Annotated in this window: 46 protein-coding genes (1 of these 46 running past the window's edge); 32 read left to right on the forward strand and 14 right to left on the reverse strand. The window is 39.7% G+C overall.

What is annotated here, in order from left to right:
* The 6 genes from ABWO12_RS00650 to ABWO12_RS00675 form a co-directional block, all read left to right on the forward strand.
* Positions 1-353, forward strand: a 353-nt coding sequence (locus ABWO12_RS00650; RefSeq protein WP_353086312.1) for a cation diffusion facilitator family transporter, incomplete at its 5' end; no start/stop codon positions are given.
* On the forward strand, positions 328-1,725 hold the full coding sequence (locus tag ABWO12_RS00655; protein WP_353086313.1) for a sensor histidine kinase: 1,398 nt from the start codon (positions 328-330) through the stop codon (positions 1,723-1,725). The genes ABWO12_RS00650 and ABWO12_RS00655, both read left to right, overlap by 26 nt.
* Before the next feature lie 59 nt (positions 1,726-1,784).
* Positions 1,785-6,119: a CusA/CzcA family heavy metal efflux RND transporter gene (locus ABWO12_RS00660; protein WP_353086315.1), complete on the forward strand. Its 4,335-nt coding sequence runs from the start codon at positions 1,785-1,787 to the stop codon at positions 6,117-6,119.
* Between the two features lie 2 nt (positions 6,120-6,121).
* Complete coding sequence (locus tag ABWO12_RS00665) at positions 6,122-7,240, forward strand: efflux RND transporter periplasmic adaptor subunit (RefSeq protein ID WP_353086316.1); 1,119 nt, start codon at positions 6,122-6,124, stop codon at positions 7,238-7,240.
* A 2-nt stretch (positions 7,241-7,242) separates the two neighbouring features.
* Entirely contained in the window at positions 7,243-8,361 is a 1,119-nt protein-coding gene (locus ABWO12_RS00670; protein ID WP_353086318.1) for a VIT1/CCC1 transporter family protein, read from the forward strand.
* 29 nt (positions 8,362-8,390) lie between these two features.
* Complete coding sequence (locus tag ABWO12_RS00675; protein ID WP_353086320.1) at positions 8,391-8,885, forward strand: DUF2231 domain-containing protein; 495 nt, start codon at positions 8,391-8,393, stop codon at positions 8,883-8,885.
* 51 nt (positions 8,886-8,936) lie between these two features.
* Here the strand turns inward: ABWO12_RS00675 and ABWO12_RS00680 are convergent, their stop codons facing one another.
* Together ABWO12_RS00680 and ABWO12_RS00685 are read right to left on the reverse strand one after the other, a co-directional pair.
* Entirely contained in the window at positions 8,937-9,332 is a 396-nt protein-coding gene (locus ABWO12_RS00680; protein ID WP_353086321.1) for a glyoxalase, read from the reverse strand.
* A 77-nt stretch (positions 9,333-9,409) separates the two neighbouring features.
* Positions 9,410-10,726, reverse strand: a complete 1,317-nt coding sequence (locus ABWO12_RS00685) for an OmpA family protein (protein WP_353086323.1) — start codon at positions 10,724-10,726, stop codon at positions 9,410-9,412.
* A 166-nt stretch (positions 10,727-10,892) separates the two neighbouring features.
* On the opposite strand from ABWO12_RS00685, the gene ABWO12_RS00690 reads away from it, so the two are divergent.
* The gene (locus ABWO12_RS00690) at positions 10,893-11,288 is read left to right on the forward strand and encodes an acyl-CoA thioesterase (protein WP_353086325.1); all 396 of its coding nucleotides are present in this window, start codon (positions 10,893-10,895) and stop codon (positions 11,286-11,288) included.
* Here ABWO12_RS00690 and ABWO12_RS00695 read toward each other — a convergent pair.
* Complete coding sequence (locus tag ABWO12_RS00695) at positions 11,281-12,546, reverse strand: mechanosensitive ion channel family protein (RefSeq protein WP_353086327.1); 1,266 nt, start codon at positions 12,544-12,546, stop codon at positions 11,281-11,283. The genes ABWO12_RS00690 and ABWO12_RS00695 overlap by 8 nt on opposite strands.
* Positions 12,536-12,823 (reverse strand): DUF3817 domain-containing protein, encoded by a 288-nt coding sequence (locus ABWO12_RS00700; RefSeq protein WP_353086329.1) that lies wholly within the window; start codon positions 12,821-12,823, stop codon positions 12,536-12,538. Before ABWO12_RS00700 ends, ABWO12_RS00695 begins: the two co-directional genes overlap by 11 nt.
* A 136-nt stretch (positions 12,824-12,959) precedes the next feature.
* On the opposite strand from ABWO12_RS00700, the gene ABWO12_RS00705 reads away from it, so the two are divergent.
* From ABWO12_RS00705 to ABWO12_RS00730, 6 genes are all read left to right on the forward strand, one after another.
* Entirely contained in the window at positions 12,960-14,489 is a 1,530-nt protein-coding gene (locus ABWO12_RS00705) for a DEAD/DEAH box helicase (RefSeq protein ID WP_353086331.1), read from the forward strand.
* Positions 14,490-14,713: 224 nt separating this feature from the next.
* Positions 14,714-16,255, forward strand: a complete 1,542-nt coding sequence (gene pelF / locus ABWO12_RS00710) for a GT4 family glycosyltransferase PelF (protein ID WP_353086333.1) — start codon at positions 14,714-14,716, stop codon at positions 16,253-16,255.
* Between the two features lie 23 nt (positions 16,256-16,278).
* Entirely contained in the window at positions 16,279-17,886 is a 1,608-nt protein-coding gene (locus tag ABWO12_RS00715) for a hypothetical protein (RefSeq protein WP_353086335.1), read from the forward strand.
* 64 nt (positions 17,887-17,950) lie between these two features.
* The gene (locus tag ABWO12_RS00720; protein WP_353086337.1) at positions 17,951-18,682 is read left to right on the forward strand and encodes an endo alpha-1,4 polygalactosaminidase; all 732 of its coding nucleotides are present in this window, start codon (positions 17,951-17,953) and stop codon (positions 18,680-18,682) included.
* 1 nt (position 18,683) lies between these two features.
* Complete coding sequence (locus tag ABWO12_RS00725) at positions 18,684-20,669, forward strand: hypothetical protein (RefSeq protein ID WP_353086338.1); 1,986 nt, start codon at positions 18,684-18,686, stop codon at positions 20,667-20,669.
* A 7-nt stretch (positions 20,670-20,676) separates the two neighbouring features.
* Positions 20,677-24,612 (forward strand): DUF2194 domain-containing protein, encoded by a 3,936-nt coding sequence (locus ABWO12_RS00730; protein WP_353086340.1) that lies wholly within the window; start codon positions 20,677-20,679, stop codon positions 24,610-24,612.
* Between the two features lie 32 nt (positions 24,613-24,644).
* On the opposite strand, the gene ABWO12_RS00735 is transcribed toward ABWO12_RS00730, so the two are convergent.
* Entirely contained in the window at positions 24,645-26,285 is a 1,641-nt protein-coding gene (locus ABWO12_RS00735) for a T9SS type A sorting domain-containing protein (protein ID WP_353086342.1), read from the reverse strand.
* Positions 26,286-26,637: 352 nt separating this feature from the next.
* Here ABWO12_RS00735 and ABWO12_RS00740 point away from each other — a divergent pair, with 352 nt between their 5' ends.
* Entirely contained in the window at positions 26,638-28,551 is a 1,914-nt protein-coding gene (locus ABWO12_RS00740) for a DUF294 nucleotidyltransferase-like domain-containing protein (RefSeq protein WP_353086344.1), read from the forward strand.
* A 2-nt stretch (positions 28,552-28,553) separates the two neighbouring features.
* Complete coding sequence (locus ABWO12_RS00745) at positions 28,554-29,150, forward strand: 3'-5' exonuclease (protein ID WP_353086346.1); 597 nt, start codon at positions 28,554-28,556, stop codon at positions 29,148-29,150.
* A gap of 121 nt (positions 29,151-29,271) precedes the next feature.
* Here ABWO12_RS00745 and acs read toward each other — a convergent pair whose 3' ends face one another.
* Complete coding sequence (gene acs, locus ABWO12_RS00750; protein WP_353086348.1) at positions 29,272-31,179, reverse strand: acetate--CoA ligase; 1,908 nt, start codon at positions 31,177-31,179, stop codon at positions 29,272-29,274.
* A 624-nt stretch (positions 31,180-31,803) separates the two neighbouring features.
* On the opposite strand from acs, the gene ABWO12_RS00755 reads away from it, so the two are divergent.
* The 10 genes from ABWO12_RS00755 (at position 31,804) to ABWO12_RS00800 (ending at position 42,466) form a co-directional block, all read left to right on the forward strand.
* Entirely contained in the window at positions 31,804-32,412 is a 609-nt protein-coding gene (locus ABWO12_RS00755; RefSeq protein WP_353086350.1) for a flavin reductase family protein, read from the forward strand.
* Between the two features lies 1 nt (position 32,413).
* Entirely contained in the window at positions 32,414-34,699 is a 2,286-nt protein-coding gene (locus ABWO12_RS00760; protein WP_353086351.1) for an oxidoreductase, read from the forward strand.
* 11 nt (positions 34,700-34,710) lie between these two features.
* Positions 34,711-35,226 (forward strand): hypothetical protein, encoded by a 516-nt coding sequence (locus ABWO12_RS00765; RefSeq protein ID WP_353086353.1) that lies wholly within the window; start codon positions 34,711-34,713, stop codon positions 35,224-35,226.
* Positions 35,223-36,821: an AMP-binding protein gene (locus tag ABWO12_RS00770; RefSeq protein WP_353086355.1), complete on the forward strand. Its 1,599-nt coding sequence runs from the start codon at positions 35,223-35,225 to the stop codon at positions 36,819-36,821. The genes ABWO12_RS00765 and ABWO12_RS00770 overlap by 4 nt, the downstream gene beginning before the upstream one ends.
* Before the next feature lie 107 nt (positions 36,822-36,928).
* Positions 36,929-37,348: an acyl-CoA thioesterase gene (locus ABWO12_RS00775; protein ID WP_353086357.1), complete on the forward strand. Its 420-nt coding sequence runs from the start codon at positions 36,929-36,931 to the stop codon at positions 37,346-37,348.
* A gap of 4 nt (positions 37,349-37,352) precedes the next feature.
* Entirely contained in the window at positions 37,353-38,324 is a 972-nt protein-coding gene (locus ABWO12_RS00780) for a carbon-nitrogen hydrolase family protein (protein WP_353086359.1), read from the forward strand.
* 54 nt (positions 38,325-38,378) lie between these two features.
* Positions 38,379-39,491 (forward strand): cupin domain-containing protein, encoded by a 1,113-nt coding sequence (locus ABWO12_RS00785; protein ID WP_353086361.1) that lies wholly within the window; start codon positions 38,379-38,381, stop codon positions 39,489-39,491.
* 11 nt (positions 39,492-39,502) lie between these two features.
* A complete protein-coding gene (locus ABWO12_RS00790) occupies positions 39,503-40,678 on the forward strand; it encodes a retropepsin-like aspartic protease (protein ID WP_353086363.1) in 1,176 nt (391 codons plus the stop codon).
* A 6-nt stretch (positions 40,679-40,684) separates the two neighbouring features.
* Entirely contained in the window at positions 40,685-41,593 is a 909-nt protein-coding gene (locus tag ABWO12_RS00795; protein WP_353086364.1) for a fumarylacetoacetate hydrolase family protein, read from the forward strand.
* A gap of 120 nt (positions 41,594-41,713) precedes the next feature.
* Positions 41,714-42,466 carry a maleate cis-trans isomerase family protein gene (locus ABWO12_RS00800; RefSeq protein ID WP_353086366.1) on the forward strand — a complete coding sequence of 251 codons (753 nt, stop codon included), beginning with the start codon at positions 41,714-41,716 and terminating at the stop codon, positions 42,464-42,466.
* 247 nt (positions 42,467-42,713) lie between these two features.
* Here ABWO12_RS00800 and ABWO12_RS00805 read toward each other — a convergent pair whose 3' ends face one another.
* Positions 42,714-43,280: a zinc-dependent metalloprotease family protein gene (locus ABWO12_RS00805; RefSeq protein WP_353086368.1), complete on the reverse strand. Its 567-nt coding sequence runs from the start codon at positions 43,278-43,280 to the stop codon at positions 42,714-42,716.
* Between the two features lie 143 nt (positions 43,281-43,423).
* Entirely contained in the window at positions 43,424-44,434 is a 1,011-nt protein-coding gene (locus ABWO12_RS00810; RefSeq protein WP_353086369.1) for a serine hydrolase, read from the reverse strand.
* Between the two features lie 212 nt (positions 44,435-44,646).
* Between ABWO12_RS00810 and porX the strand changes: the two genes are divergently transcribed.
* From porX to ABWO12_RS00830, 4 genes are read left to right on the forward strand one after another with little or no spacing between them, the layout of a single operon-like run.
* Positions 44,647-46,200, forward strand: a complete 1,554-nt coding sequence (gene porX, locus ABWO12_RS00815) for a T9SS response regulator signal transducer PorX (RefSeq protein ID WP_353086370.1) — start codon at positions 44,647-44,649, stop codon at positions 46,198-46,200.
* A gap of 3 nt (positions 46,201-46,203) precedes the next feature.
* The gene (gene tsaE / locus ABWO12_RS00820) at positions 46,204-46,617 is read left to right on the forward strand and encodes a tRNA (adenosine(37)-N6)-threonylcarbamoyltransferase complex ATPase subunit type 1 TsaE (protein WP_353086372.1); all 414 of its coding nucleotides are present in this window, start codon (positions 46,204-46,206) and stop codon (positions 46,615-46,617) included.
* Positions 46,618-46,651: 34 nt separating this feature from the next.
* Positions 46,652-47,845: an alanine dehydrogenase gene (locus ABWO12_RS00825; RefSeq protein WP_353086374.1), complete on the forward strand. Its 1,194-nt coding sequence runs from the start codon at positions 46,652-46,654 to the stop codon at positions 47,843-47,845.
* A gap of 44 nt (positions 47,846-47,889) precedes the next feature.
* Complete coding sequence (locus tag ABWO12_RS00830) at positions 47,890-48,285, forward strand: DUF4258 domain-containing protein (protein ID WP_353086376.1); 396 nt, start codon at positions 47,890-47,892, stop codon at positions 48,283-48,285.
* A 29-nt stretch (positions 48,286-48,314) separates the two neighbouring features.
* Here the strand turns inward: ABWO12_RS00830 and capA are convergent, their stop codons facing one another.
* Positions 48,315-49,355 carry a cysteate synthase gene (capA, locus tag ABWO12_RS00835; RefSeq protein WP_073362158.1) on the reverse strand — a complete coding sequence of 347 codons (1,041 nt, stop codon included), beginning with the start codon at positions 49,353-49,355 and terminating at the stop codon, positions 48,315-48,317.
* A gap of 82 nt (positions 49,356-49,437) precedes the next feature.
* Positions 49,438-51,495 carry a S9 family peptidase gene (locus tag ABWO12_RS00840; RefSeq protein WP_353086378.1) on the reverse strand — a complete coding sequence of 686 codons (2,058 nt, stop codon included), beginning with the start codon at positions 51,493-51,495 and terminating at the stop codon, positions 49,438-49,440.
* A gap of 127 nt (positions 51,496-51,622) precedes the next feature.
* Here ABWO12_RS00840 and ABWO12_RS00845 point away from each other — a divergent pair, with 127 nt between their 5' ends.
* On the forward strand, positions 51,623-51,946 hold the full coding sequence (locus ABWO12_RS00845; protein ID WP_353086380.1) for a YbaB/EbfC family nucleoid-associated protein: 324 nt from the start codon (positions 51,623-51,625) through the stop codon (positions 51,944-51,946).
* Between the two features lies 1 nt (position 51,947).
* Positions 51,948-52,682 carry a sulfite exporter TauE/SafE family protein gene (locus tag ABWO12_RS00850; protein ID WP_353086382.1) on the forward strand — a complete coding sequence of 245 codons (735 nt, stop codon included), beginning with the start codon at positions 51,948-51,950 and terminating at the stop codon, positions 52,680-52,682.
* Here the strand turns inward: ABWO12_RS00850 and ABWO12_RS00855 are convergent.
* On the reverse strand, positions 52,672-53,697 hold the full coding sequence (locus ABWO12_RS00855) for a threonine aldolase family protein (protein ID WP_353086383.1): 1,026 nt from the start codon (positions 53,695-53,697) through the stop codon (positions 52,672-52,674). The genes ABWO12_RS00850 and ABWO12_RS00855 overlap by 11 nt on opposite strands.
* A gap of 48 nt (positions 53,698-53,745) precedes the next feature.
* On the opposite strand from ABWO12_RS00855, the gene prfB reads away from it, so the two are divergent.
* Positions 53,746-54,841 (forward strand): peptide chain release factor 2 gene (gene prfB / locus ABWO12_RS00860; protein ID WP_353086385.1). Its coding sequence is split into 2 segments (ribosomal slippage): positions 53,746-53,808 and positions 53,810-54,841, totalling 1,095 coding nucleotides; the frame shifts between segments, so codons are not numbered across the junction.
* 44 nt (positions 54,842-54,885) lie between these two features.
* Here prfB and ABWO12_RS00865 read toward each other — a convergent pair.
* The 3 genes from ABWO12_RS00865 to ABWO12_RS00875 form a co-directional block, all read right to left on the reverse strand.
* The gene (locus ABWO12_RS00865; protein ID WP_353086386.1) at positions 54,886-56,121 is read right to left on the reverse strand and encodes a porin; all 1,236 of its coding nucleotides are present in this window, start codon (positions 56,119-56,121) and stop codon (positions 54,886-54,888) included.
* Between the two features lie 82 nt (positions 56,122-56,203).
* A complete protein-coding gene (locus ABWO12_RS00870; RefSeq protein ID WP_353086388.1) occupies positions 56,204-57,526 on the reverse strand; it encodes an inorganic phosphate transporter in 1,323 nt (440 codons plus the stop codon).
* 13 nt (positions 57,527-57,539) lie between these two features.
* Positions 57,540-57,671, reverse strand: the end of a protein-coding gene (locus tag ABWO12_RS00875; RefSeq protein ID WP_353086390.1) for a DUF47 domain-containing protein. It continues 513 nt past the right edge of the window; the window shows 132 of its 645 coding nt (coding positions 514-645); its start codon lies beyond the right edge, outside the window — the gene reads right to left on this strand; the stop codon is at positions 57,540-57,542.

Raw genomic sequence — 57,671 nt, forward strand, 5'->3', positions numbered from 1 at the left:
ATGATTGGGCAGCACTGTTCGCCTCGATTTTTATTGTCTACAACAGTTACCGCATTTTTCGTCCCGCTTTAGGAGAAATTATGGACGAACATTTATATGATGATTTGGTAAATGAAATTCGTCAAAATGCACTTCATGTTCCCGGAATTATCGCTACCGAAAAATGTTTCATTCGTAAAGCGGGCATGAAATACCATGTCGACCTTCATGCAGTTGTCGATAGAAACTTGACAGTGAAACAAGGCCACGATCTTGCTCATTCGTTAAAAGATGCGCTACGAGAAAACTTACCCCAATTAGGACATGTTTTAATTCACATTGAACCCCATGATGAAATTCGCCAGAACGCTTAAAAACCGTATTGCATTCTACTACATACTCACCACAGCCATTCTGGTGTTTGTGGCCTTTTTGGCTGTATACAGTATTGTAAAAATTACGGTTTACCATGATTTGGATCGCGACATTCAGACTGAGGTCAAAAAACACCTCTCGGAAATTTCTGTACAAAAAGGGATTGTGACCATTGAACATGAAGAGGAATGGCGGGAACGCGAACACAATACATTGGATGTTAATCCCGTTTTCATTCAATTTTCCGATACTTTAGGAAAGGTTTTTGAAAAATCACCGAATCTCAAGAAACATGCCTTAAAGATTCACCCCGAACAGGAAGATAAAACCTTGTACGACTGTCAGCTGGAAGGAAATCAAATTCGGCAAATCCAAGTCCCACTTTATGAAAAAGGAAAAAAAATAGGCTATCTCATTATCGCTATGTCGTTGGTCGATGGCTTGTCGGTGCTTCACAACTTGTTTATCATTTTGGTTTTGGCTTATCCGACCATTCTTTTGATTTTATTTCTGATTGCACGATCCATTGCAGGAAGAAGTATTCGGCCTATTCAAAATGTGATTTCGACCGCTCGAATGATTACCCGCGAGAATTTGAAATCACGTATTACTCCACCCGTCAATCGAGACGAAATATTTACATTGACCGAAACAATTAATGCCCTTTTGGATCGCATTGAACAAGCGGTTGAACGCGAAAAGCAGTTTACCTCTGATGCCTCGCACGAATTAAGAACCCCTTTGGCAGTGATTCGGGGCACGCTGGAAGTATTGCAACGAAAACCTCGATTGGTAGAGGAATACAATCAAAAGATTAACCACTGCATTACAGAAGTCGATCGTATCAATTCGATGATCGAGCAGTTATTGGTTTTAGCGCGTTTGGAGAATCAAAAGCAATCCTTAACGCTGGAACCGCTTGTTTTAAACGAAATCATCAGTTCGTGTTGGACGCATTTTGACACCAAGATTTTAGACAAACAGATCCAAATCAAAGAGTCGTATACCGATACTTTTGAAGTAGCCAGTGACCGATATTTTCTAACTATTATTCTCCATAATCTTGTATCCAATGCCTTAAAGTATTCGCCTGAAAAAAGTACGATTGAAGTTGCCATTCAATCCAAGTCCAACGGAACGCTATTGTGTCTCAAAGATCAAGGGATGGGTATAAATCCAACCGAATGGGAGACAGTTTTTCAACCTTTTTACCGCAGTAAAGCTGCCCAAGATCAACCCGAAATCAAAGGACACGGTTTGGGTTTGTCTATTGTAAGTCGTTTATGTGAACTGTTGGGCATTCAAATTTCACTCGACTCCAAAGAGGGGGGAGGTACCTCGATTTTCTTATTTTTTCCTACCGAAATTTAAGCCGTTCTTAATTTATTTCTACTTGGGTTCAGCTACCTTTGTAACACAAAAGATGAATTATGCTCCAAAGACTCATTGCTTTTAGTTTAAAAAACAAACTTATCGTTTTACTTTTTACGGCGATCATCGTCGGTTTTGGTATACATTCTGTCTTTCAAATCTCTATTGGTGCTGTACCCGATGTTACCAATAATCAAGTACAAGTTATTACGACGTCTCGCAATCTTTCAACCCAAGATATCGAACAGTTTATTACCTATCCGGTTGAGATTGAAATGGCCAATTTGCCTGGAGTAAAAGAGATTCGTTCCATTTCAAAATTTGGACTTTCAGTGGTTACCATCGTTTTTGAAGACGATATGGGAACCTATTTGCCACGTCAATTGATTGCCGAAAAGATTATTGCCGCGTCTGAAAAGATACCTCCCGGATTTGGTACCCCACAAATGGGACCGATTACTACGGGATTGGGCGAGATTTATCAATATACGCTTGAAGTTAAGCCCGGTTACAAAGATTTATACGATGCCACCGACTTACGCACCATTCAAGATTGGATGGTCAAAAGACAATTGTCGGGAATTAAAGGGGTGGTTGAAATCAATACCTGGGGAGGCTATTTAAAACAATACGAAGTAGCTATCAATCCGGCCAAACTCAAAGCGATGAATATTGCTACTTCGGAGGTGTTTACCGCCTTGTCTCTAAATAATAGTGTGGCCGGAGGTGCCTACATTGAAAAGGCCAATCAAAGCTATTTTATTAGGGGAGAGGGTAAAGTAAAATCCCTCGAGGATATAGGAAATATTGTAGTCGCCAACAAGAATGGAGTACCGATTTATGTTAAAGATGTAGCGCAAATTCGATTCGGTCACGCCAATCGCTTCGGAGCCATCACGGGCAACGGACAAGGGGAGAAAGTGATGGGTCAAATTATGATGTTGAAAGGCGGTAACTCCAAGCAAGTTATTCAGGAGGTTAAAACACGAATTGCATCCTTACAGCAATCATTGCCTGAAGGCGTGTATATCAATCCCGTCATTGAACGCTCTGAATTGGTTGGAAAAACGACATTTACAGTGGCCGAAAACTTGATTCTGGGGTGTTTGATTGTCATCTTTGTCGTGGTTCTTTTGTTAGGAAATTGGCGCTCGGGATTGGTTGTCGCTTCAGTGATCCCGCTATGTTTGTTGTTTGCCATTTCGTTTATGAATATTTTTGATATTGATGCCAATTTGATGAGTTTAGGCGCTATCGATTTTGGAATCATCATCGATGGTGCTGTCATTATTGTGGAGTTTATCGCATTTCAAATTGCTCATAAAGCCAAGCATTTAAAACATTTGACGAAGGAAGAACAGCAACTTCAAGTCGATGAGATTACCTTCAAAAGCGCCTCCAAAATGATGAACTCGGCGGTTTTTGGACAGTTGATTATCCTTATTGTCTTTATCCCTATTTTGTCCTTGTCGGGCGTAGAAGGCAAAATGTTTAAACCCATGGCGATGACCTTCAGCTTTGCCTTGATTGGGGCCATGTTGTTTTGTTTTACCTATGTTCCCGTAGTGGCCTCTTTGGTTTTGAAACCGGAGGAAGAATCCAAAGACTCCTTTACGGTTCGTTTGATTCGCCGATTAAATTCGTGGTATGAACCGACGATTCGATGGGCGCTCGACAATACCAAAAAAGTATTGTATGGAGCCGGAGCGTTGTTGGTATTGACCCTCGGACTTTTTACAACGATGGGAGGAGAGTTCATTCCTACCTTGGATGAAGGCGATTTTGTGATACAACCCGTTTTAAAAACAGGAACATCCTTATCCAAAACAATTGCCATAACCACCGAAATTGAAAAAACAATTCTTAAGAAATTTCCTGAGGTTGAACAAGTGGTGAGTCGTATTGGTGCTGCCGAAGTACCGACCGATCCGATGAGTATGGAGGAAAGTGATGTAATTGTAAAATTGAAACCTCGAAGTGAATGGACCTCGGCATCGACTAAAGACGAATTGGCTGATAAGATAAAAACGGCTGTAGAACAACATATTCCAAATATTGAAATTGAATTTACACAGCCCATTGAAATGCGGTTCAACGAATTGATTTCGGGAACAAGAAGCGATGTGGCGATTAAAATTTTTGGAGAAGACTTAAATGTTTTGGCTGAACGTGCCCATGCCATTAAAAATGCGATAAAAAATGTAGAAGGTGCTTCCGATATTATTGTTGAAAAAACAGAAGGTTTGCCCCAAATGTCGGTGCAATACGATCGCGCCAAAATAGCGCGTTACGGAATGAATGTTGAAGCGCTAAACGACATGATTTCGTTGGGGTTTGCTGGGAAAAGTGTGGGAACTGTTTTTGAAGGTGAAAAACGGTTTGATTTGGTCATTCGTTTGGATCAAAAAAACCGCCAAACTATAGAAGATTTACGCAATCTCTATGTTACCACACCGCAAGGAGAACAAATCCCTCTTTTTCAGTTGGCAAAAATCGAATACACAGAGGGTCCGGCCAAAATATCACGTGACAACACCCACCGCCGTATTGTAGTAGGTATCAATGTACGCAACCGCGATATGCAAAGTGTAGTCGATGATATCCAGAAAATAATTCAAACCCAAATTAAATTGCCTTCGGGATATTACATTACCTATGGGGGGCAATTTGAAAATCTAAAAAGTGCTGAAGCTCGTTTGTTGATAGCAGTCCCTGTCGCTTTGTTCCTTATTTTTGTCTTGTTGTATTTTGCGTTTCAATCGGTACGCGAAGCCTTGATGGTTTATTCGGCTATCCCTTTATCGGCGGTAGGGGGAATCCTGTTTTTGTTTCTGCGCGATTTGCCTTTCAGTATTTCTGCTGGGGTCGGTTTCATCGCTTTGTTTGGAATTGCAGTACTCAATGGAATAGTGTTAATCGAACATTTTAAAGAACTTAAAAAAGAAGGAATGCAAGATATTAATGCCTTAATTTTAAAAGGATCTTCCGATCGATTGCGACCTGTATTGTTGACCGCCGCTGCCGCTGCATTAGGATTTTTACCTATGGCCATTTCGAGTTCGGCGGGCGCCGAAGTTCAACGTCCTCTCGCAACCGTAGTCATCGGGGGACTGGTGACAGCCACCTTTTTGACCCTTATCGTATTACCCGTTTTGTATAAAGTTTTGGATACTAAAGAAGCGAAAAAAGCTAAATTAAAAATCAATACCAAATTACTTGTTTTGACGCTATTTTTTTCGTCCTTCTGGAGTTTTGCACAACAAAAAAATGCGGAGTTGGAGGGATTGTTGGAAAAAGCAACGACCAACAATGCAGCACTCAAAGCAATGAATACCAATGTCGATCGTGCTAAAGCTGCCATCAAAACGGCCTATACCATTGACAAGACCACCTTGTATTACAGTTACGATCAAAATAATTTGGCCTTAAACGATATTCCCATAAAAGTCTTTGGCGTTCAGCAACTATTTAGTTTTCCTACGTTGTATGGGGTACAACGAAAAGTACTGGAAGCCGAATACGAAAAAGAAAAAGCAGCCTTTGAACTACAAAAGTTAGCCATTTTTCAGGAAGTTGCACAGCATTACAATACCTTGGTCTACCTGAATCATCAAAAAGAAATGTATCACTATTTGGATAGTTTGTATCAAAATTTTTCAAGAGCCAGTGGACGAAAATTTGAATTAGGAGAGAGTAATTATTTGGAAAAAATCACCGCCGAGAGCAAGTATCGTCAAATTCATACCAAGTTGGAACAATTGGATGTGGCACTAGAAGCTTCTTATGCGCGGTTGCGTGCCGTATTACAAGATAAAGAGGCTCCCGCGGTTAACACAAAAAAGTTAGAGCCCATAATGGCGTTGGAGTATAGTTCAAATAAAATTCTTTACGATGTTTATTTTCAAAAAGTTAGCGATGTAAGCAATCGGAATATTGTACTCCAAAAGCAAGGCTGGTTGCCCGATTTGAGTTTGGAATATTTTCAAGGGCGAAACAACGGATTGTCGTCCTCATTGTACGGATTTCAAGTAGGGGTTTCAGTTCCTTTGTTTTTTGGTGCAACGCAAGCAAAAGTAAAAACAGCCCAATTGGAGCAACAACGTTGGGAATTTCAGAAGCAGGATCACATTCAACGATTGGAGCAAATGATAAAAGCCCAACAAAAAGAACTTGAACGGTACCAAAAAGCCATGCAATATTATCAGGAAACGGGGAAACAATTGGCTGATGAAATTACCAAAGTAGCTGATCGAAGTTTTAAGCAAGGTGAAATTGACTTTTTTCAATACATCATCAGTTTGGAAAATGCAACCGAAATTCGCGCCGCCTATCTGGATGCGGTATACCATTATAATGCCCTTCATTATCAATTATACTATTTGACAATTCCCTAATTATGAAAAAAACAATCGTTATACCGCTGATTTTGCTTGCGCTAGGGTGTAAAAACGAATCGGCCACTTCTGAAGAAATAGTTCAAGATGCAGGCTATGTAACCGTGTCACAACAGCAATTTAACACCATGGGAATGGTCATCAGTATGCCTTTTGTCAAGGATTTCGATGTATCCATCAAAACTTCGGGAAGAATTGATGTTCCCCCAAAAAATCGAGCAAAAATTACAACTTACATCGGTGGTTTTGTAAAGTCCTCAGACCTGTTGATAGGGGATAAGGTGCAAAAAGGACAAGCATTGTTGACTATTGAAAGTCCTGAGGTGGTAGACCTACAGAAAGAGTATCTCACTGTAGCCCGACAGATTTCCTACTTGAAGTCGGAATTCACGCGGCAAAAAACCTTATACGATGAAAAAATTACCTCGCAAAAGAATTACTTAAAAGCCGATAGCGACTACAAAACGGCCTTGGGACAATACCAAACATTGCGGCAAAAGTTGGTGATGTTGCATATTAACCCCAACGCTGTTGAACAGGGTAAGATAGCTTCAACAATTACGTTGTATGCCCCAATTTCGGGCGATGTGATTGCTGTAAATGCAACTGTGGGGATGGCTGTCAATCCGTCGGAGTCGTTAATGGAAATTGTCAATACCCGCGAATTGCATGTCGAGTTGAGTGTTTTTGAAAATGACATTTTACAAGTAAAAGAAAATCAGTTAATCAAATTTACTGTTCCCGAAGCCACTCAAAAAGAATACACAGGAAGTGTTCATTTGATTGGGAAATCAATCGAAGGTACAGAGCGTACAACCAATGTGCACGGCCATTTGGATGAAGAACAAAAACAAGAACTTCTCACAGGAATGTTTGTGGATGCCCGTATCGTGATTGATCGCAAAAAAGGGTATGCGATTCCGAAAGACGCCTTAGGAAAAACGAATGACAAATATTTTGTACTTTTATTACATCATAAAGATGCCAAAGGATTCCATTTTACCAAAGTGCCCGTTCAAGTGGGCGGTACCTCCGAGGATTTTGTGGAAATTAGGTTAAAAGGAAAAATAAATCCTGAGGCTAAACTACTAGTTAAAGGAGTTTTTGATGTAACCAACTAAGCATGAACCAATCTCAGTTAGAAGCGCAACTGCAAACCGAAGTCGATACGGCATTTTTGTACCGAAGTATTGCAGCAGTGCAAACGGATGCGAATTTGCAGAAAGTTCTAGAGGCTCTAGCGACTATTGAGGATACGCATGCCCATCATTTTTATAAAGAATTGTTGCAGGGAAATGCCAAAGCTCTTTTTCCAAAACCCTCTCGTCGTGCGCGATTGCAATTGCGCTTGGGTAAAATATTTGGCTACAATGCCATTATCAGTAGTTTGGCGAGTGTAGAAAAGCAAATGGCCTCTTCATCGGTACGCGCTAAGCAAAAATCAGGGGAACCGCTTTCGGGATTTGAACACAACCATTTGCGGATCATTGAAGCGGTTAGTGCCAACGAATCCTTGAATGTATCGGGTGGTTTGCTTTCTAAGTTGGAAAGTCGGCACAAATCGGTAGGAGGGAATGCGCTTCGTGCGGCTGTGTTAGGCGCCAACGATGGTTTGGTTTCCAACATGAGTTTGGTAATGGGAGTTGCTGGTGCAGCAGCACAAAATGATACGATTTTATTAACGGGAATTGCGGGCTTGTTGGCGGGAGCTATTTCGATGGCTTTGGGCGAATGGTTATCGGTGCAAAGTTCACGCGAATTACACCAACGGCAAATCGATTTGGAAATGAGCGAACTCGAAGCCTCACCTGAAGAAGAAAAGAAAGAGTTGGTTTTGTTGTATCAAGCGAAAGGCTTATCAGAAAAAGAAGCACAACAATTGGCAGATAAGGCATTTGCCACGCCTGAATCGGCCTTAGATACCTTAATTGTAGAAGAGTTGGGCATTGACAAAGACGAATTGGGGGGATCGGCTTGGGAGGCTGCGATTACCTCTTTTATTTTGTTTGCTTTAGGAGCGATTATTCCTCTTTTTCCATTCTTTATCTTTTCGGGATATCAAGCGGTATTACTTAGTTTAGCTTCCAGTGTGGTGGGATTATTTACTATTGGGGCCTCTATTACTTTGTTTACTGGGAAATCGATTTGGTTTTCGGGTTTGCGACAAATCCTATTTGGGTTGACCGCTGCCGCAATAACATATGGAATTGGGGCGTTGATAGGCGTGCAATTGGCAGGATAATACAATTTTAATTTTTAAATATTTTACTTATGAACGAAGCACATTTACATTTGGTAGTCAATCATTTTCCTATTGTGGGCGTAATTTTTGGATTTATACTCCTGGTGGGTAGTTTGGTTTTTCGAAATAAAACGTTACAAAACACGGCTTATTTTTTATTCATCATCAGCGCTATTACAACATTTGCCAGTATGCAAACTGGCGAGGGTGCAGAGGAGATTGTAGAAGAAATGCCCGGAATTGGGCACGATATAATTCATGAACATGAGGAAATTGCTGAAAAAATGGCATTAGTTATGTATGTATTAGGCGGACTTTCCTTGGTAGGTTGGTATATGAATAAGAAAGAAAATGCCAAAGCAAAATGGGTGGCGCTTTTGGCAACCTTAGTCTCCATTGCAGGTATGGTTTTTGGAAGCTTAACGGGTAACAGCGGGGGTGAAATTCGCCACACTGAAATTCGGGAAGCTACAACTCAAAGTCCGTCAACACAAGAATCAGCAGCAGAATCCCATGAAGAGTAAATACGAGCTGTAATCATAGAAAAAACGGAAGTTCTTATAGCTTCCGTTTTTTTATGCGTGTTCAAAAAGTAGGATTTGACTTTTCAAGCGTTCGATGAGCATGTTCATCATTCGCTTATTTAAATTGGATGAATTTTGAATATACTCGCGGTATTCATTGACCGTAAACAAACCGATGACAATTCCTTTGAGAGAGTTTCTAAATTTAATGTCCCGCTGGATTACATTTTCGATGTATGCCATTTTTTTATCGGGTGATAAGTCAAAAAAAACATTCTTTTGTTTGACGGCATAATTTCGAAAAACCTCAATGAACAAATCATTTTGTAACTTCAAGATTGGACGAAGCGTTTGATTTTGAAAAACCTCTTCAGAAGAAGAGAAAGAGGTAATGGTGCCAATGGCTCCGCCGCGCAATTCAATCAAGCTTGGGTCTCTAGGTTCCATTTTTTATTTTAAAGGTAAATAAAAAAGCCCCTGCGTTGAAGCAAAGGCTTTAGTAGTTATTAATAGCTGTTTGTTAATTACTTCACACGGAAGGTAACACGACGAACTAGTTTGCGTGCACCGTCAGAGTTCGGATCTACCGAAGTATCTTCTCCTTGAACGACTACATTCATACGGTCAGTACTGATACCCGCTTTCACTAAGATTGCTTTAACTGCTTCAGCACGTTTGTTTGCTAAACTGTTATTGTATGCCGATGAGCCAATTTCATCTGCATGCCCAATAATGTCAATTTTAGCATCAGGGAAATTACGTAAGTACGTCAACATAAAATCAATACCTTCAGTAGAAACATTGGTTGGTGTTGATTTATTAGAGTCGAAATACGTAGTTACATAGCCTTCGTTGATCAATTTTTTAACCATGTCAACATTAGATTTATCAGCAACTTCCTTGGTTGATTTGTCGACATAACGCTCCAACTCATCCGGTACACCGTTACGGTTAATGTCCACCATTTTACCACGAGTATCTACAGCAACACCCGCTACTGAATTGTTCTCTTGATCTAAGTAATCTGGGACACCGTCTTTGTCGGTATCGTTCATCAAAGTTTCCATTTCGTCTACACGTTTGCCCAAAGCTTCAATCTCCTCCGATTTTTTATCGCGAATTGTTGCCCAGTCGCCATGCATATCATTGGCACCAAACGAATAAGATAAACCAATAGTTCCCGAAATCAATTGACCGTTTAAGTTGTTGCTGATGTCAGCATAAGTACCATCCCAGTTGAAATGTTGACGGTAGTTATTTTGCACTGTGACATCCAACATGGCTGCCAATCGATTGGTAATTCTAAATTGGGGGGTTATTCCAACTAATAAACCACCGTTCCATTCGGTAACATTGTAATTGTGGTCATTTTCAACAATATTTTTAGTTTTAGAAGTCATCGCATCGATTTTAATCCCTGCATGGGCTAGTAATCCAAAGCGATTAAGACTTTCTTGAATACCAAACAAACGACTTAAGTTGACCACCCCTTGAATGGATACGCCAAACTGTTGCATTTTGAACGGCAAACTTCCATTTCCTTCAATATTTCTAATTTCTTCGAAGTGTAATGCTCCTTTAAAACCGAAGTTTGGACTGAACATGTAACGACCCGCTAAAGCAAAACTATTCGCTTGAGGTTTTCCAAAAAAAGTACCAGGATCACTTGAAAAATAACCAGGAGAATACGGTTTAACTCCTTTGGCTTGTCCCACAGAAGCTTCAATAGTCCAACGGTTGAATTCGGAAGAGGCTACAGTGTCATTGGCAACCTCTTTATTTTGTGCATTTAGGGCGGTAGTGTAGGCCAACACTAAAGACAACAAAGTAATTTTCTTCATAAGGTATAGGTTAAATTTATACTTTGAATTGCAAATATAAGCCTTTGAAGTAAATAGGCAACAAAATGTGTTAAAAGATTCCGTATTTTTACCAACATAATCATTAACAATTGTAAGAAAAATTTTAAAATTAAATTTCGTACAATAAATTAATAGTGAATAATTTATGCGTTTCCATACACGAAAATGGGTAAAACCCGAAGATTTAAATCCCAACAGCACCTTATTTGGTGGTCGATTACTGGCATGGATTGACGAAGAAATTGCGCTTTATTCCATTATCCAACTAGAGACGCCGCGTATTGTTACCAAACACATGTCAGAAATCAATTTCCGGAGTTCTGCCCGACAAGGCGATATTATAGAAATTGGAATAGACGTCCTAAAATTTGGTACCACTTCGGTAACCCTAACCTGTGAGGTACGCAACATGATGACGCGTGAAAAAATTATAAGTATTGATCACATCACTATGGTGGGCGTTGATGAATTTGGGAAGCCCAAACCGCACGGAAAAACAAAAATTGAATACATCAGCGATCGATTAAATCGCTCTAGTTAGTGGTCGAATCGATTGCAAGTGTGTGCGATAATTCAAATATATCCAAATCAAAATAGGGTACCGAGGCCATGATATGATCAAAAATATCGGCCATGATGTATTCGTATTGTTCAAAGCGTTGGTCTTTTGAAAACGCATAAATTTCTAGTGGAATACCTTGTGCAGTAGATTGCAATTGTCGGCACAATAAAATCATGTTTTTATTCAGCCCTGGATGCTGTTCCAAATAGCCCGTAATATATTTTCGGAACAACCCAAAATTGGTCAGGTTGCGACCGTTTACCAATAACGATTTATCGATTTGATGGGCAGCATTAAACTTTACAATCTCCTGTTGTTTTGCATCTATATAATTGGAAATCAATTGAATTTGCTTCATTTTTTGAAGTTCATGTTCTTCCAAAAAACGAATACTTTTGGCTTTTATCAGGATAGAACGTTTAATGCGCCGTCCATCCGAATCCAGCATCCCACGCCAGTTTCGAAAAGAATCGGAAATGAGACTGTAGGTTGGAATCGTGGTGGTGGTATGGTCGAAGTTTCTAACTTTAACCGTAGCCAAATTAATTTCAATCACATCTCCATCGGCACCGTATTTATCAAAAGTAATCCAATCGCCAATGCGCACCATATCATTGGTGGCTACTTGAACGCTCGCTACAAATCCGAGAATGGTATCTCTAAAAATCAAGATCACAAAGGCTGAAACTGCTCCCAGCGTTCCCAACAAGGTATTGGTCGATATTTCAAAAATGCGTGAAATGATAATACCCGTGCCTACCACCCAAAGCATAATCATGATTACTTGGATAAAGCTATCAATAGGTTTGTCGGCATACTTTGGTTTTTCTTTCAAAAAATCACGTATGGACTTCAATATACTTCGAATAATCCATAAAGTCAGCACTACAATGTAAACCCCAACAACTTTTCCAAAAAACGCTTCCCAATAGACGTATTCCTCTAAAATAACTGGAACCGACTTGTAGATAAACAAAAAGGGAATGAGGTACGAAATGTATTTGGCCGTTTTGTTGTTGACCAACAAATCATCAAAATTTGTTTTTGTACGCTGTGCTACTACGGCCAAGATGGTAACCAACGTAAACCGAAAAACCCAGTAAACGATAAAGGCCACCCCAACCATCTCAACCATATTCACCAAAAGGCTAGTATAGGATGCAAAAGTGTCGCCAAAACCCAGTTTTCGGATTAAGGGATATAACCAACCGTAGAGTAATTCCAGTTTATGATGCATTTTTTACAAAACGTTTTTCAACTACAAAGGTACCAAATGGGAGGAAGGAAGCCAATTCTACCCAAAATAAATCTTTCCAACTCCATTTTTGTTGTGATTTGAGGGCAAAAGCGAGGTAGACATAAGCAATAAACAAAATCCCATGCGCCATACCAATAGGAAACAAAAGTGTTTTATATAAGGTTAAATCTGAGGGTTTTATCAACAGCATATTAATAAATAAAGCGATATATGATAGTCCCTCGCCCCAAGCGACGTAGCGGAATAGAGTTGTCATACTTTTTTTTGAGGGCAAAAATAGGGGAGTATCAACGTTGATAATAATTAATTATCGAAAATTTAACCAAAACAAACGTGTCGAAAATTAGGAGGAACGTCTTTTTTAATGTTATTTTTGCAAAATTTCATTTTTGATGTCCGAACTACTCCATAACGATGAATTCGAAGTCCGTAAAGAGCTTTACGACTACCAAATTCGTGACATCAATGCTATTTTTAAACGACTCGATCACGCCCCAGCAACCTATCATTTACTGTATCAATTACCCACAGGTGGAGGTAAAACAGTGATCTTTTCCGAAATTACACGACGTTATTTAGAAAAATATCAAAAAAAAGTGGTCGTGCTAACGCACCGCATTGAATTATGCAAGCAAACGTCCAAAATGCTCACCCATTTTCACGTAAAAAATAAGGTCATTAACAGTACAATTAAAGAACTGCCCGACCAAGATGAATATGCTTGTTTTGTGGCCATGGTAGAAACGTTGAAGAATCGTTTAAATGATAAAAAATTAGCGATACAAGACGTCGGCTTAGTTATTGTTGATGAGGCGCATTTTAATTCTTTCCGAAAATTATTTAGCGCGTTTAAAGAGGCTTTTATCTTGGGCGTAACGGCAACTCCTTTGAGTTCAAATATCAAGCTACCTATGTATCAAAATTACAACGAGTTGATTGTAGGCGACACCATTCAGAAACTCATTGATCAAGGGTATTTGGCCAAAGCGACGACGTACAGTTATAACGTAGGTTTAACCTCCTTAAAAGTGGGCATCAACGGCGATTACACCATAAAATCCTCCGATGAATTGTATTCCAATTTGATGATGCAGGAAAAACTGCTACATGCCTACATGGAAAAATCTTTTGGCAAAAAAACCTTGATTTTCAATAATGGTATTCATACCTCATTATATGTTTATGAAACTTTTAAAAAAGCAGGCTTAAACATTCGTCATCTCGACAATACAACACCCAATGATGAACGAAAATCGATTTTAAAATGGTTCAAAAAAACACCCGATGCGATTCTAACCTCTGTGAGTATTTTGACCACGGGTTTCGATGAACCTACTGTGGAGAGTATCATTTTGAATCGCGCGACCAAATCGATTACGCTTTATTTTCAGATGATTGGTAGAGGCTCCCGACGTTTACCACACAAAACAGAGTTTGACATTATTGATTTGGGTAACAATGCCTTGCGGTTTGGATTGTGGAATGCTCCTGTCGATTGGCAACAAATATTTAAATCGCCCGAGTTTTACTTGGCCAGTCTGAGAGATGATACCGAAATAGAGCGAAATTTCACCTACGAAATGCCTCCTGAATTGCGGAAAAAGTTTGCAAAAACCACCGATTTCTCCTTCGATCTACATGAAGAGTTTAAAAAAACGGTTAAAAACAACCTCAAAGCCAAAACCGTTATTGATTTATCTATACAACAACATGCGCGCCTATGTGTCGAAAATGCCGATGATGCTATTCAAGCGAAGTTTCTGGCCAAAGAATTGCATGATGACATCGAATACCGTGTGCGGCAATATTGTGTTTTACTAGGCAATACTACCAAAAATTACCGACTTTGGTTAATTGAAGATTATAAGGAAAAATTAGTCCTTGAAATCGCGCGAAAAATGCGTTTAAAATTATTCTCTTAACAAACACCCTTCGAACTTTTTCGTAATTCGATGAAATACATCAATTTATCGATGTTTGTAACTTGTAGAAATATATTCAACGTTACTTCATTCGCAAAAACTGCATTTCATCGAGTATATTCATGTTTATACCTGATTTCGTTTCGCTCTCCAAAAGGCAAAAATATCTTTGTTTTAAATATGAATTTTAATCGCCCCAGATTAAAAAATCCTATTAGATTCTTATGCGAAACAAACATGAAGTAATGCTGATCATGGAAGGGACTTACCCTTTCAATGGCGGAGGAGTCTCCACGTGGGCACATATGTTGTGCAGTCGAGTTGACAATGCAGAATACACCTTGTATTCTATCAATGCCCAATACGAGAAAAAACCCAAGTATACCTTGAGTTCAAATGTTAAAGAATGCATCCAGGTTCCCTTATGGGCTTCAATGGAACCGCATGAATTAGTGAACTATGGCAAAAAGTATTACAAATCGGTTATTCGAAAATTGAACGCTGATGATGCTGATATTCAAAACCTCTTTTTGCCTTTGTTTACGGAACTGTTGGAAGCGATTTATACGGAGACACAAAACCCGAAAGCACTTGACAAACTTTTCTTTGGCTTATGGAACTACTTCCAAAATCGCGATTACAAAAAAACCATGACCCATAGCTTGGTTTGGGATTGTTACAAGCGTTTTTCACAACAACAAATCGAAAAAGACGGACATTACTCAGCGACTTTACAAGATTTCACTATTGGTATGCGTTGGATTTATCGTTTCTTACTTCCCATTTCCATTCCGGTTAAAAAGGCAGATATTGCGCATTTAACGCTGGCTGGTTTTCCAGTAATCCCCGCGTTGATACTAAAATACAAATACGATACTCCTTTGGTGGTTACTGAGCATGGAGTGTTCATTCGCGAGCGATTAATTGCCATCAACCAATCGGAATATTCTTTTTTCTTAAAAAATCTTTTGATTCGCTTTTCGGAAGCCATCACCCGTTTGGTGTATCATAAAGCCGATCGCATTTTATCGGTAAATAATTTCAACAAAACTTGGGAAACCAAATACGGCGCCGACCCCAACAAGATTGATGTTATCTACAACGGTATCGACAGCGATGTATTTGTACCTAAGGCCAAGCCAGCCCATCGAAAAGATATTCCTACCGTTGTGGCTGCGGCACGAATTTTTGAATTGAAAGACATACTTACTATGATTCGTTCTTGTGCCGTGGTGAAAGCAACCATTCCCAATGTCGAATATAGGGTATATGGCGACTATGATGCCATCCCTGAATACACGGAGGAATGTCGCGCCTTGATTGCTGCCTTGAAATTGGAAAAAAACTTCTTCTTGGCGGGGTATCACAACACTCCACATGAATTGTTTTGTGAAGGTGATGTGTCAATTTTAACCTCCATTTCGGAAGGATTTCCCTACACGGTTCTTGAATCCATGAGTTGTGGAATTTCAGTTGTCGCTACCGATGTGGGTGGGGTAACCGAAGCGTTGGATTCCTCTTGCGGTCGGGTGTGTAAACCCAAAGATCACATTGCTATTGGAAATAGTGTGGTCGAATTATTGCAAAACGAAGCGTTACGTAAACAAATGGGCGAAGCTGCTCGCAAACGAGTACTTGATAATTTTACCATCGATACATTTATATCTGCTTATAAAAAAACTTACGACGAGGTGATGGAAGCCAAATTTAACAATTCCATATACTTGCATCAGTTGGTGGATGAAATTGCGATGGAAGCGTCATAAACCCCTCAAGCCCTTAACCTACCATGAAAAACCAAACCCAAAATCTAAAAGACCTTACCTCCGAACTGCAAAACCGACTTGGGAAACCTGTGAGTCCTCAAGTGGTGGAAGCGGCCATTGAATCGCTGGGAATACGTCCCAAAGACACTCCTGTCGATTATGGCTATCCCTCCATTGAAGCACTGGCGGCTGCTATTTATCAAACCCTTCGGTCGAAAGATCAAGAAGTTCCCTTGCGCAATTTTCGGGAACGCGAAAATGAGGATCGAGAAACGATTACTATTTCGGATTACACAACGGTGAAAATGAAACTGTTTTCCGAGTATTATTCGTTGGGTATTTTTCACCTTCTTCCTGTGTTTATTCAAATTACTGCCATTATTTTGTTTGGCTATTCGCTTTGGACATACACTGGCTTCAACGAAATTCAATCAACTGCTGTTGTTTTGGGTGTTATCGTCGGAATGGTATCTACCGGTGGATTTGTGCAAGTTATCGGAAAACAGGCCTCATTTTACTGGAACTACAAGGATTACGCTATGGTGCAACAAACCATTACCTACTTGTTTAAATTGGGGATGAAAACCCTTTTCTCGTTACTTTTTGGTATTTTCTTGGTTAATTTCTTTTTACACATCTATCCGTATGAAGTGCTGCTAATTGTGTTTTGTTATGCCTTTTTTGTAGGCTTGTTGCTCCTCATTTTAGCGCCATTACATCCTGTAAAGCAACGCTGGATGATCACCGTTTCAATTTTGGCTGGAACTGTAGCGGCTTTACTTTTAAAAAATAATTCCGATTACCCCATTTATATCACGCATTGGTTTGGGATTACCATCACGATTTTGGTGACGCAAGTTTTTCTTTTCTTTTTCTTTAAAAACATTCAGAAAAAAGGGTTGAATGCCCATAGTGCTCCCTTGAAAACTCCGGTGGTTTTATTTCACAATTACAGTCATTTTCTGTATGGAATGCTGTTGTATGCGTTTATCTTTATCGATCGAATTTTAGCCTGGTCGTCGGGGATACAAGCCAATCCTCCCTTTTTGGTGTATTTTGAAAAGAATTACGAATTGGGTATGGACATGGCGATTTTGGTATTCTTACTTTTGGCGGGAGTCTTGGAGTTTAGTGTCGCTACTTTTACGCGCTTTATCGATATTGGTCAAAAACATACTGCATCTGATCAAATTGCCAATTATGCCCTTGAAATGCAGCGAAATTACCGCATTCATGTGATGGCGCTTTGGATTACTGGCATCCTTGCTTTTGGACTTATTTTTTACCTTTTGCAAGCGCCTTGGGCCTTAAAAAACCATTTCAAACCCGAAATGATAGCACAATGTCTCACCATTTTTATTGTGGGAGGTATTGGTTATATTGTTTTGGCTTGGGGAATTCTCAATACCTTATATTTGTTTACGTTAGGGGAAATTCTCAAACCACTCAAAGCGATAGTGTATGCCATTATCATCAATTTCTTAGTTGGTTTTATTTTAAGTCGTTTCGTAGCTTATGACTACAGTGTGTTTGGTATGCTAGTAGGCGCAATCGTATTTATGATGCTAACTTGTCGTGCCTTGCGAAGCTTTTTTAAACAATTGGATTATCATTATTATGCGGCGTTTTAATTCCCTTTGGATTCCCATATTACTCATCGTACTTGTGCTTATGGCTCTACAATCTCCTCCAAAAATGAAAATTTTGTATTGTTACGGCAAATTCAAACCCGAATTGGTCATAGGATATGATTTGGTGGTGGTTGAAGCGGCGCACTTTTTTCCGAGTAATGTTCGCGTCTTAAAAGCCAACAACAAAAAAGTCATTGCGTATATCAGTTTGGGAGAAGTCAATCGCTACGCGGCTCATTTTGAAAAATTGCAGCAATCGACTTTGGGTAAAAATGAAATTTGGGATAGCTACTACCTCGATATTCGCAAAGAGCAAACGCAATCTACCTTGTTGCAACTTATGAAAGGCTTGTTTGATCAAGGATATGACGGTTTGTTTTTAGATAATTTTGATAATTTCAATCAGTGGGGACCTCAAAAGGAGCATAAAGAAGCTTTTATCGCTTTTGTAAAACGAATTAGAGATACCTATCCGGATAAGTTTTTAATTCAAAACGCAGGAATCGAGTTGGTTCCACAAACCTTTCAATGGGTTGATGCTTTGGCGGTGGAATCGGTGGTTACAGATTATGATTTTAATGCAAAAAGATACCGATTACGCGCCGCAAAACAATACCAACCCTATCGGGAAGAATTGTTGCAATTGTATGCTAAGTTTAAATTGCCAACCCATTTGATTGAATATGCCGAGAGTTCAGAGTTAAAAAATCATATTGCGAAAGAACTGGAGGACACCCCTTTTGATTTTTTCATCGGAAGTATCAGTTTGCAAAAATTACCCCAAAACACAAAGTAGTATGGAATTATTCTGGACGAGTTCAATTTTAATGGGGTTTGTGCGTTTGTGCGTGATCGTCTTATTTCTATTTTATTTAAGTCGAAAATTCATTGCCGTAGACAATCGTTTGCATTTGTTGGATTTTATCGTTCTCAATTGGTATCGTTACGCTGCGGCTTTAACGCTAACCTTATTTGTGTTGATAGAAGTGGGGGCGTACAATCTTTTCAATTGTTTTGTCATTTTTACCTTGCTATTGCTGATTGATTGGTTGGGTTGGAAAAATATTATTCGTCCACGCTCTTATTTTACCAAAAAATTTAAAGAACATTCGTTACGCTATTTGAAATTTGTAGAAACCAAAAAACCATTACGTTATTGGTTGTCTTTTCGAAAAAGTGCAACCGAACAACGAATGCAAAATTGGATTCTATTTTTTATCCCCATTTTCATCGGAATTACGACCTTTTTAAGTCGTTACTTTTTTGTACAATACGACAATTATTCGCTATCAGATGCTTGGATTAATGATTTGACGAAATTGATCAAATTTGACAATCAGTATTGGTTTACCTATGAACTAGCCACCGATGCCGAGTTGGCCCTTGCCAATTTTTACAGTAAAGTGACTGATGTTAGTCCGATTATCGCTTTGCAAGTCATTGCCATACTCGAATCAACCATTTTGACCCTCATTGTGTTTTGGGTGATTCATCGTTTGGCGCCTTCACGATACATCGCGCCATTGTTGGCGGCCTTGTTTTTTGCCTTGGTTTATGTGATTACTCCCATTAATGTTTACTATTTACTCAAAGGAAATCCGTTATTTCTTGCCTTGGCTTTTGCCTTGCCTGCCTTTGTATTTTACATCCAACCCAAACAATTTAACGGGAGTACGCTCAATTATTTGTTTAGTTTTTTTGCTGTATTTGTTTCCGTTGGACTCACCGATTTGATTACTTTTTTCATTTTGGTTCCTTTGTTTTTGTTAATTGGACTGTTTACAACGTCATGGAGTGTTAAAAAATATAATCTTCGGGTGCTGGCGATTTATGGTTTTTCCGTAGGCGTTATTTTAACGATTTATTACTTCGCCTGTGCTTCACAAAAAGTACCTTTGGATTATTTTATTCAATCCAATATGCTGTCAGTAAGCGCCTATACCTACTTACCGCAACTCATTTTACCCTACAAAACGATTATCTACTACACCCAATGGTGCGCCTTGATTGGAACTGTTTTATGGGCAATCCTTTATTTTTTTCAAAAAGAGAAGGGGAGAGGACCTCTGGCCTTTTTTATATATTTCAATGTATTGGTTATCATTACCCATATCAAAAGTGAATGGCTAGATCGCGATTTGCTTTACAATTCATTTGTGGTATTCATTCCTATTGTGCTTGGTTTTACCGTCGCCATGTTGATTCGTTTGTTGCAAATCATTCCTTTTCCATGGTTCCGATTTACGCCAATTTTCATGGGACTTACTTTTGTAGGCATGTTGTACGGTGCGTTTACTTTTCAAAAATCGTTTCTACAACAGCTTACGCCCTCTGATGCGACGCCCAAATATATGTTGAATGCCTACGACAACATTGCCAAAACTTACTTTAGCTACACTTACACGATTGTCAATGATCGGGCAACGCAAGTGATCAGTAATAATTCGCATTTTTTCATGAATTACGAGGATTTTTTGAGCCAATATCTGGAAAAAGACGCGCAATACGAACGCATAAAAAAGAATAAGAAAATTTTACAAAGCAATCCAGATCAAATTTTATCCAAAAGTGTTTTGGTTTTTGTTTTAGATAAAAATCACCCTCGAGATAACTCCTCGTTTTCCGAAAATATAAAGTATTATGATCCCTTAATGAAGCAACTTCAAACCCTAAAAGACCGTGGACGTGAAGTCAATGTATTTTACCGTTCACCTTTACTAACCGTGTATGAAGTGGTCAACAATCCGAATGAAAGCAAAATCTCGGATATCATTTTTAAATAGCCTACCCATGAAAACAACCTACCTACATAAACACGTTATACTCTTTTTCATTAGTCTTGTTGTATTGTTGCAAAGTTGCGGCAAACGCGAGGATTGGAGTGACTTGTCATTTGATTTGCTGAAAAATGAACAAGAAGAAACGTTTGAAAATCTTCAGCCCTACGCTTTACCTAGCATGAGTAATCAACCCGTAGTGCTAACGTTGTTGGATGCAAAATCGAAGAGCAGCAAAGCCTATTCAGAAGCCATTCAGAAATCCTGTGATTACACCAAACTTCCTTTTCGTGCCACCGATATTGATAGTTGGAATGCACAACCCAGTATTCCGGCAACTGTTCGGGTGGTTATGATTCACAATACCAAACGGGTAGAATCGGCTGGAATTCCTGTTTTATTGGATTTTGTGTTGCGTGGAGGAACCGTTTATGTGCCTTTTGCCGTTGAAGATCATCGTTTTGCCTTTTTGCTAGGATTTCAATCACGGGCTAATTGGGAAACCGATACGACCTCCAAAGGGTGGCATTACACTACGCCTGTATTTCCCGGGATGACTGGAAAGAAAATTGGCAAAGAGATTCCGCTTTACGGTTTTACCTCCGATAATTTTAGACCATCCGTCAAAATCTTGGCTACGGCGGCCAATAATCCCAATTATCCCACTATCATTGAAAATCCGATAGGGAAGGGGCGGGTACTATTTTACAACACTTCATTTGATTTTACCAAAATTGACCGTGGTTTCTTATTTGTGGGCATTTTAAAAGGGATTGAAGGCGTGCCGTATGCAGTGGCCAATACTTCGACGCTTTTTCTCGATGATTTTCCCGCACCCCAATACGATATTAAGGCCGAACCTGTTTTAACTGAAATGAATAAAACGACAGCCGAGTTCGTATCGGATGTGTGGTGGCCCGATATGCGAAAACTGGCCAAAGAGTTTGACATTCCTTATGCAGCGATGTTGACCTTTGATTACCGTAACAAAATAGTGCCTCCGTTTACCTTGGATCAATGGAATTTGTTGAAAACGGACAAGCGCGATAAGGTCGAATCATTATCGGATTGGTTGGTCGATGATGTAAAAAAGAACGGTCACGAAATGGCTTTTCACGGGTATAATCACGTTTCTTTAACCAAAAAATTGTGGACCAATCCGAAGTTTATTCCTATGGCCATGAATACGGTCAAAAAGAAATGGGAAATCAACAACTACGGAAGCTATCCTGCAACGTATGTGCCACCCTCCAACATTATTGATGCCACTGGACTTAAGTTGTTGAAAGAGTCTATGCCTTCATTACAGTTTATGTGTAGCTTGTATCTGGGTGAAAAAACCGTAGGAGGGGACCGTGAGTTTGATTTTGACCCTTACAAGAAACAATTTTTTGATTATCCGCGGATTTCCAGTGGATTCTACTTCTCGGATGACGAAGAATATACCATTCAATCCTTGTACTTGATTACGGGAATTTGGAACCATTTTGTGCATCCTGATGATATCTATCAAATTCCTGCTACAGCTGATAAAACCTCGGGCGGGTACAGTTTACGAAACCAAAAATCCTATGGGTGGCGCAAGTCGGTGAACAGCGATAAAGCCATGTTTCCCGAGTTTAAAAAATTCATCATCAATTTTAAAAAACAGTACCCGCTTTTGCGCTTCACCGACGGACGAACAGGGGGTAAATTGGTATGGTCTTGGCGTGCCTCGCAAATGAAGCATGTATCCGTAGACGGTATGTATTCGGTTAAAGCCACCACCTCATATGCCCAACCTCAAAATTATTGGTTGTTTTTTTCAGAACAAACACATGTTGGTGTGTACAGCAACGCGCTAAAAAGCAAAGGATATACCGTACATCAAACGCCTATGCTGAACGGCTATTTATTAAGTGTTGCAACGCCAAAACAAGAGATTAGTTTACCCGATTTATTCCCAAAAACAACCCAATCGTCCATGGCGTTGGCCAAAGTGAAAAAAGAGGTAATGGCGGCCTACCAAAGATTTCAAAAAGAATTACGGGATTATCAATCGGGAAAATACTGGGATGATTTGCAAATTGCTCAAGAGATTGCCTATCGTAAAGCGTTTCGGGCACGTTTGGCCAATAGCCGTGAAATCGATTCGGTAAAGTGGAATAAATATGCCAAAATGCTATCGTGGGAGGAAAAAGGGAAAGAGGTTTGGGACTTTTACAGTCAGCATGTTCAGAAATATCCAAGTGAAAATAATGTCATGTATTCGGCTGAATTAGATCGTCAAATTGGATTTTTACACGATGCTGATAAAGAAAAATGGATGTGGGAACAGTTGAAAGTAAAACCGGATTCTGTAGCGTTATGGAAAGAGTATATCGCAAATTTTGACATTGAAGCCTTTGAGCCAAAAATTAGAACAGCCTTGCAAACGATAGCGCGATTAGAACCCACTTCAGCACATAAAATTGCGTATATTCAGCATTTATTGGATGTAGATCCTGTAGCCGCTAAAAAAGAAATCATGACGCTTACCCCGAGTGCGGAATGGAGTGATTTGGCCGATACGATTGTTTGGATGTATGCCGATGAAGAAAACTATACCGCAGCTTTGGCTTGGGCTGATTATGCGAAAGAAATTGGATTTGCCCAAAAAATGAATTGGCTGTTGGAAACCCGACAGTATAAGTTGGTTGAACCGTTGTACAAGGAGTACACCGCCAAAAATCCGAACGATCAAGAAGCGAAGTCACTGATGGTGAGTTATTATCACGACCAAGGGCAATTCAAAGAAAGTTGGATCATTGCGAATGGCATGAACGATTCTCCCGAGAAAGAGACGGTTCGAAAAATGTTGAACACCGATGTTCCCTATGAGAAAACAGAATTACAACAGGAATTGATTGCAAATCATAGTGCTTTATTTTATCCCGAGGTTTTGAAAAAGTTGCAAAAGGAATTGCGTTTGAATTTTGGGGATTTTGTCGAGTTTAACTCAGCGATGGAAACCAACCAAGACGATCCCGCTATTCTGAAAAATTTGTTTACCTACAATCGTTATGACCGTAAAAATCGAATTCATAGTTTCGGAATTGCCTATAATGAATACTACAAATTAGAGTTTGTGGATGAAATTTATACGTCCAATCAATTTAACTATACCGTTGGATTGGAATACAAGTTTACTACAGCAGTTGTTGATGGGAAACCACAGTATTGGGCTAGAGGACGTTTTGAAATGGATCAGTTTTCTAATGGTTTTGTACAAGGAGGTGTTGGATTTAGTCATGGAAAAGAGAAATCCTATAAAACGGCCGATTTAAGTTTTTTTCCAGCGGAAACTTCCGGAGGGTTGAATGAAAAGATTTATAACATTCAATTACGAGGCTATCATGACCGTCATTTTTTCAAAAGGATAGAGGCTTCTTTAAATTTTGAGGCCAATTATTACACCGACGGATTGCTCTCAAGAACCTTGGTAGAGCGTAATCCAGATCCAAGAGAAACAGATATCATGCGAACTGTAGTCACAGAATTACCTGATGGGTCATTATTGTTTGAAGATTTTGATGACGCATTCAATGCCGAATTGACCGTACGTTTTGTTTGGGACAACCGTAAAGTTCGAAAATTCAAAATACTACCTTTTCTAGAAACCCACGGCTATTGGGGAAGTCGTGATTTGGCTGTAGGTTTTCCCTATTGGATGCTGAAAGATCGCTTTTATACTGGAGGCGGTGTAGGGTTGGAATTTGGAACGGACAACTTCAATATCAATGTTGAAGGCGGAATATTCCACGATACGTTTAGCAGTGATTTCAAACGTCTAACTTCGTTAATGAGCTATCAATTTATGGATTTCACTGCGTTTACCATCAATTTTGAATTGTATGAGCAGGATAAGTTTTATTCCAACAATGTCATGCTTGGGATAAAGCATAATTTTAAACCACGGAAAAAACGATAACAAAAAAGGGATTACAATCGAATCCCTTTTTTTTAGTCATCACCCAAAACAATGGGACTGGTGTATTTTATTCCATCCTTCTCTATATCAACAAAATATATACCATTACTTAATCCTTTTACATCAATAATCACCTTGTCTGATTGTAGGGTTTTGTTGGTCGTTATTTTTTGTCCTAACGCATTGTATAAGGCTAGGGTATACGATTCGATATTGGTTAATTGAATCATTAAAAGGTCTTTTGCGGGTACAGGATAAATTATCGCTTGTGGTTTTGCGATGTCGGCTAAAGCCAAGGGCGCAGTAACATTGATATTGAAATTCAAATTATTAAAGCCAGTTGTGGCATCCCACATGTTTTGATTAGCCATACGAATGGCGTATTCAGGGCGGTTGGTGAGACTGGGACTCGCATCGGCTACGTGCAAATACACACTGTAGTTCCCCACCGGCAAAGAAGTTGGAAGCGGAATGTTTTCAGAAACCACAATCTCTGTAGTGCCCAACCATCGTCGGGGATCGGTATTCATGGGCAAGGAGATCAATTGTTGTGTCATATTATATTTCAAAACCAAAGCCACGGTGCGGGCATTGTAGGGCGCTGCATACCCCGTGTTGATTAGACGTAACGCGACGGGTATAGTAGCACCTAGAACAGCATTTTGAGGCAAAGTACTACTGCGCATTTCAAAACGATAGCCCAACTTTTTCTCTATGTCGGTAAAGCAATTATTGCTTTCAAATTCGTTGATAACACCTGGAAAGTAATCAATATTCATAAACGACCAATGGAATTTAGCCAATTCGGCAACGGCAGTAGCACATCCCGAACGGGGTAAATTTACGGCACAAGTTTCTCCGCCCATAGGGACAAACTTGGTTTCTTGCTCCAAATACGGGTATTGTATGGTAGGATTTTCGTAAGTGCCATAATCGGTAGCGCTGGCTAAAAAACAGTCGTTGTGGTGACCGATTCGCGCCACTTGGGTTTGTGAAAATCCTTGTGTTGACGATAAAGCGGTGTTGGAATACATTTGTTGTTTAAAGGCAGGGTAGCGTATTTGAACCATGCGACTGGCAGGAAGTGCATTCAAAATTGCATTCAAAATGTCTTTACGATGGTTGTTATTGGCGGGTGTCAAATCGGTTTGGTTGTAGCCCCAGCCACCAAATTCAGCTTGGCTGGTATAATACCATTCGCCCCAAAGTCCGATAAATCCTGCTTGCATTACACTAATTACATCCTCGTTGGCTTGCAATAAAGGGGCAATTTGCTGAATATGAGTTAACATCATTGCCTTGGAAGCATCACGTTGCATGGCGTCTTCATTATCAGAATAAGCAAACCGGATGATGCATTTCAAACCTGCGGCACGAACCTTATCAAAATCCAATTGCATTTGTGCGAGGTATGCACTTGAAATGGGGCTATTTATGAAATTCTCTAAATAAAACACACGGTAAATCAAACTAATTTTTTGATTGATGCGGTAATTGGTTAACGTGGTTGTGTTTAACGCTGTATAGGCATTGGAATGGGTTTCAGTAAATTTGAAAAAACCGCGATCAGGATTTGAAATAACTTCTGTAGTGGGTTGATAACTTACCGTTGAATTTTGAGCCACTGTCCATTGTATAAACAAAATACTAAAGAAAATCCAAAAAATCTTCATACTCAATGTTTGGTTAGGCTAAGATAGATTTGGGGTTGTCAATTTCTTAGCAGTAAAATTAATAGATTAAAAGTACAGATAAAATGTAATATTTTATCGATAAAGTGTAAAATACTACACAAAACATCGATGAAATACACAATTTAAGTTTTTAAGGTAAGAAATATAGTACTTAAATGCTCTGTAGTTAAATCTAATTCATTTTAACTATAATTTATATTATGTAAAATAGAAAATAGAAAGGAGTCACAGGTTATAAACATATCATCTTTAAAATTAATCATAAAACGGTGTTTCTTTATCGGTATGGGCACAAACAAATTTATAACTTTGTAGCTTAATTTTATGCTCTATGAGTAATGCAATTGCCTACCGAGTTGCCGACTTTTTAAAAGATTTTGAGCCGTTTAATTTTTTGAGTTATGACGAACTTGTGGTTATTGCTCAATCGATTCGTGTTTTAAATCTGGATAAAAACAAAACGTTGTTTCAAATCAACGACGCCTTACATGATAGTTTTTACGTAGTGGCCAATGGAATCATTCAATTAATGGTGGTTTCCGATGCCGAAGAAATGCTTTTAAACAAATGTCATGCAGGCGATATTTTTGGATTACGGCCCTTTTTTGCCAAAAACAATTATCAAATGACGGCCAAAGCCAAAGATGATTGTATTGTGTATGCGATTCCTATTACAGTTTTTAAACCCTATGTATCCAAAAATCAGGCGGTTTTAGATTTTTTATTGGAAAGTTTTGCAACCAATTCCAAGAATCAGTCCGATAAAATGGCCAAGGGACTTATCACAGATTCTATAGCTTTTAGTGAAAATCAATCCGATTTATTATATTTCCAAACCTTAACTTACAATCGATCACCTCTAAAAATTGGAATCCAAACTACGGTGAAAGATACCGCGCAACTAATTACCGATAATTTATACGATAGCGCTATAATTACCGAGCAAGGAAATCCAGTAGGAATTGTCACGGATAAAGATTTTCGTGCCAAAGTAGCCACGGGGCGTGTTGCTATTTCGCAACCCATTACCCAATTGATGAGTGCGCCTGTAATCACAGTTATTGAGAATATTTCCGTAGCCGAAGCGCAATTGGTCATGTTAAAACATGGGGTTACTCACCTTTGCGTAACGTATGATGGCACCGATAAATCGGAAGTCAAAGGCATCATTTCGGAGCATGATTTGGTTGTCGCTCAAGCCAATAATCCTGGTGTCTTACTTAAAGAAATCCGAAAATCGACTTCTGCCAAAGAGCTAAAATCAGTACGCGATAAACTCACGGAAATCATTCAATCGTCACTTCAACGTAATATTCCTCTAACACATATTCAAAGTATTGCTGGTGAAATCACGCTGGCTTTGGTTAAACGTACTGTCGAATTGGCGATTTTAGAGTTGGGCTCCCCTCCTGCCCGTTATGCTTGGTTATGCATAGGCAGCCAGGGACGAAAAGAACAATTGTTACTAACGGACCAAGATAGTATCTTGATTTTTGAAGATGTGCCCGCCGATAAGTATCGCGATACCAAAGATTACTTTATTCGTTTGGCCAAAAAAGCAACCGCGACGCTTGAGAAAGTAGGTTATAAACTGTGTACTCAAAATCATGTTGCTAGCAATATGCTGTGGTGTAAATCACTGACAGACTGGATAAAACAGTACAACAGTTGGATGAATACTCCCGGTGAAAAATCCAATGAAATAAGCAGTGTTTTCTTTGATTATGAAATGGCTTCCGGGGAGCAAAAAATCGAAGATGCTTTGACGGAGGTTATATTTAAAAATGCTAAAAACAATGTCTTGTTCTACGATTTCTTAGGGAATGATGCGTTACGAAAACCACCGCCTCTAACGTTCTTTAAAAAATTCAATGTTGAAGAAGAAGGTGAGTTTAAAGGCAAATTTGACCTTAAAAACCGGGCCATTTTACCTTTGGTTGACGCGGCGCGTTTGCTTACGTTAAGCAATGGAATAAAAGGAATCAACAGCACCTTTCAGCGGTACAAACAGCTGGCGATCATTGACCCGAAACATGCAGAAATCTATCTCAACTGCGCCGAAGCTTTTTTAACCTTGTCCAAATTCAGCACAGAAGAAGGATTAAAAGAAGATTCTAACGGTCATTTTCTATCTTTGGAGGATATGAATAAAGTGGATAAAGAAAGACTCAAAGCGGCGTTAGCTCCCATGCGCGACTTGGAAGAATTGATTAAAGATAATTACCAACTCACCCAATTTTCCTAATTATGTTGGATTGGCTAAAAAACATACAGAAAGAATATCCTGAATTTTGGAAGACGTACTTGGAGAAAATGGACAAAAAATCCAACCGCTATGTGGCGTTTACCCTTGAAACTACGGGGTTAAATTTGCGAAAAGATGTTATTTTATCGATTGCTGCCATCGGAATTGTTCAGGATCAGGTTTTAATCGGTGATGTTTTTGAAATTGCTATTCCACAATACAAATATTTGCATGACAACGGCATTACCCATGACTTTGTTTTGGAGAGTAAAATGTCAAAATTAGCCGAACCAGCTGCGATTGAAAACTTTATCGCCTTTATTGAGAACGCGGTTTTAGTGGGGCACCGCACTTATTTTGATGTGGAAATGCTCAATGAAGTACTCGAAAAATTGGGCTGTGGACGTTTACGTAATGAGGCGTTGGATATTGAAATTATGTACAAGAAAGTACATGATTTGTCTGAAAAAAGCATCGCTTTGGATGAAATGGCAAAAGCATACAAACTTCCCGTTACCGAGCACGTCTCACCCACCGATGATGCCTATAATATTGCGTTGATGTTTTTGAAATTAAAGTCCAAATTAGGCTTAAAATAAACCTGAAGTGATTTATTCGTTTGATTTATATAAATATTTGAAATGCAAATATTTGTAAAATAAAAAAACTGCCTTCACAAATGAAAGCAGTTCCAACCATAAAAACTAAATTAATTATAAACTACACCCGTTCATTTTTGATTTCCTCAACAATTTCAGGATTCAAAAGTGTAGAAATATCGCCGAAATTACTGAAATCTCCTTCAGCAATTTTACGTAAAATCCGTCGCATAATCTTACCTGAACGTGTTTTTGGCAATCCACTTACAAATTGAATTTTATCTAATTTGGCAATGGGTCCGATTTGATCAGAGATCAATTGATTAATTTCTTTAGCAAGATTTTCACGGTTACGGGTCTCTCCTACTTCTTTCAAAATAATAAAGCCATACATCGCATTTCCTTTGATATTGTGCGGGAATCCAACAATGGCACTTTCGGCTACCGCTGGGTGCTCATTGATTGCATCTTCTATTGGGGCAGTACCCAAATTATGGCCCGAAACAATAATTACATCATCCACCCGACCTGTAATGCGATAATACCCCACTTCATCACGCAATGCGCCGTCACCTGTGAAATATTTTCCCGGAAAAGCGGAGAAATAGGTCTCTTTGTACCGTTGGTGATCGCCCCAAATGGTTCGAGCCATACTCGGCCAAGGAAACTTGATGCACAAGCTACCGGTGACTTGATTGCCTTCAATCTCGTTGCGCAATTCGTCCATCAATACCGGTTGTATTCCGGGTAAAGGCAAGGAAGCATACGTGGGTTTTGTGGGTGTTACAAAAGGAACGGGAGAAATCATAATTCCGCCTGTTTCCGTTTGCCACCACGTATCGACGAGTGGGCAACGTTTTCCACCCACATGATCGTTATACCAGTGCCAAGCTTCTTCGTTAATAGGTTCTCCTACTGATCCGATTACCTTCAAAGAAGACAATGGATATTTTTGGACATAATCTAAACTTTCTTTCGCCAATGCACGAATCGCTGTGGGCGCGGTATAAAATTGATTTACCTTATGCTTCTCAATCACTTGCCAAAAACGACTAAAATTGGGATACGAAGGAACACCTTCAAAAATCACCGTTGTAGCACCATTCAAAAGAGGGCCGTAAAGAATATACGAGTGCCCTGTAATCCAACCTATATCGGCGGTACACCAATACACATCGTTTTCTTCGTAATTGAAAATATTTTTAAAGGTATAAGCCGTGTAAACCATATACCCTGCCGTAGTATGCAACATCCCTTTGGGTTTGCCCGTTGAACCTGAAGTATATAAGATGAATAATGGATCTTCGGCATCCATGATTTCGGCTACATTGTTGGGAATGGCTTCATCCAACAAGGGTTGCAGCCATAAATCGCGCCCTTCTTGCATGACTACTTGTTGATTTGTGCGCCGGGCCACTAAAACGGTTTCAATCGTTGGGCATTTTTCCAAAGCTTCATCAACAATGGCCTTAAGATTGATGGTTTTATCACCACGGTGCCCACCATCGGAAGTGATGACCATTTTGGCTTCACAGTCCTGAATACGGGCTGCCACCGCTGAGGCTGAAAATCCAGCAAATACCACCGAGTGAATCGCGCCAATCCGCGCACAAGCTAAAACCGCTATGGCCAAATCGGGAATCATCGGTAAGTAAATGCATACGCGATCCCCCTTCTTTATGCCTTGATCACGTAAAATATTGGCCATTTTGGCAACACGGGCATACAATTCATTATAGGAAATGTGTTGTGCTTCCTCGTTGGGATCATTGGGTTCAAAAATAATGGCTGTTTTCTCTCCGCGTTTGGTTAAATGCCGATCTATACAGTTTTTGGTGATATTCACTTTGGCATTGACAAACCATTTGAAGTCTACTTCCTGCATGTCAAATTCCAAAACCTTATCCCATTTTTGATACCAAGTAAAATTCTCATCCGCGATACGGTCCCAAAATTTTCGGGGTTCACGAATGGATTTCTTATACATTTTAAAATAATGCTCGAGATTATTAATTTTGTAATAACTCATTGTAATCTTGTTTTATGTTTTTTTTGGTTATGTAAATATAGCCTTTCCGAGAGTAGTGAATTAAATAAAGTGGCGAAAAATTTTACTGTTTTTTTAAAACACCAACTCAGTTGTTATTCTGTTGTGAGACCTCAGGATTTTGAAATTGTTGATCCAGACGTTTCATCTATCATAGCTTTTTCAAAAAGGAAATAAATTTCAAATTCAATCTCATACCCAATTCGCTGCCATATTTTTTTGAAATTCGCTTTGGGAAGACAATAAACAATGCACATAACTTTTAAAACTCTACTGTGCTATATTTTTAACAAACTTCCTTAATGACACCTATTTTTATTGAGAAAATTTATTATGTATTCGTTCGATTTGGTTACGAGGAAGGCGAAAAATAATTTTTTTCAATACATTATCCAATTCAATTTTCAATTTAAAATGCTGTAATTGATTTTAAGATGTTGTTTTTGGTTTTGTCACGCAAAAAAAGGATCTTTCTTAACATTATTGTGAATGGTTTTAGATTATTTTTTTATTTGATTTTCTTAAAATACAACTAAAAAGTCCATTCTTTTGAATAATACTGAATTTTATACCTACTTTTTTTTATCTTGTATGAAAATTTTAAGCATGCAATTTGATCCTGAAAATCTGGAACAATCCGCAATTTACAAGCTATTAACGGGTACCATTATCCCTCGACCTATCGGCTGGATTTCTACTGTTGATACTAATGGAGTGAACAATCTCGCACCATTTTCTTATTTCAACCTTTTGGGTGATGATCCACCCCATGTGATGTTCTCCACTCGACGGGATAACAATTCCAATAAAGACACTCTAAATAATGTTTTAAATACAAAGCAATTTGTAGTGAATATGGTGACCGAAGCAGTTGTTGAACAAATGAATATGACCTCGGATAAACTTCCTCCAGAAGTTGATGAGTTTGCACATGCCGGACTCACTCCTATCCCTTCCTTAAAAATAAAACCCATGCGAGTCAAAGAGAGTCCGATTCACCTCGAATGCGAATTGGTACACAATTACTTTTTGGAAGGACATCAACAAGGTGGTGCTTGTGTGTTAATTGGTCGCATTGTGATGATGCATTATGATGATTCTGTTCTGCTTGATAATTACAAAATTAATCTCGAGAACTACAAACCTGTGGCGCGTCTAGCAGGAGCAAACTATTCTAAATTAGGTGAACAATTTGCCATAAAACGAAATTCATAACATGAAAATTACAGTTATCGGGGGCGGTCCCGGCGGTTTATATTTTTCAATTCTAACCAAAAAAGCATTACCACACTGTGAAATTGATATTTACGAACGCAACCGTCCCGATGATAGCTTCGGCTTTGGGGTCGTTTTCTCCGATGAAACCTTGGGCGAATTCCTCAAGCGCGATATGGAATCTTATGAGTTGATACGCTCCAATTTTGCCTATTGGGACGACATCATCATCGCGCGTGACGGACAAGAAGTGAGTATCGCCGGCAACGGTTTTTGCGGTTGTTCTCGAAAAACCTTATTGAAATTGCTACATCAACGTTGTGCCGAAGAAGGTATTCGTTTGCATTTTGAACAAAATGTAGACGATCTATCCCAATTTGCAGATTCAGATATCATCTTGGCTTCTGACGGAATTGGGAGTGCGATTCGATCACAATTTGCTGAAGAGTTTGGGACGCAAATCGAACTCAAAAGCAACCGCTTTGTATGGCTCGGTTCGACCAAGCCTTTGGATGCTTTTACTTATTTCTTCCGCTCTACACTACACGGAACCATCGTAGCTCACTCCTACCAATACGAGCCAGGAATGAGTACGTGGATTTTTGAATGCTCCAATGATACCTGGGAAAAGCACGGTTTTGAAGTCACCAACGAAGCGGATACCATTGCTAAAATCGAAGTAATTTTCAAAGAAGAACTCGACGGTCATGGTTTGATTTCAAATAAATCACACTGGCGGCAGTTTCCCCATGTGACCAATAAAAAATGGTTTCATAACAACATTATACTATTGGGTGACGCCAAAGCTACCGCCCACTACTCCATCGGATCAGGAACCAAACTAGCCATGGATTGTGCCATCGGACTCTCCGATGCCGTTATAGCTAATCCGAATAACGTACAAGCCGCTTTTCAACAATACGAGCAATCGCGGCGTAATACGGTCGAAATGATTCAATATGCGGCTACGGTCTCCTTAGATTGGTTCGAACACATGGATCGTCACATGCAACATCCGTTTTATCAATTCGCTTTTGGTTGCATGACACGTTCAAAAAAGGTGACTTTTGAAAACTTGATGATACGCGACAAATCGTTTACTGATAAGGTTTTGGCCGAATTTAATGGCAATCAGGAAGCCAAACCCGCCGCTTTTCACGACTTCAAACTCCGTGATTTAGTACTCCCAAATCGAATTGTCATGGCGCCCATGGGACAATATCGCGCTGAAAATGGTGAAGTCAACGATTGGCATTTTCAACATTATACCTCGCGTGCTTTAGGCGGTGTCGGACTTCTGCTAACCGAAATGACGTCGGTTTCCGAAACAGGTCGTATCACTTTAGGTTGTGCGGGATTATATACTCAAAATCAAATAGATAATTGGAAACGAATTACAGATTTTATCCATCAAAATACCGCTTCAAAAATCGGTGTTCAATTGGGGCATTCTGGCCCTAAAGGTGCGACCAAACGTCCAAGTGAAGGCGTCAATCAACGGCTTGAGAATCCCTGGGAATTGATCGCGGCTTCAGCTATTCCCTTTGCAGAAGGAATGCCTACCCCAAAAGCTATGTCGGTGGCTGACATGGATACCGTTACAGCACAATTTTTGCAAGCCACCCAAAATGCTGATGTTGCCGGATTTGATCTTGTCGAACTCCAAGTCCATCACGGATTTTTGTTAGCATCTTTCCTTTCACCCTTAACAAATCAACGAACGGATGAGTTTGGTGGCAGTATAGAAAACCGCCTAAAATTCCCGATTCGCGTATTTAAAGCCATGCGCGCCGTTTTTCCAAAAGAAAAACCCATGTCGGTTCGTATCTCAGCTTGCGATTGGGCCGAAGGTGGAATCACCGAAAATGAAGTGCTCGCTATCGCTAATGCCTTTAAAGAAGCGGGCGCCGATTGCATCAATGTTTCTACGGGAAATACCGTGATCTATCAAAAACCGCTGGTCGGACGCATGTGGCAAACTCCGTTTTCGGATGCCATTCGCAATACCGTTCACATACCAACTATTACCGCGGGTTATATTCAAAATATTGATCAAATCAATACCATTTTATTAAACGGTCGAGCCGACTTAGTTGCGTTGGGCCGCCCCTTGTTGCTGGATCCCTATTTTGTGCGAAATGCACAAGCGTATGAGAATTTCCGTCCTACTGATATTCCCGATTCGTATTTTGCAGGTACCTCACATTTGTATCCGTATCAAGCGACCGAACGCAAACAAATGGAATCGATGAAGAAGGCTTTAAAGCCGAAGAGTAATAAAAAGTAATCTATTTTTTCATGAAGTTTAAAGCTCTCTTTTTATTAGCTTTAGTCACCCTAGCATGCCATAATAATTCAACTGAATTAAGCTGTGATTTCGTTGAATATAGTTTCAATAGTGGATGGGCAGAAAAACACACTGCCACATTAGATAAAAAGGGGGTTTTTACAATTTATAAATATAATTATCCCAATTACATTTCTACAAAAGTTCAACTCTCAGAAAACGAAATCGATTCCTTAAATATACTAATTAAAAAAATAAACTTTAAATCATACAATAAAGTAGCAAACGATAGTTGCATTGATTGTAGTGAATTTGCATTAGTTTTAAAAATAAATAATAAGTCTTATGACTATTATCAAAAAGGTGGCAGCTCGAGTTCAGAAGATGACTTCAATACTATTTTTAGTTTTTTAGAAAAGAAAATACCGCTCAACGGTTACCATGAAATTATAATGAGAAAAAAACAATTTGAGTCCTTTAATCAGCTGATGAAACATAGTCTTAAACCTGTAAAATTTCCCAGATGAAACACTACACCGATACGTTTGCTCATGATCATTTGCCCAAACATTCCGCACAACCGGGCTATGCCTTTTTGGATTTACCCCAGTTTCAACGTCCTGAAATGCTCAACTGTGTCGATCGATTGTTGGACCAACATATTCGGGAAGGTCGCGGAAATCAACCGTGCATACATACGTTTGAAACTACCTGGACTTATCAAGAGTTGTTCGAAAAAAGCAATCAAATTGCGCAAGTATTGGTGAACGATCTCGGACTCCAATCCGGAAATCGGGTGTTGATTCGTTCCGCCAATTCGCCGATGATGGTCGCCTGTTGGTTTGCCATTCTTAAAGCAGGCGGTATTGTTGTAGCTACGATGCCTTTGTTACGATCCAAAGAACTCACTACAATAATTGATTGTGCCGAAATTTCCCATTCGTTTTGTGCCGCCGATTTGGAAGAAGAAATGCATTTGGTGAAAAGCGACAACTTACATTCGGTTTGTTATTTTGGAAACGGCCAATTGGAAGCCTTAATGGCAAAATACGAACCTGTTTTTGACAATTACCACTCGCATTCTGAAAGTGTGGCATTAATCGGGTTTACCTCGGGAACGACGGGTTTACCCAAAATGACCGCGCACTATCACAAAGACATTCTCAATAGCTGTGAAGCTTTCCCCGCCTATTCGCTCCAACCCACTGCTGAAGATATTTTTATCGGTAGTCCGCCCATCGGATTCACCTTTGGACTCGGCGGATTGGTGCTTTTCCCACTCTATTATGGTGCATCGACATTTTTAATTGAAAAACCGAGTCCGGACCTACTTTTGCAAGCGATTCAAGACCATAAAATCACCATTTGTTTTACAGCGCCCACGGCGTGGCGGATCATAACAACTAAAGTCCGCGATTACGATATTTCCAGTTTGCGCAAATGTGTATCTGCAGGAGAAACACTTCCCTTGAAGGTATGGCAAGACTGGTTTGACGTGACCGGACTCAAAATTATTGACGGCATAGGAGCCACTGAAATGTTACATATTTTCATTTCATCCAACGAAACGAATATGAAACCCGGAGCAACGGGATTACCCATTACCGGTTATGAAGCCAAGATTGTAGATACATCGGGTACCGAAATCACAGATGGAACCCCCGGTCGTTTGGCAGTTCGCGGCATCACAGGCTGCAAATACCTTAATCGTCCCGAAAAACAAGCGGAATATGTACAATACGGTTGGAATCTCACGGGGGATGTTTTCCGAAAAGACGAAGAGGGCTACTATTGGTTTGTGGCCCGTGGCGACGACATGATTATTTCCTCAGGCTACAATATTGCAGCCATTGAGGTTGAAAGTGTGTTAATCGGCCATGAAGATGTGGCGGAATGCGCAGTGGTCGGACTCCCCGACGACGAACGTGGGATGTTGGTTTGTGCGTATATTGTATTGAACGATGCAACTAAAGCATCCGATGTGTTGAAAAACCGTATTCAGCACTGGTTTAAAGAAGTAGCTGCTCCCTATAAATACCCGCGCGTGATTCATTTTGTGGAAGCGCTGCCCAAAACCGAAACGGGAAAAATTCAACGTTTCAAACTTAAAAATCAAGATTAATGTATATTTGAATAGCTTTTATTTTTTGGAGCTATTTCCTGCTTTCCGCTGTATCTCTCCGCTTCGCTACGAGGATGCCGCTTCAATCAGGGCTAAAACACGAACCAATGAACTATTTTACTAAAGAAGAAAAAATTCGTTTCCAACATATCGACTACGCTGGGATTGTTTTTTATCCCCGTTTTCTCGAAATGCTCAATGCCCTTGTCGAAGACTGGTTTGAAGAAGCCTTGGATCGCCCTTTTCATTTGATGCATGAAACCAATGGCATCCCGACGGTCGATTTAAAAGTTCAATTCAAGAGTCCGGCCCGCCTCGGAGAAACCATCACCAAGCACTTATGGGTCAAAGAATTACGTAATTCGTCCATGCTGTGTGGTTTTAAATTTGAAAACGCCCAACAAAAAACGGTGCTCGAAGGTGAAGTCACCTTAGTGAACGTTAAAATCGCAGAAGACCGAAATAGCATCAGCTCGGAAGCTTTTAACGAAACGATGAAGTTTAAAATCCAACCTTTTTTGCAATAAAACTATGGAGTTTAAAAAATTTAAAGCCGCTACCGTACAAACGTCGCCCGTTTTTCTCAATGTTCCTGCAACAGTAGAAAAAGCCATTCGTTTTATCAAAGAGGCGCATGAAAATGGTGCTACATTGATTGCATTTCCCGAAGTCTTTATTGCTGGCTATCCCTACTGGAATTGGGTGATGACGCCCGTGCAAGGCAGCGCATGGTACGAACAGTTGTACCGCAATTCGGCTATGATTGATGATGCTGAAATGCATCCGTTGTATCAAGCGGCACGCGACTTCAATATGCACATTGTCATAGGGATTAACGAACGCGGAACAAGTTTTGGCGAAATTTACAACACCAACCTAATCATCAATAACCAAGGAGAAATCATTGGAAAACACCGAAAATTAGTACCTACATGGGCCGAAAAATTAACTTGGACTTCAGGTGACGGTTCGTCCCTTAAAGTTTACGATACCGAAGTGGGAACGCTGGGTACCCTCGCATGTGGTGAAAACACCAATACTTTGGCGCGTTTCACCTTATTATCACAAGGTGAATTGGTGCACATTGCTAATTACATTTCGCTTCCCGTTGCCCCACCCGATTACGATATGGCTGAAGCGATTAAAATTCGAGCAGCAGCCCATTCTTTCGAAGGGAAATTGTTCACCATCGTTTCCTGTTCGACCATATCCCAAGAAATCAAAGAGGCTTTACGAGCGGATGTGCCTAATATCGATGCTTTGTTGGATCGTAAAAGTTCGGCCTTCTCAGGATTCATCGGACCTAATGGAGCGGTGATGGGAACACCTTTAATTGACGATGAAGGCATTGTGTATGCCGAAATTGATTTGGCAAAATGTATCCAACCCAAACAAATGCATGATATATTAGGGCATTACAACCGTTTTGATATTTTCAATTTGCGGGTGAATGTGGCACCAACACGAAAGATCACCTTTGTGGAGGGCACAGAAAATGAATAAATAATATAGACCTAACAGGTTTTAAAAACCTGTTAGGTCTCTAAAATAAAAACCATGGAAGATCAACACTATTCCGATGATGTATACGGCAGAGCACGCGTCAATGATACTCCCGAACTAGAAGCCTATTACAAAGAATTAGAAACCTTAGGCGCTGGTGCTTTGTGGACCGTTGCTAATGATATTGAGCCCTGGGAACCACGTCCGAATTCCGTGCCCATGTTATGGAAATACGAAGATTTACGTTCACTGGTGCTCAAATCGAGCGAACTCGTAACCCCTGAACAAGCAGGGCGACGCGTGGTGTATTTGGTCAATGACAAACGTAAAGACGTTTCTGCAGCTGTAGGTTGGCTGTATACTGGAATTCAAGTTACGCGGCCCGGAGAATCGACATCGGCACACCGTCATCGCGCTTCTGCTTTGCGCTTTATCATGGAAGGCAGCAAAGGATATACGGTAGTAGACGGCAATAAAATCATGCTGGAAATCAACGATTTTGTGATCACGCCCAACTCCACCTGGCACGAGCACGGCGTAGAAGCCGACGGACAAACCTGTATTTGGCAAGACGGTTTGGATATTCCGCTAGTGAATGCCTTAGAAGCCAATGATTATGCTGTTTTTGATGGTAAACAACCGCTGGACGTACCGCTGAATTATTCACCCAAAACCTATAGTGGCGTCGGACTCATTCAAGCCGATGTGCAGTGGGACAAGCCCTATTCTCCCCTAATTAAATATTCTTGGAGCAAAGTATATCCTGCATTGTTAGAAGCTTTAGAAGTGAATCCGATCGATCCGTTTGATGGCATTCATATGCGCTACAGCAATCCGCTAACGGGCAGACATGTCATGCAAACCATGAGTGCTTCCATACAATTGTTGCCCAAAGGATTTAAAGGAAAAGCTCACAAACATACTGGTTCATTTGTGTATCAATGTGCCAAAGGAAGCGGCTATTCCATTATCAATGGGAAACGTTTCGATTGGAAAGAACGGGATATTTTTTGTGTGCCCTCGTGGGCTTGGCACGAACATCACAATGGTTCTGAAACTGAAGACGCCTGTTTATTCCACTTTAATGATTTGCCTGTAATTGAAGGCTTAGGCTTGTATCAAGACCGCATGTTATCCGAAAATAACGGACATCAAATCATTGGTTAAAAAAAATAGCTATGAAAAAGTGGATCGTTATTAGTTGGATGTTTCTAGGAATAGGACAGATTTGGGCACAAGATTTTAAACTTGATGCTGGAAAAATATCCCAAAAAGAGTTTCTTGAGGAAGTCGATTTTGAGTTAGAGCACGGTAAAATTGTCATTCCAGTAAGTTTGGCAGGTCAAACCTATCGGTTTTTACTGGATACAGGCGCGCCCAATATTGTTTCGAAGCGAGTGGCCAATATCCTTAATCCTGCTTCCAAAAGAGACGTCAATGTAGTTGACGCCAATAACAAAACGCAAAACATGGAAATGGTTCCCTTGCCTGAAATGCGTTTGGGGTCCTTACAATTTGAGAATGGTGTTGCCATTGTGGTCGATTTAGACAATCATCCGGTATTAAAATGTTACCGTTTGCACGGCTTTGTGGGTAGTAACTTCTTTAAAAATGCGGTTTTACATGTTGATTATGCTGCCAAAAAAATAAAAATATCACATACGATTAAGTCGTTTTCCCCACAAACTAAAGGTTTTCCAATGCAATTAGTTGGTCAACAATTGGCTCCGTATGTCGCATTAGAACATCAAAGTGAAGGCTGTAATGAAGGTAGCGAATTTGCTTTACTCGATACAGGAATGGATGGTTTTTACGATTTGTCAAATCGAGTGTATGCAGATTTCAAAAAAGGGGAAGTTGTAAAAACACTCAGTGAATCAAAAGGCGTAGTTTCATTGGGACTTTTTGAAAAGTTGGAACCAAGCCCCCACCGTTTGGTTCAAATTCAAAAAATGAAAATCAACGGGATAACGTTTGCCAATATTATTACAGAAACCACAGATGATGATAACTCACGTATTGGACTGGATGCTTTCAAATTGGGAAAAGTAACGTTGGATTTTCACAAGAAAAAATGGTATTATGAAGCACCCACCCAAAATGATTTAAGCCAAAAAAATCCCCAATTTACGCCAACCCTAATCGATCAAAGGTTGGTCGTTGGTATTGTTTGGGATGAAACACTCAAGTCAAAGATTCAATTTGGAAATCCAATTGTTCGTATAGACCAACATAGTTTAGAAAAGCTATCCGTGTGTGATATTGTAGGTCTCAAAGAACGTATCGCATCACAATCTGCCTTAGAAATAGAAATTATTAACAACACCGGTGAAACGGTTACCATAAAAAAATAACACAAAATGAAATTAGTTACGTATACGTATCAAAATGAAGAAGCCCGATTAGGATTTTTATTCAACGATTTAGTCATTGATATGGAGGATTTTGGCGAAGTAGCCAATTTTCCTTTACCCGATGATATGCTCGACTTGATTGACATGGGTATTGAAGTTATCGACGAAATCAACGATTTGATTGCGGATACCCCTGAAGAATATATTTCAAAAATCGGGGTACCTTTAACAGCAGTTACCCTACTCGCTCCCATTCCAAGGCCTCGAAAAAATATTATTGGAATCGGGTTAAACTATACCGAACATGTAGCGGAGAGTGCACGAACGTTGGACACTACTGGCAAACTTCCTCAAAAACCCATTATTTTCTCCAAACCACCCACTACGGTTACGGCAACAAACACCGAGGTGATTAAAAACACTAAATTAACTTCACAATTGGATTGGGAAGTCGAGTTAGCTGTTGTCATCGGAAAAACAGGAAAGTATGTGCCGAAGTCGGAAGCAATGGATTATGTCTTTGGATATACGATAATTAACGATATTTCCGCACGGGATTGCCGTCGTGAAGGCCAATGGATCGTATCCAAAGGACAAGACACCTTTGCCCCAATGGGACCCTATTTAGTGACCAAAGATGAAATCAAGAATCCGCATCACTTAAACCTAAGCTTGAAAGTCAATGGAATTGAAAAACAAAATTCCAATACAAAGTTTATGTTGTTTAACATCAATGACTTAATCGAAGACTTAAGTACCGTTTTTACCATTGAGCCCGGCGACATTATTGCAACGGGAACCCCAGCAGGTGTAGGCGCCGGTCGCGATCCGCAAGAATGGTTGTATGATGGAGATGTGTTGGAAGCCACCGTGGAAGGCATTGGAACAATCATTAATACCGTAAAAGAGATTTAAGCAGGGGCTGCAATAGGGATCGAAGCAAGGTACCGCGTACCGCGGAGAGCCCGGGCCGAAGGCATTGCCCTTTTCAGTAAACAGTGTAAAGTATTCAGTAATCAGTGTAAGAATAAAATAATGACAAAAAAATATAGAATTGGGCAAATTGTTCCCTCCTCCAATGTAACCATGGAAACCGAAATTCCAGCGATTTTTAGAGCCCGGGAATCCGTTTTACCCGAACGTTTTACCTTTCACAGCAGTCGGATGCGCATGAAAAAGGTCACTCAAGAAGAACTCGCTGCCATGGATGCGATGAGTTTGAAATGTGCCATCGAACTTTCGGACGCTCATGTTGATGTGATGGGGTATGCCTGTTTGGTGGCTATAATGAGTATGGGACGTGGCTATCATTGTGTATCCGAAGTGAACTTACACCAAGAAACCATCGCTAACGGCTTCCCTACTCCGATTGTCACATCGGCAGGGGCGTTGATTAACGGACTAAAGGTTTTGGGTGCGCGACAAATTTCAATAATCACGCCCTATATGCGTCCGTTGACCGATAAAGTAGTCGATTATATTGAACACCAAGGCATTAAAGTAAAAGAGAGTATTGCTTTGGAAATTCCCGATAATTTAAAAGTCGCGGCACAGAATCCGTTGAATTTATTAGAGATTTACAAACAACTAGACTTAACTGACGTTGACGTTTTGGTAGCTTCTGCTTGTGTGCAAATGCCCTCGTTGGAAGCGATTGATCAAATTCAGGCGGAATGTGGAATCCCGGTTACTTCGGCAGCGGTTTGTACGACATATGAAATGATGAAGAAATTAGGCATTGAAGCGAAGTCGACCATTGGTGGCGAATTGTTGAAGGGTACCTATTAATGATTTTTTAATTAAACCCTCATGTAGACATTGATAATTATCAATGTCCTTATTGAATTAATCATTATCAATGTCGTTTATTGCGTTGATAATTATCAATGTCCTTATTGAATTAATCATTATCAATGTCGTTTATTGCGTTGATAATTATCAATGTCATTTATTGCATTGATAATGATCAATGACGTTTATTGCATTGAATTTAGATATCATCAATATAAAACCGTGTTGAATTTATTTATCATGTTTAATGTAATTTATGATTTTCACCCGTGATTCGTTTTTTACACCTTTCACACAAAAACAACGATTCATGATCAATGGTGCTTATTTTCTCGTTGGCGGCCGTCATCACACAATGAGAATTTGGACAATGTGGGATACCGAGGTTATGTCCAAATTCGTGAATAGCTACTTTTTTGGCTCTTTGGAACACAACATTTGAGGACGAATGGTGTAGACGAAATGTGGATACAATGGCTGATTTGCCGGGTCGATACGCCAATCCCATAATACCAAAATCAGTATACTTCCATTCCGGTTTTAATACACGACCTTTTTCATCGCGTTTTGTGATACAAATGTCTTTTGTGGTCAAGCCAAGAATGTAATCTAAAGTGTCTGGGCGATGTTTAAGTTGAAATTTGATCACATCTTGCGCTTTATACCGAGGAGATTTTTTTAAACTTAATGCCGAAGAAGGCAATTCAATCGCGGGGAGCACAATCGTTTTGATGCCATAATACTCTTCCAATGCATTCCGGATTGTATCCCGTAAATACGTAGGGAAATCATCATAGCATTGAACGCCCATGCGTTTTGGTTTAGGATCAGCGGTACAAGCCATACATAATAAACCGCATACTACAAGCGTAACTCTTTTTTTAATGAACAAAATCCTGCAAAAGTCACGCCAGAAAAAAGGTTCAATTTTGTTCAATAAATTACACCTATCAATTACAGTGCTTGTGGTGATTGTCCCTCAAGATTGCGATAAACAGCCGCTGAAATTTGTTTCAAAACCTCAGGCAACGTTTTAAAATCATTACCTTTAGTCATAATGGTGAGTAAGTAAGCCTTATTTTGGGTATAAACGACCACGGTTTCATGCAACTGTTTTTCCATTGCATCGCCTGCTTCACCAAATTTGTGAAAAAAATCAATGTTGGAAGGAATTCCCTCCAAAATACCTTGCTTAAATTTGGATTTACTCAATAAAGAAGCAGCGTATTCAGAGTCTTTAATCGTGAGATAGGAGGCATTATACAAAGCTCTCATAAACAAGGAAACTTCGTAGGAAGAGATAAAATAATCTGTAGCATTCCAATCAGGGGCAGCCAACCCTAAATCGGTAAAAACATTTTTAAATATTTCTACATCGATGTTCTCATTCAAAAGATAGGTGGCATTATTGTCGGAATAAACAATCATGTAATACAACAATTCTCGTATCGAATAGGATTGACCAAACTCAATCGATTTGGAGGTAAATAAAGGCTTTTTGTCGGCTTTATATATTTTGTTGAAAAGAATTTTTTTGTCCAATATTCCAGGATTTTTTTCATTCATCTTCAAAAAAGCTATCAACTCGGGAACTTTCAAAAGCGAACCGGGCTTATACTTTTCTTCTAAATTGATTCCCATCCAATCATTGGTATTGTAATCTTTAAGATACACGGAAGCAGACTTAATTACATTCTTTTGTTGAAAGGCTTGAATGATATTTTGAACCTCTGCCTTCATCGAAGCCAAGTCCGACGATTCATCTTGATCGACATACAACAAAGGCTTAACATAACGATATCCTTCCAATCGTTTTACTTGTAAGGTGTTCGCTACATTGGTCGAAGTTTTACTTGTTTTTTCATTAAAAAAATGTTGGGTGATAAAATAAGTGGCTATAACTGAGATAAATACTAAAACAGAAACGTATTTAAAGTTTATTTTAAAGTTTAAGATTCGGATCATTTTCTAATTTTAATTCTAATATCCCAAAAATAGTGTATTAATTATAAAAAAACAATAAAATTATAAGTCAAAATTGTTGATTTCTCAATAAAAGGGAAGTTTCTAATTTTAAAGGAGTTAGCCTAATCGAATTTAAATTCACTCTATTTTTTATACAATTTTTACGAGTTTTATCGTTTTAGGAATAGTAACTTGCACCAAAATAAGACCAGATGAATTCGATTAAAATACTTTGGGTTGATGACGAAATCGATTTGCTTAAACCCCATATCCTCTTTCTTGAACAAAAAAACTACCATGTAACGACTTGTAACAACGGTCGGGATGCCTTGGATGTTTTTAACGATGAAAATTTTGATGTAGTTTTTTTAGATGAAAATATGCCCGGATTATCGGGATTGGAAGTACTTTCTGAAATGAAAGAAAAAAAATCATCCACCCCAATCATCATGATTACCAAGAGCGAAGAGGAATTTATCATGGAAGAAGCCATTGGTTCCAAAATCGCTGATTACCTTATAAAGCCCGTCAATCCCAATCAGATTCTTTTGAGTTTGAAGAAAAATTTGGACCATTCGCGACTTATTTCTGAGAAAACAACCCTAGACTATCAAAAAGAATTCCGCAAAATCGCCATGGATATGGGAATGGCGCGTTCATATTCCGATTGGGTTGAAGTCTATAAAAAGTTATTGTTTTGGGAATTGGAGTTGGAACATACCGAAGATTCCAATTTAATCAACATCCTAGAATCGCAAAAACAAGAAGCCAATTTTCAATTTGGAAAATTTATCGAACGAAATTACGAAGATTGGTTTGATCCCAAAGCAGAAAAACCAGTGCTTTCGCATACCGTGTTCAGAGAATGGGTGGTACCCGAATTGGTAAAAAAGGAGAAGCCGATTCTATTTATAGTCGTCGATAATATGCGTTACGACCAATGGAAAGCAATGGAATCTTCGGTGAACACGTATTATAAAGTCGAAAAAGAACTCCCCTATTTCGCCATGTTACCCACAGCAACACAATATGCACGTAATGCATTGTTCTCGGGACTTTTACCTTCTGAAATGGAAAAACAGTTTCCTCAGTATTGGAAAAATGACACCGATGAAGGAGGGAAAAATAATTTTGAAGCCGAATTTTTAACCGCCCATTTGAAACGCTTAGGGTTAAACATAAAGCACGATTACTTTAAGATTACAAATTTTCAAACTGGGAAAAAATTAGCCGAAAATTTCCGTGGCTTAAAAGACAATCAATTGGTAGCAGTTGTCTACAATTTTGTGGATATGTTGTCGCATGCCAAAACTGAAATGGAAGTAGTCAAAGAACTCGCCTCCGACGATAAAGCATACCGTTCACTCACCTTGAGTTGGTTTAAAAATTCTCCTCTTTTGGAGATCATTCAACAAGCCCAAAAGTTAGGTTTTAAACTCATTATCACCACCGACCATGGGACCATCAATGTGAAAAATCCATCAAAAGTCATAGGCGATAAAAACACTAGTCTCAACTTACGTTACAAAACCGGAAGAAGTCTCACCTTCGAAGATAAAGATGTCTACGTTGTCAAAGACCCAAAAAAAGTAGGATTACCCGCGATTAATATGAGTAGCTCATTTATTTTTGCGAAAAACGACTTATTTTTGGCCTATGTCAATAACTATAATCATTATGTGAGTTATTACCGAAATACATACCAACACGGCGGTATTTCGCTGGAAGAAATGATTATACCCTTTATTGTTTTAAATCCGAGATAACCTATGGAAATTCTTTTTTCATTGGATGAAATTACTCAAGTGGCTCAAAAAATACTCCGCGAAAATCCTGCGAAGGTTATCGTGTTTAATGGCCCAATGGGAGCTGGTAAAACTACTCTTATCAAGGTATTGTCACATGCGTTAGGCGTTAATGAGGCCACCAGCAGTCCCTCTTTTTCCCTAGTCAATGAATACGAAAATCAACAAGGAGAGAAGATTTATCATTTTGATATGTATCGCTTAAAATCGGAAAGAGAAGCGTTCGACTTTGGGATTGAAGATTACTTGTATTCAGGACATTGGTGTTTTATCGAATGGGCTGAAAAAATCCCCAACCTTTTGCCCGATCAGTATGCTCGAGTTGACATGAGCGTACTCCACGATGGAAAAAGAAAATTGGCATTGCAGGTCTCATAGATTTTTTATACTTTAGAAGAAAATATAGTACGGTATGCCACTGACCCCTTTCAGTCCGGAACAATTAATTCCACAAGAAGAAAAATTAGAAATTGCCCGCCATAAATCGGAATTGTTTATCGGAATTCCTAAAGAGACAAGTTACCAAGAGCGTCGTATCTGTCTCACCCCTGACGCGGTTAATTCACTTACTTCCCACGGACATCGCGTGATGATGGAGGCTGGCGCGGGTTTAAGTTCAAGTTACACCGACAACGAATACCGTGATGCAGGCGCAGAAATCACCAACGACACCCAAAAAGTGTTTAGTTGTCCTATGCTCTTAAAGGTCGAACCGCCTACCATGGCTGAGATTGAAATGATGCAGTCGGGAACGATTCTAATTTCAGCCTTGCAAATTAAAACGCGAAAGAAAGAGTACTTTGAGGCCTTGTCCAAGAAAAAAATAACCGCCTTAGCGTTTGAATATATCAAAGATGAAGACGGTTCGTATCCCGCAGTAAAATCGTTAAGTGAAATAGCAGGCACGGCTTCGATACTTATTGCAGCCGAATTAATGATCAACAATAGCTTTGGGAAAGGACTATTGTTTGGAAATATCAATGGTGTCCCCCCTACCGATGTCGTAATTATTGGCGCGGGAACGGTAGGCGAATTTGCGGCTCGAACCGCAATTGGATTAGGTGCCAATGTCAAAGTGTTTGATAATTCGATTACCAAATTACGTCGTTTACAAAACAACCTTAGTCAGCGGGTTTTTACCTCCACTATCGAACCCAAAGCATTGCAAAAAGCGCTACGCCGCTGTGATGTGGCCATTGGAGCAATGCGGGGAAAAGATCGTTGTCCAGTTGTTGTCACCGAAGGCATGGTCGACTTGATGAAAAAAGGGGCTGTTATCGTAGATGTAAGTATCGATACAGGAGGCTGTTTTGAAAGCTCAGAGATAACTACCCATGAAAAGCCAACATTCATTAAAAATGACGTTATCCATTATTGTGTTCCCAATATTCCGTCGCGGTATTCCAAAACGGCCTCCCTTTCCATCAGTAATATCATTATGCCTTATTTGTTGCAAATCGCAGAAGATGGCGGGATGGAAAATTCATTGCGATTGAGTAAAGGATTGAAAAATGGGGTTTATTATTATCATGGAATTTTAACAAACAAATCCATTGGAGATTGGTTTCATTTGCCCGATAGCGACATTAATTTAATTGTATTTTAATAACGAAACGGCACGAGATTCTTTACTTTTGCAAAAATTATGCTATGAAATTTTATCAACGCCTCGCCTATTATAGTTTTGGAGTTTTTCTTGGAGCTATTTTTGTCGCTTTCGTCTTAACAGGCAAAGATACCCGTTGTAGTTATTTTCCCAACGAACGCGTTCTCAATAACATTCGAACAAAACCTTTAAAATATAGCCTAGAAGCTTCACGGAAACTCGCCGAAGACTGGATTGATACCATTGACATCAAAAATACGTTAACCTACGGCGATGTAGATTTTGATAAAAGCAATGTAAAATACGAGGATGGTAAATTGTATTGGATTGAAGGCTACACGACGCTAAGGGATACCATTCAGTTGAAAATTGTCATTTATGAATCCCGAGCGGTTTTGGAAGACATTATTCGTTTGAAATCTAAAAAGAATGTACCATAAAAAAATCCGGTTTTTAAGCCGGATTTTGTTTACTTTATAAATTCAATTTTTTGAACCTCTTCTGCATTGACACTGTCAAAGAATCCTTGTTCACTCATCCACTCGTCACTGAATACCTTACTCATGTAGCGTGAACCGTGATCTGGGAAAACAATAACCACATTGCTTTCAGCAGTAAACTCGCCTTCTTCAGCAAATTGTTTTACCGCTTGAAAGGCAGCACCACTCGTATAACCCACAAACAAGCCTTCTTTTTTTGCAATTTCTCGTGCTGTATGTGCACTTTCTTCATCACTTACTTTCATGAATTTATCAATTACATCAAAGTCTGTGGCTGTAGGAATCAAATTTTTACCCAAACCTTCAATACGATACGGATAAATCTCCGCAGTATCGAATTCCTTTGTTTCGTGGTATTTTTTTAATACAGAGCCAAAGGCATCAACTCCTAAAATACGTATCGCAGGATTTTTCTCTTTTAAGAAACGTGCTGTACCCGATATCGTACCTCCTGTTCCACTACAAGCTACCAAGTGCGTTATTTGTCCCCCCGTTTGCTCCCATATCTCAGGTCCTGTCGTATTGTAATGAGCATCAACATTTAAATCGTTGAAATACTGATTGATATAAACGGAACCCTTTGTCTCTTCGTGTAAACGTTTGGCTACAGAATAATACGATCGCTCATCGTCAGCAGATACGTGTGCGGGACAAACATAGACTTTAGCGCCCATGGAACGCAACATATCAATCTTATCCTTTGAGGATTTGGAACTTACCGCCAAGATGCAATCATATCCTTTGATGATGCTCACCATGGCTAAACTGAAGCCCGTATTTCCCGAAGTAGTTTCAATAATAGTATCGCCTGGTTTAAGTATTCCACGACGTTCGGCTTCTTCAATAATGTATAAGGCAATTCGGTCTTTGGTAGAATGCCCTGGATTAAATGCTTCAACCTTAGCAAAAAAATTTCCTGAAAGATGCTCAGCAATTCTATTGAGTCGAATAATCGGTGTATTCCCTATTAATTCGAGTACATTATTGTAGGCTTTTATTGTTTCTTTCATAAAAAACAGATTAGCGTCAGGGGATTCGATTAACGAACTTGGAAAGCCCCCTAACCTTGCAAATTTAGTAAATTATTTTAAACTAACTTTTAATTTTTTCTAAATCCAATAAAAAGGTGAACTCTTTAGCCACCTCTTTTAGCGCCTCAAATCGGCCCGAAGCACCTCCGTGCCCAGTCTCCATATTAGTGTCCAAAAACAACTGATTGTTATCGGTTTTCAACTCCCTTAATTTCGCAACCCATTTGGCGGGTTCCCAATATTGTACTTGTGAATCATGCAATCCGGTTGAAATGTACATATGTGGATAATCCTGCGCACGAACATTGTCATAAGGCGAATACGACAACATATAATCGTAATAAACTTTGTCATTAGGATTGCCCCATTCGTCATATTCTCCGGTTGTCAAGGGAATCGTGTCGTCCAACATCGTGGTAACTACATCCACAAAAGGCACTTGAACAATGATACCGTGAAATAAATCGGGTCGTATATTGGCCACAGCTCCAACCAACAAACCACCCGCCGATCCGCCTTCAGCATACAAATGCGAGGCACTGGTATACCCTTCTTGGATTAAAAATTCTGCACAATTGATGAAATCGGTAAACGTATTTCGTTTCTCCAATAACTTCCCTGTTTCATACCAACGACGGCCCAAATCCTCTCCCCCACGCACATGCGCCATAGCATAGACAAACCCGCGGTCTAAAAGACTCAACCGAGTGGTAGAAAAATAAGGCTCTAGCGTTACGCCATACGATCCATAACCGTAAAGTAATAGTGGATTGGATTGGTTTTTTTGAAGTCCTTTTTTGTATACCAGAGAAATGGGCACTTGAACACCATCGGCTGTAATGGCCCAAATACGCTCTTCAATATAGTTATTCTTATCAAAATTTCCACCTAACACTTCTTGCTCCTTCAAAATGCGTTGTTCGCGAGTGACCATATTAAATTCAATCACCGATGCGGGAGTCGCCAACGATTGATAGGCATACCGAAGCCAAGGTGTATCAAAATCAACATTAGTCGTTGTGTATGCCGTGTAGGTCTCTGAGGCAAACGGAAGGTATTCATCCATGGTACCATCCCAACGTATTATTCGCAGGGCATTTAATCCGTTGTACCGCTCAGACACCACCAAAAACTCACTAAAAATATCAATGCCTTCCAACAAAACATCTTCCCGATGTGGCACTACTTCCGTCCAATGCGACATTGCGGTGTGGTCGACATCGGTTTTCATCAATTTAAAATTGGTCGCCTCGTCTTTATTGGTAAGAATATAAAAATGGGAACCGTAATGCGATACCGAATACTCTAATCCCCGAACGCGCGGTTGAAAAAGTTGGAAATCTATTGAGGGTTGTGTTGCTTTTATAAAGCGATACTCTGAAGTAAGCGTGCTCTCGGAGGCAATCATGATGTATTCGCGTGACTTGGACTTGAATACCGAAACGTCAAACGTGGCATCGGCTTCAAAATACACCTTAACGTCATTTCTTGGATCAGTTCCTAATACATGCCGATAAATACTATCTGAACGCAATGTTTTAGGGTCTTTTCGACTGTAAAACAAGTACTTTCCATCCGCTGACCAAACCGCGCCACCAGTAGTATTTTCAATAGTATACGGTAAAATTTCACCGGTTTCAAGATTTTTTATTTGAATGCTATACTGACGACGGGAAACCGTATCAACTCCAAACGAAACCCAACCATTATCATCACTGATAGATAATCCTGTTAAATGAAAATAAGAATGCCCTTTTGCCATTTCGTTACCATCAAAAAGTAGACATTCTGGTGCTTCCATACTTCCCTTTCGTCGGGTGTAAATTGGATAATCACCCCCTTTTTCAAAACGCGTTATGTAGTAATACCCATTATAAAAATAAGGAACCGAACTGTCGTCTTCTTTGATGCGACTTTTCATTTCCACAAACAAAGCCTCTTGTAACTCTTTGGTAGAAGCTGTTGTTGCTTTGTAATACGCATTTTCTTCTTCCAAATAGGCAATGACTTCCAGATTTTCACGGTCATTCAACCAAAAATAATCATCAATACGTTCGTGATCGTGGTGAATAAGACGATGGGGATTTTTTTTCGCTTTAGGCGTTTGAAAAGTAGACATAGATACTAAACTATTTTTTGCAAAGATACACCTCGAATACGGGCGGTGTTGCATGAAAAACTTAAATTTTCAACCAATTCTTCAACAAGATTATTATGTACATTTGTGTAAAATAAACTAGAGAAATATGTTTGGTGATTTAATGGGAATGATGGGAAAATTACAAGAAACCCAGCAAAAAATAGAAGAAACAAAGCAACGCTTAACTACCGTTTACATTGATGAAAAAAGTAGTGATGGGCTGCTAGAAGTGACTTGCACTGCCAACCGAACCATTCGCTTCCTAACGATCGATGAAGCACTTTTGCAAGACAAAGAAATGTTGGAAGATTACTTAATTACAGTAATCAATAAAGCTATCGAGCGGGCAGGTCAAATTCAGGAAGCCGAATTAGCAGCTGTTGCCAAAGAGGGACTTCCGAACATTCCGGGAATGAATTTATTCCGATAGTATGCGTTGGGACATTGGTTTTTTGTTTCTCACCTTACTTGCAGAAATTGTGGGCACTGTGGGAGGCTTCGGCTCTTCGGTTTTCTTTGTCCCTATTGCTAATTTTTATTTTGACTTTCACCATGTGTTGGGACTCACAGCTGTTTTACACCTAGCGAGCAACGTGACCAAAATTGCGCTCTTCAGAAAAGGGTTCAATCGGCAACTTTTACTCACCATGGGGATTCCTTCGGTGGTATTTGTTTTACTAGGAGGCCTCCTTACGCCTTACATATCGTCTCAAATTTTGGAACTAATTCTAGGAATATTCCTGACTATTTTCAGTTTGTTTTTCATTCGTAAGCCCCAAAGAGCGCTGTTACCAACTACGAAAAATGCTGTTCTAGGTGGGGTACTTTCGGGATTTTCAGCGGGATTAATGGGAACCGGCGGTGCCATTCGCGGGTTGACGATGGCAGCATTTAATCTTGAAAAAAATGTATTTATTGCTACTTCTGCCGCTATTGATTTACTCATTGATGCCTCACGCACGGTAATTTATGCAAAAAACGGGTATGTAACCCAAGACATTATCTATGCGATTCCCGTTTTAATTGGGATTAGCCTTCTCGGTTCGGGTATTGGGAAATGGATATTGCGCTATGTAGACCAAAATCGCTTTAAACAAATTACGTTGTTTTTGATTCTAGGTATTGGACTACTGACTTTAGGAAAAATAATTTTTGCTAAAATATGAGTTTTCCCAAATGCTCCATCACATAGCTATGCATCACCTGCTTATAGTCCAAATGGGTCACCATTCGCAATTTTCCCGGACCCATTGAACTGATATGGATATTTTTCTGTTTGAGTTTGTCAATCACCCATTGCTCATCCAACGTGGGACGAACAGAGAAAATAATTATATTAGTTTCAATAGGTTCCACTTTGGCAACCCAAGGTAATGTGGCCAACAAAGCACCAAGTTCTTGCGCGCGTTTGTGGTCTTCTTCCAATCGCAAAATATGATTTTGTAGGGCATACATGCCGGCCGCAGCTAAGTATCCTGCTTGACGCATTCCACCACCAAAAATTTTACGAATACGAAGCGCTCTTTTCATATCGGCCTTGGTTCCCAGCAACAAGGACCCTACTGGTGCACCTAAACCTTTTGACAAACAGACCGAGATAGTATCAAATAACTCCCCAAATTGTTTGGGATGTTGTTTCTTGGCCACCAAAGCATTCCAAAGACGTGCCCCATCCAAATGGTATTTCAAGTTATGCTCAACACAAACTTGCTTAATCCGCTTTAATTCAAGCACTTCATAACAAGCTCCACCACCTTTATTGGTTGTGTTTTCGATACTTACTAACGCTGTTTTTGGCGCGTGATAAAATTCGGGGTCATTGATAGAAGCGCTAACTTGCTCGGCTGTAATCATACCGCGGGTTCCGTCGACAAGACAGCAAGAAACCCCACTATTAAAGGAAGCTCCTCCGCCCTCGTAATGATAAATGTGTGAATACTTATCGCAAATGACTTGGTCACCAGGCTGGGTATGCAACTTAATTGCTGTTTGATTGGCCATGGTGCCACTCGGAAAAAACAAAGCCGCTTCCATACCAAACAGATGGGCTACCGCTTCCTCCAATTCATTAACTGAAGGATCTTGTTTATAGACATCATCCCCTACTTTGGCCCGAAACATAAATTGCAACATTTCTTGGGTGGGTTTGGTAACGGTATCGCTGACTAAATTAATTTCCATATCCGACAACAATGCTTTACTTTTGCGGCTACAAAACTACATTAATTTATGACAAATACCGAACAAATCAAAGGTATTGTAGAACGTCTTGGTGCGTTGAGGAGGTATCTTTGACATTGATGCCAAATTGATCGAAATTTCCAATGAGGAAGAGAAAACTTTTGCACCCGACTTTTGGAACAATGCCAAACAAGCCGAAATAATTGTACGCAATTTGCGCTCCAAGAAAAAGTGGGTCGAAGATTTTACCAAAGCTGAAAATTATGCGGAGGAACTTCAAATCACGTATGAATTCTTCAAAGAAGGCGATGCTAGCGAGGAAGAATTAGATACGCAGTATGCTTTGACGTTACATCAAATTGAAGACTTAGAATTTCGAAATATGCTTTCGGATGAAGGGGATTCAATGAGTGCTGTGTTGCAAATTACCGCGGGCGCTGGTGGTACAGAAAGTTGTGACTGGGCTTCATTGTTAATGCGTATGTACTTGATGTGGGGAGAAAAGCAAGGATATAAAATCAAAGAGCTGAACTTTCAAGAAGGCGATGTCGCAGGGATAAAAACAGTTACCCTTGAATTTGAAGGCGACTTTGCATTTGGATATTTAAAAGGTGAAAACGGGGTACATCGATTGGTGCGTATTTCCCCTTTTGATAGTAACGCCAAGCGCCATACCTCATTTGCCTCAGTGTATGTATATCCTTTGGTTGACGATACGATTGAGATTGCCATTAGTCCCGCTGATATTGAAATTACAACTGCACGATCTAGTGGGGCTGGAGGACAAAATGTCAATAAAGTGGAGACCAAAGTTCAATTACTTCACAAACCTACAGGAATCCAAATTCAGTGTTCTGAGACGCGTTCACAGCACGACAACCGGGAACGTGCTATGCAAATGTTACGTTCGCAATTGTACGAAATCGAGTTGAAAAAACGCATGGAACAGCGGGCCGATATTGAAGCGGGAAAAATGAAAATCGAGTGGGGTTCACAAATTCGTAATTATGTGATGCATCCCTACAAACTGGTAAAAGATGTTCGCACTGGGCAAGAAACAAGTGATGTCGATGCCGTGATGAATGGAGAAATCGATGCGTTCTTAAAAGCGTATTTGATGATGATGGGACAAAAAGAATCGTAACGAAATAACGGTCTAGAAATAGGCCGTTTTTTTTTAAAATAAAACTATATCCCCATTTCGATTTGAAATCGAACATACCAATTGTTTTGCTCACTGCCTTGTGAAAACTGAAGGCGGTCGTAGGTAACTTCAGCTTGAATTTTGAAGGCATGTTCCCAAACATACTTTGTGAGACCTAACGTGTATTCTTGCGTATCGGGTGCTAAATTTACGATATCAGCACCGACTTTTTGGGTCGAATAACGGGCAATAAACTCGTAATTCGACGGGGTTAGATAACTGCATTGGTAATCAAATCCACTGCCAACATACACAAAACGCGTTTGGGTGGGATCGAGCGGATTAACAGTAATAGCATTTCGCTTTGTAGATCGCGACATATATGTTGCCATCGCCGCAAATCCTTTGTATTTAAACATACCGTCAAGTAAAACCGACTTTAACGTTCGCGCTTGAAACAAATCGTCACCGAGTTGCCCTTGAGTGCGTTGGGCCTTATTATTTTGCTGAAAGGCGGCAGAGAAAAAGAGTTTGGGTTTAGCTTCCCGAATTAAATCCCCTTCAAAATAGACGCCATCTTTGGCAAACGCCCCCAGCGGCATCAACTCGACTTTACCGGTTAACGCCAATCCACTATCGGGTCCGTTGGTTGTATTTCGCCCTTCCCCTGTTGACAAAGCCCCCTTTAAATTATAGGAAAACTGATTACTTCGTTGTTTTAAATGATGGACTTGAAATCCGAAATCACGGTCAATATTAAAACGCGCATTATTGATGGATCGATCGGTAAGCTGCAATGCCCCCGAGGAATTAATACGTTGCCGATTCCCGGGTAATTTGGTTTGTCCGAAACTAAAATTCCATTGCGGATTGGGACGATAGGTAATCACAGCATCCCGAATTATATTATAATTATCCCCTTCTCGAATTTCACCTGTATCACCAGGGGCAAATGATAATTGTATGACATATAAAAATTTTGGACTTCCCACAAAACCATCAAAACGAAGACGTAAACGACGAATTTGCCAATCATAGCCCCCTTCTTCAAACTCATTTTTAACAAAGGTCGAACGATTTTGAATCCGGAAACGCAAATTCATTTGAAATAAACTATCGGGTGCTGTTAGCCCCAATCCTTTACCAAAACTATAATACGGCAGTGTGGATAACTTCAGGTCGTTATCACTCTTATTTTTTTCCAAAGCGGGTTGGGCCCAACCATTGGCAAAAATTAAAATAAAAAGAAGAAAAAAATACGATCTGAATTGCATTCCCATAAAATAATCTATTGGCGTACAAGTTAGAAAGAAAATTAAACATGAAGCAAAAAAAAGTCACCGTTGTGGGTGACTTATTTATTTATAAAACCAAATTAACCAAGTAATAGAAAAGTGCTGCCATAATAGCTGATACGGGGATGGTTAATATCCAAGCCCAGAGCAAATTAACAGTAACTCCCCAGCGAACAGCCGAGATACGTTTGGTTACCCCTACCCCAATAATCGATCCAGTGATGGTGTGCGTTGTAGAAACTGGAATTTTAAAATGCTCCGTAGAAAATAACGTCAATGCCCCCGCAGACTCTGCCACAACGCCTTCAAAAGCGTTTACTTTGGTGATTTTGGACCCCATCGTTTTCACAATTTTCCAACCTCCACTTAACGTTCCTAACGCGATTACAGTGTAACAGGTGAGCGGAATCCATTCGGGCATCTGACTTTTGATTCCCTCTTCTTCATTAGGTAAAACAACACGCAACCACTCGGGCATAGTCAAAACTTCTTGGTGCGTTGTATTTAAATAAACCGCCACTGCAGCGGCAATAATTCCCATTACCTTTTGCGAGTCATTCCCGCCGTGCCCCAAACTAAATGCAGCAGAAGATAGCAACTGCATTTTTTTTAATACCGATTCCGCTTTGGCCGCAGAATACGAACTAAAAACGAGGTTAAAAATGGCTAAACTATAGAAAATGACAGCCACCAATAACCACTTGATGTTGTGTGGTTCGGTCACCACCGACCAAAAATGACTTTCAAAACGAGGCTTTTCAATCGACTCATACCCAATCATTACCGTTGACAAAAACCAAAAAACCAAAATCATTAAGGCTACAGTAAACACTTTAGGACCAATGGCTTTTTTGGACGAATACATCATCCACAACGACAGACAGTAGGAAATAAACATACCGACTAGCGGTGCCAATACAATAAAACATATTACAATCAAAACCCCACTGGGCAACAAATCACCTTCTTTGTATTTATACCAAGATACAATATTCAATCCCACATGTTCTAAATCGGTTACTTTTCCCGAAAACCCATGGGCAATTGCAGCGCCTGCAAAACCCCCAATCAAGGTGTGTGACGATGAGGAAGGAATTCCTTTCCACCAAGTTAATAAGTTCCAAACTATAGCAGCTAGAATTCCGGCTAGAAGTACCGTTAAATCCAAACTACTGGTTTTAGCGGTTTTGGCCACCGTATCGGCAACTCCAAAACCAAAGACCCAATACGCCAAAAAGTTAAAAAAAGCAGCCCAAAGTACCGCTTGAAAAGGAGTCAACACTTTTGTAGCAACAATGGTAGCTATCGAATTGGCCGCATCGTGGAATCCATTGATGTAATCAAAGGCAAGCGCCAAAAAGATAATGAGAATTAATAAGGTAAATTCCATGAATCCTATTGATTTAAGAGTGTTTCACGGAAATTTGTTCCATCACATTGGAAACACTTTTACACTTGTCAGAGGCCATTTCTAAAGAAGACAGTACTTCTTTATATTTAATGATGTTTTTAACATCGGTTTCATTTTCAAAAAT

Origin of the sequence: Flavobacterium sp. (assembly GCF_040379285.1) — a bacterium.
Classification (GTDB): domain Bacteria; phylum Bacteroidota; class Bacteroidia; order Flavobacteriales; family Flavobacteriaceae; genus Flavobacterium.

Bases quoted from the DNA above. Each gene is read 5' to 3' on its own strand.
- ABWO12_RS00655 (WP_353086313.1), top strand. From the start codon at position 328: ATGATGAAATTCGCCAGAACGCTTAAAAACCGTATTGCATTCTACTAC.
- ABWO12_RS00660 (WP_353086315.1), top strand. From the start codon at position 1,785: ATGCTCCAAAGACTCATTGCTTTTAGTTTAAAAAACAAACTTATCGTT.
- ABWO12_RS00665 (WP_353086316.1), top strand. From the start codon at position 6,122: ATGAAAAAAACAATCGTTATACCGCTGATTTTGCTTGCGCTAGGGTGT.
- ABWO12_RS00670 (WP_353086318.1), top strand. From the start codon at position 7,243: ATGAACCAATCTCAGTTAGAAGCGCAACTGCAAACCGAAGTCGATACG.
- ABWO12_RS00675 (WP_353086320.1), top strand. From the start codon at position 8,391: ATGAACGAAGCACATTTACATTTGGTAGTCAATCATTTTCCTATTGTG.
- ABWO12_RS00680 (WP_353086321.1), bottom strand. From the start codon at position 9,332: ATGGAACCTAGAGACCCAAGCTTGATTGAATTGCGCGGCGGAGCCATT.
- ABWO12_RS00685 (WP_353086323.1), bottom strand. From the start codon at position 10,726: ATGAAGAAAATTACTTTGTTGTCTTTAGTGTTGGCCTACACTACCGCC.
- ABWO12_RS00690 (WP_353086325.1), top strand. From the start codon at position 10,893: ATGCGTTTCCATACACGAAAATGGGTAAAACCCGAAGATTTAAATCCC.
- ABWO12_RS00695 (WP_353086327.1), bottom strand. From the start codon at position 12,546: ATGCATCATAAACTGGAATTACTCTACGGTTGGTTATATCCCTTAATC.
- ABWO12_RS00700 (WP_353086329.1), bottom strand. From the start codon at position 12,823: ATGACAACTCTATTCCGCTACGTCGCTTGGGGCGAGGGACTATCATAT.
- ABWO12_RS00705 (WP_353086331.1), top strand. From the start codon at position 12,960: ATGTCCGAACTACTCCATAACGATGAATTCGAAGTCCGTAAAGAGCTT.
- pelF (WP_353086333.1), top strand. From the start codon at position 14,714: ATGCGAAACAAACATGAAGTAATGCTGATCATGGAAGGGACTTACCCT.
- ABWO12_RS00715 (WP_353086335.1), top strand. From the start codon at position 16,279: ATGAAAAACCAAACCCAAAATCTAAAAGACCTTACCTCCGAACTGCAA.
- ABWO12_RS00720 (WP_353086337.1), top strand. From the start codon at position 17,951: ATGAAAATTTTGTATTGTTACGGCAAATTCAAACCCGAATTGGTCATA.
- ABWO12_RS00725 (WP_353086338.1), top strand. From the start codon at position 18,684: ATGGAATTATTCTGGACGAGTTCAATTTTAATGGGGTTTGTGCGTTTG.
- ABWO12_RS00730 (WP_353086340.1), top strand. From the start codon at position 20,677: ATGAAAACAACCTACCTACATAAACACGTTATACTCTTTTTCATTAGT.
- ABWO12_RS00735 (WP_353086342.1), bottom strand. From the start codon at position 26,285: ATGAAGATTTTTTGGATTTTCTTTAGTATTTTGTTTATACAATGGACA.
- ABWO12_RS00740 (WP_353086344.1), top strand. From the start codon at position 26,638: ATGAGTAATGCAATTGCCTACCGAGTTGCCGACTTTTTAAAAGATTTT.
- ABWO12_RS00745 (WP_353086346.1), top strand. From the start codon at position 28,554: ATGTTGGATTGGCTAAAAAACATACAGAAAGAATATCCTGAATTTTGG.
- acs (WP_353086348.1), bottom strand. From the start codon at position 31,179: ATGAGTTATTACAAAATTAATAATCTCGAGCATTATTTTAAAATGTAT.
- ABWO12_RS00755 (WP_353086350.1), top strand. From the start codon at position 31,804: ATGCAATTTGATCCTGAAAATCTGGAACAATCCGCAATTTACAAGCTA.
- ABWO12_RS00760 (WP_353086351.1), top strand. From the start codon at position 32,414: ATGAAAATTACAGTTATCGGGGGCGGTCCCGGCGGTTTATATTTTTCA.
- ABWO12_RS00765 (WP_353086353.1), top strand. From the start codon at position 34,711: ATGAAGTTTAAAGCTCTCTTTTTATTAGCTTTAGTCACCCTAGCATGC.
- ABWO12_RS00770 (WP_353086355.1), top strand. From the start codon at position 35,223: ATGAAACACTACACCGATACGTTTGCTCATGATCATTTGCCCAAACAT.
- ABWO12_RS00775 (WP_353086357.1), top strand. From the start codon at position 36,929: ATGAACTATTTTACTAAAGAAGAAAAAATTCGTTTCCAACATATCGAC.
- ABWO12_RS00780 (WP_353086359.1), top strand. From the start codon at position 37,353: ATGGAGTTTAAAAAATTTAAAGCCGCTACCGTACAAACGTCGCCCGTT.
- ABWO12_RS00785 (WP_353086361.1), top strand. From the start codon at position 38,379: ATGGAAGATCAACACTATTCCGATGATGTATACGGCAGAGCACGCGTC.
- ABWO12_RS00790 (WP_353086363.1), top strand. From the start codon at position 39,503: ATGAAAAAGTGGATCGTTATTAGTTGGATGTTTCTAGGAATAGGACAG.
- ABWO12_RS00795 (WP_353086364.1), top strand. From the start codon at position 40,685: ATGAAATTAGTTACGTATACGTATCAAAATGAAGAAGCCCGATTAGGA.
- ABWO12_RS00800 (WP_353086366.1), top strand. From the start codon at position 41,714: ATGACAAAAAAATATAGAATTGGGCAAATTGTTCCCTCCTCCAATGTA.
- ABWO12_RS00805 (WP_353086368.1), bottom strand. From the start codon at position 43,280: ATGGGCGTTCAATGCTATGATGATTTCCCTACGTATTTACGGGATACA.
- ABWO12_RS00810 (WP_353086369.1), bottom strand. From the start codon at position 44,434: ATGATCCGAATCTTAAACTTTAAAATAAACTTTAAATACGTTTCTGTT.
- porX (WP_353086370.1), top strand. From the start codon at position 44,647: ATGAATTCGATTAAAATACTTTGGGTTGATGACGAAATCGATTTGCTT.
- tsaE (WP_353086372.1), top strand. From the start codon at position 46,204: ATGGAAATTCTTTTTTCATTGGATGAAATTACTCAAGTGGCTCAAAAA.
- ABWO12_RS00825 (WP_353086374.1), top strand. From the start codon at position 46,652: ATGCCACTGACCCCTTTCAGTCCGGAACAATTAATTCCACAAGAAGAA.
- ABWO12_RS00830 (WP_353086376.1), top strand. From the start codon at position 47,890: ATGAAATTTTATCAACGCCTCGCCTATTATAGTTTTGGAGTTTTTCTT.
- capA (WP_073362158.1), bottom strand. From the start codon at position 49,355: ATGAAAGAAACAATAAAAGCCTACAATAATGTACTCGAATTAATAGGG.
- ABWO12_RS00840 (WP_353086378.1), bottom strand. From the start codon at position 51,495: ATGTCTACTTTTCAAACGCCTAAAGCGAAAAAAAATCCCCATCGTCTT.
- ABWO12_RS00845 (WP_353086380.1), top strand. From the start codon at position 51,623: ATGTTTGGTGATTTAATGGGAATGATGGGAAAATTACAAGAAACCCAG.
- ABWO12_RS00850 (WP_353086382.1), top strand. From the start codon at position 51,948: ATGCGTTGGGACATTGGTTTTTTGTTTCTCACCTTACTTGCAGAAATT.
- ABWO12_RS00855 (WP_353086383.1), bottom strand. From the start codon at position 53,697: ATGGAAATTAATTTAGTCAGCGATACCGTTACCAAACCCACCCAAGAA.
- ABWO12_RS00865 (WP_353086386.1), bottom strand. From the start codon at position 56,121: ATGGGAATGCAATTCAGATCGTATTTTTTTCTTCTTTTTATTTTAATT.
- ABWO12_RS00870 (WP_353086388.1), bottom strand. From the start codon at position 57,526: ATGGAATTTACCTTATTAATTCTCATTATCTTTTTGGCGCTTGCCTTT.